The organism is Stenotrophomonas beteli (genome assembly GCF_001431665.1).
Lineage (GTDB): Bacteria > Pseudomonadota > Gammaproteobacteria > Xanthomonadales > Xanthomonadaceae > Stenotrophomonas > Stenotrophomonas beteli.
Genome location: NZ_LLXV01000031.1, coordinates 1 through 44,829, shown reverse-complemented (window position 1 = coordinate 44,829; position 44,829 = coordinate 1). Strand labels below are relative to the sequence as shown.

Sequence of the window (44,829 nt, the reverse complement as noted above, 5' to 3'; positions counted from 1 at the left end):
GGAGACCTCACCCGGTACATCGCCGTAGGCCAGCCCGGACAGTGCGCCCGGCAGCGCAGGGGCGGCCACGCTGGAGGGGCCCAGGGTCTGTTCCAGCGCGTCGAACACCTCGGCATCGAGGTTGTTGCGTGCCTGGTGGTGCACCGACAGGCACAGGAACTGCGCATCCTCGCCCACCTGCGGATGCTGCGACAGGTTGAAGCGCGCGCCCGGCGCCAGCGCCCGCCATTGGCCAGCGCCTTCGATCGTGTGCGCGCGCACGCGCAGCGCATCCAGATGCTGCTGCGCGCGCCGCTGGCCGCGGGCGTTGTCCTGCCAGCCATACGGGCCGCAGGTGTCGCGATCGACGATGCCCAGGTCGTTGCCCTGCCCCGCCTCGGCGCTGGCCTGGCGGCGTTCCAGCGTGCGGTAATCCCAGGTCGCACGCTCGACCTTGCCCGGCCGCCAGCGGTGCGCGGTGGACCACTGCTGCACGCTGTCGCTGCGCTCGCTCTCGTCGCGGCGATGGAAGCGCACGCTGCCCAACTCGGCCGTGTCATGGCTGTGGTCGGCCAGCACCAGGGTGTGCGTGCCGAAGTCCGCACCGCCGGGCTCGCCGGCATGCTCGAACCAGTAATAGATGCCCTCTTCGGCCAGCAGGCGCTGGACGAAGGCCAGGTCGCTTTCCTGGTACTGCGTGGTCAGGCTGCGCCGTGCGTACTGGCTGGCGTCACCCAGCGACCAGCGCCAGGCCGGCGCCAGCCCGCTGTAGTCGGCAAACAGGTCTTCGACGATCTCGACCACGGTCTTGTCGTGGAAGACGTAGCTGTCCACGCGCTGCGAGAGGAACGCCAGCCAGGGTTGCAGGCGCAGCCGGTAGCGGGCCAGGCCGCCGTTGCTGCCCAGCCGCTCGGCGGCCGTGATGCGGCCATGCAGCGGGCGCACGCTGCCATCGGCCTGTTGCAGCTGCAACAGCGCGCCCTGCCCGATCAGCGGTGCCAGCGCCAGGCCGGCGTCCAGCGACAAGGCGGTGATCGTCCACTGGAAGCCGAGGCCGTCGATCTGCTCGACGCCATCGAGGGTTTCGGCGACCAGCACGTCGCTTCCCAGCGACGTGTGCAGCCGCAGGAAACGCTGTGCGTGCGAGGGGCCGGCCAAAGCCGCCCGCAGGTTGTTTACCAGGTCCATGGTGTTTTCCCGACGTCCCCTACTTCAAGGTGGTCTGCATGCGACGTGCGCATCGGTTGCCTCCGCTTCGGCTTCCGCGCGGCCAGCGTCCCGACCGGGGCGCAGGCACGCACGGCCATCAGGCGGCCTGGACGATCTCTTCCAGCTGCAGGCGCACGCCCTCGCTGATCTTCAGGCGGTAGTCGCGGCCACCGGCGGTGATCTGCAGCTCGCGCACGTTGCTCACCAGCTGCGGCTTGCCAACCACCGGGGCATCCATGTGGATGCGCCAGGAACCGCGGCTGATCTGCGCGGCGATGTTACGGGCATCCTGGCGGGCCGCCGGTACGGCGGTGTCCAGCAGTTCAATCACATGCTCCGGGCGCAGCCGGTTCCAGGCACGCACGCGGTCCAGTTCGCGGCCCAGGCCCAGCTCCAGGCTGTCACAGTGGTTGAGGGCCGCTTCGCGGTCAAATCCATAGAATTCCATCAGCGTTCTCCTTCTGCTCAGTGTCATGACACTTTGTATTTGAAGTCACCCTTCTTGCCGGCGGTGACCTTGATGGCGTTGATCCGATTCCCTTCGGCCATTGCCGCCAGCACGCTCTCGGCGATTTCCGGCAGCAGGGTTCCATTGAGGATGTGGTCAACGTTGCGCGCACCCGAGTCCACTTCGGTGCAACGTGCAAGCACGGCCTCCACCAGGCTGTCGTCCCAGCTGAAGGTGGCCTTGTGATTGGCGATGACGCGGTCGCGGATGCGGCCGAGCTTGAGCGTGATGATCTGCGCCAGCACGTCATCGTTGATCGGGTAGTACGGCACTACCTTCAGGCGGCCGAGGAAGGCCGGCTTGAAGGTGCGCATCAGTACCGGACGCAGCGCTTCGGACAGCGCCTCGGCATCGGGAATCTCTTCGGCCGGCTTGTTCAGGCAGGCCTGCATGATCTGCGAGGAGCCGATATTGGAGGTGAGGATGATGAGCGTGTTGCGGAAGTCGATCTCGCGACCTTCGGCGTCATCCATCATGCCCTTGTCGAACACCTGGAAGAACATCTCCAGCACGTCCGGATGGGCCTTCTCGACCTCGTCCAGCAGCACCACGCTGTACGGGTTGCGGCGCACCGCCTCGGTCAGCACGCCGCCTTCGCCGTAGCCCACATAGCCCGGCGGCGAGCCCTTCAGGCCGGACACGCTGTGCGCTTCCTGGTACTCGCTCATGTTGATGGTGACCAGCTTGCGCTCGCCGCCATACAGGATGTCGGCCAGGGCCAGCGCGGTCTCGGTCTTGCCGACACCGGACGGGCCGACGAACATGAACACGCCGCGGGGCTTGTTCGGGTCTTCCAGCTTGGCGGTCGCGGTGCGCACGCGCTGGGCGATCGCATCCAGGGCATGGTCCTGGCCGATCACGCGTTCGACCAGCAGCGTGCCCAGGGTACGCACGGTGCGGATCTCGTCCTTGACCATGCGGCCCAACGGCACGCCGGTCCAGGCCGAGACGATTTCGGCGACCACGGTGCCATCGACCTGCAATGGCACCATCGGGGTCTCGCCCTGCAGATCGCGCAGTTCGGCCTGCAGACGCGCCAGTTCGGCATGCTGCGGCGACAGTTCCGGCTTGGCCTTGCCACGCTTGGTGGCCGGCTTGGCCACGGCCACATCGCCATCCGCGTCGTCGGCGGCTGCGTCGGACTCGCCGGTCCCGCCGCCGCCCTGCTCCAGCTGCTGGCGCAGTGCGGCGATCTGGCTGGCCAGTTCGCGCTCGCGGCCCAGGCGCTCCTCATTGCTGGCCAGCACCGCCTGCGCTTCGGCCTGCTGCGCATGCAGCTCGGCCAGGCGTTCAGCATGATGATCGCTGCCACCGGCGGTCTCGCGCTGCAGTGCAGCGATCTCCGCCTGCAGGCGGTCCAGGTGCTTGCGGGTGTCTTCGATGATGGCCGGCGTGGCGCTCTGGCCCAGCGCAACTTTGGCGCAAGCGGTGTCAAGCACGCTGACAGCCTTGTCCGGCAGCTGGCGGCCGCTGATGTAGCGGTGCGACAGGCGCACGGCTTCGGTCACCGCCTCGTCCAGCACGCGGATGTTGAAGTGCGATTCCATCAGCCCGACCATGCCGCGCAACATCGCCGCGGCCAGTGCCTCGCTCGGTTCCTCGACCTTCACCACCTGGAAGCGGCGGGCCAGTGCGGCGTCCTTCTCGAAGTACTTCTTGTACTCGCCCCAGGTGGTGGCGGCGATCGTGCGCAGTTCACCCCGCGCCAGCGCCGGCTTGAGCAGGTTGGCCGCATCGTTCTGGCCGGCGGTGCCGCCGGCGCCGATCATGGTGTGCGCTTCGTCGATGAACAGGATGATCGGATGCGGGCTCTTCTTGACCTCGTCGATCACGTTCTTCAGGCGGTTCTCGAACTCGCCCTTGACGCTGGCACCGGCCTGCAGCAGGCCCATGTCCAGGGTGTGAAGCTCCACGCCCTGCAGCACGTCCGGCACATCCTTGTCGGCGATGCGACGGGCCAGGCCCTCGACCACCGCGGTCTTGCCGACGCCGGCCTCGCCGGTCAGGATCGGGTTGTTCTGGCGGCGACGCATCAGGATGTCGATCACCTGGCGGATCTCGCCGTCACGACCGATCACCGGGTCGATCTTGCTGTCGCGCGCCCGCTGGGTCAGGTTGGTGGTGAACTGGTCCAGTGCCGGCGTCTTCGACAGGCCGCCCTTGGCTTCACCCGGCACCATCTCCTCGCCCTGGCCGCCCTCGCCCGGCGCCGAGGCGTCGGCAAAGCGCACGGTCTGCACCGCTTCCTGCGAGCCTTCGGTGAGCTTGGCGAAATCGTGCTTGAGCTCATCGCGCTTGAAGCGCACGAACAGCTTCGAACCGCGGTAGGCTAGCTGCGAAAGGTCCGGTTCGGTCAGCAGCGCCAGCAGCAGGTGGCCACTGCGGATGCGGGTGGTTTCCGAATCCAGCGAGGCGATCAGCCAGGCGTGCTCGAACAGCTTGGGAATGTGCTGGGAGAACACCGGGGTGCGGCTGTTGCCGGTCTTGAACTGGCTGATCTCGTCGTTGAGGTCGCGTTCCAGCGATTCGGGCAGGATGCCGCTGCGCCGCGCGATCAGCACGAAATCGCTCTGCGGCTGTTCAAGCAGGGCCAGGAACAGGTGCTCCAGGTCCACCTCGTAGTTGCCGCGCGCCATGCACAGGTTCGCTGCCCGTTCGGCGGCCAGCCGGCAGGTGTCGTCCAGTTTGCTGATCAGGGTCTTGAGGTTGATGCTCATGCGGAAACGCGCACTCCTTGCTGGAACCGTTCGGGGGCCGGCGGCACGGACGCTACCGGCGCTGTGTCATTGCAACGTGTGGATGCCATAGGTGGTGTCCTCACGGGAAGTGGTCTGCGCCTGCGTACAGAGGTAGCTGTCCCAGCCAAGGCGGACGCCACCGCCACCGCCGAGTGCGCTGCCCTGCACATCCTCGGCGCGCAGCACCAGCCGTACTTCATATTCCAGGATGCCGCCGGTCAGCAGCGACAGCCATTTGCTGAGCGCCTCGGCGGCACTGCCACCGGGCAGGAATGCATCGAACTGATCGCGGCGCAGCGGACCGATGCGCAGGCGCAGGCGCAGGTCGCGCTGCCAGACCCGGTCACCGGCCAGCGCACTGGCGCCCAGCACGGCGTTGGCCTGGCCCAGGCGGGTGGCCTGCCCCGCCGGCACGCGGTACCAGGCGCCGACGAACTGCTCCAGGTGCAGCGGCACCTGGAAGTAGTCCGACAGCACCCGCTGCATCAGCATCGCCGATACCGGGCGCTGCCGCACCGCACCCGCGTAGTAGGCCACGGCCTGGTCGAAGATCTCGCCCTCGCCTTCGTGCAGGCGGTCACGCAGCTCGCTCATGCCCATGCCGAGCAGCGACAGCACCAGCGGCAGGAAGCGCTCGCGGCGATCCAGCTCGTACTGCAAGGCCAGGCGATGCTTCTTCCAGGCGGCGTAGTGCAGCGATACCGCGCGGGTGGAGAAGATATCCAGGAACGCGCGGGCGGTGCGGTCGCGCTGGTACAACTCGCGCAACTGCAGGGTCTCGGTGTAATGCAGCGGCAGCGCGCCGGCAGTGCCCAGCAGGCCCATGAACTGCGGGGTCAGGTGGACTTCGGCCAGCTCCTCGCCATGCAGGGCCTGCTCGATGGCTTCGCGCCCCTCCAGGCGTTCGCCCTTGAGGGAATAGACCTCGCCGTCGGCCGACAATTCGGTGGCAGGGAAACCCAGCGACAACGAGTTGCGGAAGCGCACCCGCATCGGCACCGCCTGCCCAGGCTTGACGCCCTGCCGTTGGAACACCTGCTCCAGCAACCGCACCGCCTGGAAGAACTGGAAGCGGTGCGGTTCGGTGAGCAGCTGCTGGGCTACGCCAGGATCGATTCGCCGCTGCGCGCTGGGCATCGGACGATCTCCTCTCCGCTGTCGCCGGACACCAGCACCAGTCGGGTAAAGCTGTTGGCATGCACATACAGTGCAAAGAAGTGGTCCATCACCTGGGCGAACGCGGCCACACCGGTGCCCACGAAATGGGCTTCATTGAGAGTCAGGCGGATTTCCAGGCCACGCACCACCGAGGCGAACTGACGGCCATGCATCCAGGTCGTCACCGGGGTCTGCTGCAGTTCAAGGATGCCGTCGATCTGCCGCGCCGATACGGTGCTACCGGACAGGTCGTATAGGCGCAGCATCTCCTTCAACGCCGGCAGGCCACTGGCGGTCAGTGACAGCTGGTTCAACGACAGGTGCGAGATCAGGCGCCATTGCGCGTTGCGACCATGACGGAACCGCAGCGGCTTGCTCGGCTTGCGCAGCAGGCTGATCGCCCTGGCCGGGCTGCCACCTTCGATGTTGAGGTCGCCACCGGCGACGCCGAAGGCGAGCTGGTTGGGCAGGTCGCGGTTGCTGCAGGTCAGCTCCAGGCTGACCGTGTCGGTCTGCGGCAGCACCGGGTTGAACGAGAGGTCGACGAAGCTGATCTCGGTCTCGAAGCCCGGACTCTGCCGGGCGATGTCCTCATCGCGGCGCGCTACCCAGTACTGGCCGGTGCGCTCGGGATCCTCGCCATGATGCAGCGAATAGAACGGACGGAAGGCCTGGATCAGTTCGCCCTGCGGTGTCTGCCGGATGCGGTGCACCGAATCGATCGAATGCACCTCGTAGGCGAAGGCGCGGCGCGCGTCTGCCAGCACCGGATAGTTCACCGTGCGATGGGTGACCCGGATCGGCTCGCCGCTGGTCTGGAACAGGTTGACGATGGGGGTACAGCCCAGGCGCAGATTGTGCGGCCCCAGCTCTTCCAGCACCATCGTGTTGTCACGATCCTGGCCCTGTGCCTGCAGCACCAGATGCAGGGTGAAGCGGCGGCTGGCACTGGCGGTCAGGGCCGGCAGATGCAGGTCGACGAAACCGAACTTTTCCGGATACGCGAACAGTTCGGTCAGCAGCCGGTAGGCCGGATGCGAGCGCGCCGGGAAGTCGATCAGGGCTTCATCGTCGGCAAAGCCGACCGGGCTCAGCGGCACGCTGTCCAAGCGGCGCCAACGGCCGTCGCCATCGGACTCCACATAGGCCGCCTTGACCCCCAGCATCAGCGCATCGCGCAGCGCGGCGCGCACCGACGGCTCACCGTCGAGGAACAACCGCAGACGATCGGTGCCCAGCTGGTGGAAGCCGAGCTGGTCGGACAGCAGCTGGAAGCCCATCGAGATCTGGCCGCCGCTGCCGGCGGGCAGCGTGGTGGCCATCGGCGCATCAGCCACGCTGCGATACACCACCTGCTGCACGCCGACCGGCGCCAGCACCACGTCGTAGGCGGTGCGGAAATCGCAGGGGACACCCCGTACCGGGCGACTCTGCAGCGCGGTGCCGCGCGGCACGCGCACCGGCGCGCTCAGCTTGGAGGCCACGCCTTCCATGTCGAAATGGGCGATCGAGCAGGACGGAAACGGACGCAGGTAGTGCGGATACAGCACGTCCAGCAGCGCGTCGGTGAACTCGGGATAGTCATCCTCGATGCGCTTGGACACACGCGCACTGAGCAGCGCGAATGCCTCGATCAGGCGCTCGACATGCGGGTCCTGGCTGCCTTCGGCAGACAGTTGCAGGCGCCCGGCGATCTTCGGGTAGCGCTCGGCGAACTCGCGTCCGTAGCGACGGAGATAGGCCAGTTCACGTTCGTAATAGGGCAGCAGGTCCTGCATCAGGCAGCCTGCGTGCGGCGTGCGCGGGTGACCTGGTACTGCAGGGTCGACGGCTGCAGCATCGCATCGAAACTGACGGGCTCGCGCGCCGGCTCCAGGTCGAGCAGTGCGTGGATGGTGAAATGCAGGCCGCCGGCGAACTGGTTGCCGGCATCAAGATGCACGTTGACGTTGCGCAGGCGGCGCTCGTGGCGCGCCACGGCCTGCTCCAGCGAACGGCAGATGGCCGCCCGGTCGTAGGCGTTGGCCAGGCTCATCGCGGAGAAATCGGCCAGCCCGTAGGTCAGCAGCGATTGCCGGCAGTTGGGAAATTCCTTCATGTCGCCTTCCTGGAATGCGGCGCGCGAATTCAGCAGCCCTTCCAGGTCGCGGGCAATGGACTCCTTGTACTGCTCAAGCGAGACGGACTTGAAGACCGGCCCGGCGCCCGGTTGCTTGGGGGCGTCGTCGAACAGTTTTTCCAGCAGGCTGGGTTCGAGTCCCTTCATCAGGATAATCCACTCAGGTTCGGCATCCGTGCGGGCGGCAACGGTGCAGCAAAGGCGAGGCCGATCCTGGCCCCACCCGGCGATCAGACTGCGATGGCGCACTAGGCGCCATCGCAGCGACACAACATCACACGGTGTAGTTCGGGATGTTCTTGGTTGCGCTCCACTGCGCCACGGTCTTGCCACCAACGCCGCCTTCCGGCTTCTGCTGCTGGTAAGTCCACTTGATGGCGCCGAAGCTCAGCTGAACAACTTCCTGCGGCATGCCTTCCTTGTCCACCGTCGTGGTGACGCGGTGGACCAGCACGTTCAGCAGCTCGACCGTGTAGTAATTGATCGCGTTGCCGTCCTTGTCGGCGCGCATGAACTGGATCTGCGCCTTGGGGAAGGTGGTGCCGTTGGAGGCGGCCTGGTTCAGGGCCGTGGAGGCGAGGTCGATCGACTTGGTGATTTCGATCGGGGACAGGTTCACGCGGGCAGCGGTGGTGCCGCCGGAGGTCGACGCGGTGGCCGAACGCGGCTGCAACAGGTCCTGCGAGAACGACTGGATTTCGATCCAGTCCTTGTGCTTGTCGTCGTGCGACTCGCCCTTGATGGTGTCAATCGAGAGGAAAGCGTGCTGCATATCTGGTCTCCTAAATTCCGTTCTTCCGTGAGATTTGATGTGCCAGGCGCGGGCCTGGCGGTTAAGGGGGGCTACGCCCTCTTGAAATAAGCGTCACTGCAATCCGGGGAGCGGACTCCCCTGGACGCTTCAGTTACAGCAAACCGTTACGACTTTTTCGCGGACGCCGGCAGTTCGGCGACCAGACGCAACGAAACAGACAGCTCATCGAGCTGGAAATGCGGCCTGATGAAGGCCACCGCGCGGTAGACGCCAGGCTTGCCCGGCACCTCCGAAACCTGCACAGATGCTTCGCGCAACGGGAACTGCGCCTTGGCTTCCTGCGACGCGTTGTCGTCCAGCAGCACGTACTGGGCGATCCAACGGTTCAGGAATTCCTCGACGTTGCCCGCCGAAGCGAAGCTGCCGATTTTCTCGCGCATCATCGCCTTGAGGTAATGGGCGATGCGCGAGACCGCGAAGATGTACTGCAGCTGCGCAGACAGGATCGCGTTGGCATTGGCCGAATCGGTGTTGTACTTCTTCGGCTTCTGTGCCGACTGTGCGCCGAAGAACGCGGCGTAGTCGGTGTTCTTGCAGTGCACCAGCGGCATGAAGCCGAGGTCACTGAGTTCCTTTTCACGACGGTCGGTGATCGCCACCTCGGTCGGGCATTTCAGCGCCACCTCACCATCGTCGGTACGGAAGGTGTGGGTGGGCAGATCCTCGACCAGGCCACCGCCTTCCACGCCACGGATGGCGGCACACCAGCCGAAGCTCTCGAACGCCTGGGTCAGGCGCGCACCCATGGCGTAGGCGGTGTTGCACCACAGGAACTTGCTGTGGTCGGCCGCTTCGATCTCTTCGACGAAGTTGAAGCCCTCGACGGTGGTGCCGTCTTTCGGGTTGTACGGCAGGCGCCCGAGGAAGCGCGGCATGGTCAGGCCCACGTAGCGGCTGTCCTCGCTCTCGCGGAAGGACTTCCACTTGGCATATTCGACGGTGTCGAACACCTTGGCCAGGTCGCGCGGCTTGCCCAGGTCGGTGAAGGTCTCCAGGCCGAACATGCCTTCGCTGGCAGCGGAGATGAACGGCGCGTGCGCCGCGGCGGCCACGTGCGACATCTGCTCGATGAAGTACATGTCCTCCGGCTGGCGGCCCAGGAAGTAGTCACCGATCAACGCACCGAACGGCGCACCACCGAAGGTGCCGAACTCTTCCTCGTAGACCTTCTTGAACAGCGCGCTCTGGTCGAAGTCGATGGCCGACTTGAAATCCTTCACCAGGTCCTTCTGCGGCGAATTGAAGACCTTGATCTTCATGTTCGGGCCGGTGGAAGTCTGCTGGCACAGGTAGTGCAACCCGCGCCAGCTGCCTTCCAGCTTCTGGAACGCTTCGGCGTGCATGACCGCGCTGAGCTGCTCGGAGATGATCCGGTCGATCTCGGCGATGCGGGCATCCAGGGTGAGGTTGAGGTTGTCGGAGACCACCACGGTGCCGTCCAGGACTTCCTTCGCCAGCGCGGCGATGATGTCCTTGGCGCGGTCATGTTCGGTCTGCGACTTGGCGACCTTGCTCTTCTCGACGATCTGGTCGAGCAGGCCCACCTCTTCGGCAACGGCGGCCTGGGTGGCCAGTTGGCTGGCATCGGCTGACATCGGTCAGTCCTCCTTGGTCACGCCGAGCTTCTTCAGCTGCTCGGTGTTGTTGAGCACATCGGTCAGCAGGTCTTCCAGCTTTTCGTTGCCGGCCAGCTTGTTGCGCAGGTCGGCCAGCTTGGTGCGCGACTCGAGCAGGCGACGCAGCGGCTCGATCTGCTGCACCACCGCCTCCGGGCGGAAGTCCTCGATGGAGTTGAACTTCAGCTCGACGCCGAATTCGCCGCCGTCGTCACTGATCTTGTTCGGCACGCGGTACACCGCGCGCGGCGCAATGCCTTCCATCACCTCATCGAAGTTGTCCAGATCGACGTTGACGAACTTGCGATCCTTGACCTTCGGCAGCGGCTGCTCCGGGTTGCCACTGAAATCGCCCATCACGCCGACCACGAACGGCAGTTCCTTCTGCTCGATCGCGTCGCCCTTCTCAACGTCGTAGGTGAGCTGGACGCGCGGCGGGCGGATCTTCTGCAGCCGCTTCTGGATGCTTTCCTTCTTGGCCATGAGTGTCTCCTGACTGGGGCCGGTTCCGGATCAGTTGCCGATGTTCTGGAACGGATCGGAGGTGTTCGAGCGGGCGGCAGGCTTGGCCGGCTGCGTCGCGGCGGGCTGGGCGGCGGCGGCCGGAGCGACGGCACGACCGGCGCGGGTACGGGCGCGCGGCTTGGGCTTGGGCGTCGGATCGAGAATGGCGTCACCCATGGTGTTGCGCAGGGTGGTGGCCAGGGTCTGCGCTTCCTTGCGTGCGGTGTCCGACGCCAGTGCGCCACGGCCCTGCAGGCGGGTCAGCGACTGGTTGGCGACACGGAAGCCGGCGACGGTGATCACACCATCGGCCACCAGATCGTTGGGATCGCGCTGGAGCACTTCTTCCGCGGCAACGATCGCACGGGCGTACTGGCCCTGGTCGAACTGCAGCTGTGCGATGCGCACCCACGGCTCCTTGCGCGTCGGGTCGGCCTTGGCGGCCAGCTCGAACGCACTGATCGCGGCATCGGCGCCGCCGGCGGTGACCTGCGCCTCCGCATTGCTCAGCGTGGTTTCGAACGGCACGACCTCGGCCTTCTTCGGTGCCGATGAGCAGGCCGCCAGGCCCGACAACATCATCAGCGCGAACATCGGCCGGTACACAGCCTTCCCCATTGCCTTCACTTCCATAGTGATCCCTCGTCGAAATTAGTTCCTAAAGGGAGCCGAATCTCCGCCGATACAACGTACGGGATTCCTGCCCCTGTCGGCGGCAGTGTACATTCGCGAATACGCGTCGGTATAGTGAATTTCGTCAAGAATATGGCGAATTTGATAGACACACCCTTCACATCCCAATGTGATATCCGCGAGCAGACACCGTTATACGCGCACCTTTCACCCCCGCACTCCGAGCCCGCCGACTGCACATGAATGCGCAACTTTTCCCATTCCACCGCGTGATATCCGTCACGATTTTCTCCCTGATCATCACCAGCTCACTGGCCGGATGCGCCAGCGACAGCAAGCTGGGTAAAGCGATGGACAAGACCCTGCAGGCGGTCGGCATCCGCGAGGAGAAGCCCGAGGCACCACCGACGGTTCCGCTGCGCCTGTATGCCGGCAGCAACCTCAACGCCGGCAATGACAAGCGGGCCACCGCGGCGGTGGTCAAGATCTACCACCTTCGCAGCCTGCAACGCTTCGAGCAGGCCCCCTTCAATGCCTTCCTGGACCAGGCCGGCGAGCAGGCTGCGCTCGGTGCGGACCTGTTGTCGGTCAACGAAGTGGTACTCACCCCCGGTGCCCGGCAGGAATTGTCCGAGCAACTGAGTGAAGGAAGTGCAGTGCTCGGCGTGGTCGCCCTGTTCCGCGCCCCGGCCGAGAATCGCTGGCGGCTGGCCTTCGATACCAAGGGCAAGACCCTCCCCCAGGACGGTGTCACCATCGGCGTGCATGCCTGCGCGCTGACCAGTGACAGCAAGGCCCTGTTGACGCGCATTTCCGGCGATCCGGGAAGCCTTGCCTCCATCCGTTGTGCAGGAGCGAAGTAACCCCGTGCCGGAATTCTGGCACTCGATTTCGCCGATGCGATAGTATCTCCAGCGCAACGTCTGCCTCCGCGCGCTGAATGTGCGATTCAATTCACACTTTCACATTGCTGGACAGGGGTTCTCGCCGCAGCGAAACGCGAGACGGCGGGACCAGCCGGCAGGGGCGATTTTCTCGAGCTATTTCCAAGGATTGAACGTGGCTTATGTAAGCAGGATGTCGAAGGTTCTCTGGGGTGAGGGATTGTTCCTGCGCCCCCAGCATTTCCAGCGCCAGGACGCCTATCACGAAGCACGGTTGCAGGATCTTTCGCAGACGCTGCATCCGTATGCCTGGGGCGCTCGGCGGGTTCGCTTCGATCCTCATGCACTGTCGGGCGGCACCCTGCGCCCACTCGACCTGTCGGCCTTGTTCCCCGATGGCGAGACCTACGATGCGCCGGCCCACGACAGCCTGCCCGACGCGGTCTCGCTGCAGGATCTGCCACCCGGCGTGCAGTCCACCGTGGTCTACCTGGCGCTGCCGCTGCTGCGCGACGATGGTGCCAACTGCGCTGACGCCGAAGGCACCGCACTGGCCCGCTACCGCCAGGCCAACCGCGACACGCAGGACCTGTTCACCGATGCGGTGGAAGCCGAGCTGGCCTTCCTCAGCAAGGCAGTGAAGCTGCTCACCGACGACCAGCCGCGCGATGCCTATGCCACCGTGCCGGTGGCGCGCGTACGCCGCACTTCCAGCGGTGGCTTCGAACTGGACGATGAGTTCATCCCGCCGTGTGCGCAGCTGCAGGCATCGCCCTTCCTGCACCGCGAACTGCGTGCCGTGCTCGACGCGCTGCAGGCCAAGGTGGACGCGCTGTATGGCCTGCACCGGCAGACCTCGCAGAACATCATCGAATTCCGCTCCGGCGACATTGCTTCGTTCTGGCTGCTGCACACCATCAACAGCTCGTTCAGTGCACTGGCGCACCTGCTGCACCATCCGCAGCTGCATCCGGAGCGCCTGCACCAGGAGCTGCTGCGCATGGCCGGCGCGCTGCTGACGTTCTCCAACGCCTACCAGCTGGGCGACCTGCCGGTGTATCGCCACGACCAGCCCGAGGCCTCGTTCCGCAAGCTGCTGGAGATCGTGCGCGCCCTGCTCGATACGGTGATCTCCACGCGCTATTTCAAGATCGCGCTGAACGAGATCAAGCCGTCCTACCACCTGGGCCGCCTCGATTCGCAGCGGATCGATGGCAATGCGTCGTTCTACCTGTCGGTGTCGGCCTCGCTGCCGGCACAGGAACTGATCCAGAGCGTACCGGTCCGCTTCAAGGTCGGCGCGCCGGACGACGTGGAGAAGTGCGTGCTGTCGGCGCTGCCCGGCGTGAAGCTGGTGCATGCCGCGCAGGTGCCGGCGGCGATCCCGGTGCGCCCGGGCAGCCATTACTTCGAACTGGACGCGCGCGGCGCGCTGTATGAGCGCATGCTCAAGGCGCAGTCGGTGATGATCTACGTGCCGGCCGGCATTGCCGAGCTGAAGATGGAACTTGTGGCGGTGACCTCATGATGAACTCTCCCCTGCCCCCGACCCCGGGCCCGATGCCGTCGCTGACCGCCAATGGCGCGATGGTGAACCCCACGCCGCAGGCGGCCAATCCGCAGAGCCTGCAGGACCTGATGTCCGACGGCTTCTACCTGCTGCTGCTGCTCAAGCGCGGCCAGCTGCCGCACGATGCCGAGAGCTTCGTGCAGACCGTGCAGAAGTTCCTCGATGGCGTGGAGCGCAACGCGATGCGCATGGGCGTGGCATCGGAGGATGTCTACGCCGCCAAGTATGCCTTCTGCGCCGCCGTGGACGAGGCGATCCTGTCGCAGCCGTCGCCGCTGCATGAGACCTGGGAGCGCAATCCGCTGCAGCTGCGCCTGTTCGGCGAGCACCTGGCCGGCGAACACTTCTTCGATCGCCTGGAAGAACTCCGGCGCCAGGGCGCCGCGCGCCTGCCGTCGCTGGAGGTCTACCACTATTGCCTGCTGATGGGCTTCGAAGGCAAGTACCGCCTGGAAGGCACCGAGAAGCTGGGCTACCTGACCGCGCGTCTCGGCGATGAAATCGTCTACCTGAAGGGCAAGCGCCACGGTTTCGCACCGCACGCACTGCCACCGGACAACGTCCGCCACAGCCTGCGCCGCGTGGTCCCGTTGTGGCTGCCGGCCGTGGTGGTGGGCTGCTTCGGCATCGTCGCCTTCTTCGGCATGCGCACCTACCTGGGCCACGAAACCCGCCAGCAGCTGGCCGCCTACAACGACGTGGTGCAGATGCCCGAGCGCACCGCCCACATTACGATCACCCTGCCATGAGCCTGATGATATGGACATCCCAAGCTCCTCACTGCTCGCATCCCTCGCTTCGCTGTCCCACCGCGAACGCCTGATCCAGCTGAAGGGGCCTGAGGAAGGCCTGGTCGTCGAACGCTTCGAAGGCACCGAATCGGTCTGCGGCGACAACCGCCTGCAGATCGACTGCCTGTCCACCGACGCGTTCCTGGACCTGGAGCCGTGGCTGGAGCAGCCGCTGACCCTGCAGCTGCGCCAGGCCGACGGCGCGCTGCGCCAGTGGCACGGGCTGTGCACCGAAGCGGCGCAGCTGGGCAGCGACGGCGGCCTGGCCCGCTACCGCCTGATCCTCGAACCGTGGACCGCGCTGCTGCGCCTGCGCCGCAACGCGGTGATCTTCCAGGACCTGGATACCCGCGCGATCTGCGAACAGATCTTCGCCGACTACCCGCAGGCGGTGTTCCGCTTCGACGTGCAGGCCGAACTGCCGGCGCGCGCGATCACCACCCAGTACCGCGAGACCGACTGGGCCTTCGTCACCCGCCTGCTGGCCGAGGCCGGCCTGGCCTGGCGCATCGAGCAGGCGCAGGGCGATGAGGCCGCGCACACGCTGGTGGTGTTCGAGCCCGGCGCCGAGCTGCCCGATGTGGGCCGCGTGCGTTTCCATCGCGCCGACATGGCCGAGGCCAGCGACGGCATCACCGCCTTCGCCGAGCGCCAGCAGCTGGTGCCCAACGCCAGCACCGTGGCCAGCTGGCACAGCGAGCAGGTTGGTGCCGTGGCCGCGCACTCCAGCGCCGATGCCGGCACCCTGCCCGCACTGGAAGTCTACGTGCAGCCGCGCGCCGGTCGATTCGCCCAGGCCGGCTGGGCCGACGCCGAAGCACAGGCACGGCTGGACGCGCTGCGCGTCGGCCAGGTGCTCTACAGCGGCAGCGGCAGCGAGCGCCAGCTGGCCGCTGGCAGCACCTTCACCCTGGCCCAGCACCCGCAGCACGAAGGCCAGGCCTTCCAGCTGCTGGCGGTGCAGCACGTGGCGCTGAACAACCTTGACCAGGGTATCGCCGAGCTGCTGGGCAGCCCGGCGCTGGAGCGCGGCGCCTACCGCAACAGTTTCCTGGCCACCGGCGCCGGCGTGCCGCTGCGCGCCCTGCCGCAGGACCGGCCGACCCTGCATGGCCCGCAGACCGCCCGCGTGGTCGGCATCGCCGACACCGCGGTGACGCCCAACCGCGAACACCAGGTGCGCATCCAGTTCGGCTGGCAGCGCGGCAGCCAGCCCAACCCGGGCGGCCTGACCGACACCGGCAGCGCCCAGCCCGGCCATGCGCCCGGCGACCACACCAGCGGCAGCTGGGTGCCGGTGGCCGAATGGGTGGCCGGCCCCAACTGGGGCACCGCGTTCCTGCCACGGGTGGGCAGCGAGGTGCTGGTGGAGTTCCTGCACGGCGATATCGACCAGCCACGCATCACCGGCCAGCTGTACAACGGCGAGGTCGCCCCGCCCTTCGGCGGCGGCATCGACGAAAACGCGCGCCACCCCGGCGTGCTCAGCGGCCTGCACACCCAGGCCCATGACGGTAGCGGCACCCAGCAATGGGTGATCGACGACACGCCCGGGCAGCTGCGCACGCGCCTGCACAGCTCACTGGCCGACAGCCGGCTGGAGCTGGGCTACCTGATCGCGCACCAGGACACCGCCCGCGGCGCGCTGCGTGGCGAAGGCTTCGAACTGGCCACGCAGGGCTGGGGCAACGTGCATGCGGCCGAAGGCCTGCTGCTGTCGGCCAGCGCGCAGGAGCGGGCCGCCTCCACGGTGATGGACAACGCCAGCGTGGTGGCCCAGCTGAAGGGCGCCGAGCGCAGCCTGGAACAGATGCAGCAGACCCTGGCCCAGCAGCAGGTGCCGGGCTTGGCCGAATTCGAGCGCACCAAGCAGTTGCGCGAGCAGATCGACCCGCAGGCGCAGGGGCGCTACACCGGCGAAGTGAACGGGCAGAGCGCGATGAAGCCCGGCAGCGATGGCCGCAGCCCGGGCGACCAGCCGGTGGAGCGTCTGGCCAAGCCGCTGCTGCTGGCCGAAGCACCGCACCACGTGGCCTGGACCACGCCAGCCAGCGCGGTGGCCTACGCCGGGCAGAACCTGCAGATGACGGTGCAGCAGGATCTGCACATCAGCGCCGGCGAGACCATCGCCACGGTGTCCGGCGAGCATGTCTCGCTGTTCGCGCAGAGCGGTCCGCTGCGGGTGATCGCCGCGCAGGGCCCGGTCAGCCTGCAGGCCCACGATGGCGAACTGGAGCTGCTGAGCGACCAGGCGTTGACCATCACCGCCACCGATGACCGCATCGATGTGCTGGCGCAGACCAAGGTGGTGCTGCAGGCCGGCAGCAGCGCGATCACCCTGGAGGGCGGCAACATCACCTTCAGCTGCCCGGGCGAGTTCAAGGTGAAGGCGGGGGAGCATCCGTTCATGGGGGGCAGCAGCACACCCGCCAGCCTGCCACCATTGCCCGCCTTCACGATCAAGCCCGATCCGGGCCGCACCTTCGAGAGCACCTTCGCCTACGACCAGCTGCGCAGCATTGCCGCGCAGTCGACACCGGTCGAGTTCGTCATGATGATGGCGCCGACCTTCGGCTTCGATGTCCCGGCGCGGACCTACATGAAGCTGCAGGACGCACTGAAGGATGGCAGCCTGCAGGCGCCCGAACACAAGGTGATGGCCGGTGCGCCCTACCCGGCCGACTACGACAACAACAAGCGCATCATCCGCGTGAACAGCATGGCCGCTGACCGCGCAGCGACAACCATCGAAGCGTCACGCGAGCTGCTGGCCGTGTTGCTGCACGAATTCGGGCACCACGTCGACAACGTGCTGCGCAACGATCTGGCCGAGAAGGACGCGAACGGCAAGCCGACCCTCGCTGCAGATAGCGGCAAGGAAGAAGGCACGGCACTCGCCTACCGCCTGGCGTTCTTCGACCTGGAAGGTACGCACGAAACCGAATACGCGCAGTACACCTCTCCCGAGTACAACGGTGCGTTGAAGGTGAACTATGCCGAGGTGCAGGCGGCACTGAAGCAACAGGGGCCGGTCGCACAGGAGACCAACAAGAGCGAGGATGGACGCTACGAGGGGTTCAGCGCGGGTGATGGACAGAACCATGACAAGCGGCCGAACGAATCGTTCGGGCATCGGTCGATTGAGGCGGTGCTTCAGGACGCCCGATTCTCGCCAATTGAGCGCCAAGCAATCTATTTTGGCAACTGGCTCAGGGACTATTCCCAGCTCCTCGACCCCAAGATCGTGCGTCCTCCGGGCCTCCCGAAGGACCTCGGGAAGTACCTTTCCCGAGCTGCACTCACCCAGATTGTCGATGTCCTGGCAGGCAGTGAGTTCCACGACCTTCGATACCAGAACCGCGCTGAGTTTGGCGTAACACCGGCCCGCCTCGGGGTATACAAGCCAAGCGAGCATATCGACAACCCAAAAAACATCAAACCCGAGCCAGCAGACCCGAAAACCATCGACAAAGACTTCGAGCCTTGGGTCACGCCCGGAAGTGCTCTTCTTCAGATAGACCCGAAAACCTCGATGAAGCGCTACATCATGCGCTCCAGAGACTTCATGTCTTCCGAACTGAACACGGCAATCTCGATGGGCAAGACACCCGATGGCATGCGCCATTTTGGCTCTGCCCTGCATGTTCTTGAGGACTACTTCGCACACTCCAATTTCTGCGAACTCAGCTTGAGAAAGCTCGGACACAGCACCGTGCTGCCTTGGACATCGACTGCCAATTGCACTCATCGATACCCTGTGGTGACTGGGATGTTTGGCTCGACCGACGTCATCGCAAGCCTGGCCGAACCCATTGCTCACAAGCTCTTCGGCGTAGAAAGCTGGGAGTTCAAGGCGAGCAAGCCTGGCGACCGTTCCGACGGCGAGAAGATCATGCTGATCCTTCTTTCCGAGCACAGCGATCAGCGTTACTACAAAGCGTTCCAGGATTTCCTCAAACTTCGAGACCGCATTGCACGAATCCCTGGACATGAGTATCTGGAACGGGCTGGCTGGATCGCCAGCGCGCCAATGCGCGCGGTGCTCAACTGCTACAACTTCGTCTATCAACAACTCCTGCTGCTCGTAGGCAACAGTGTGGACGACGCGCAGACGATGTTCGATTCCGACCCAAACAAAAGTGGGTCAACCGACCCCAGCCATTCCCAGCTGGCAAAGGACCACGACGTCCATCCGCTGCATACATTGGCTGCTCAGCTGGCGCGACAGGCCGTCCTCCAGGTTGGGCAAGCAATGGCAGGGCGATGGCGGGGCGATGCATCACGTGATCCGGTCAAGATCGCACAGTCCTATCTAGTCCACCCCAATGATACGAACTGGCAGGATGCGACTGTTGCCGCTTGGGCCAAAGGGCACGCTGCGGCGATACGGCGCGCCTCGTCCGCCACCGAACTTGAGCACCTGCACGAGGAACATGGAAAGCACGCACTGGAGAACATCCGTCGCGTGGGTCGCTATGGTTCAGACAGCTGGGACTACATCACTCGCTTCTATGAAGACCTCTTTGGCGAGAAGAATCAGGTCAAGACCAAATGATCAAGAGACATATACTCTCAACCATTCTCCTCTTCCTGATTTCAGGCTGCGATGCTGCGCCACATGATTCCGGCACAATCCGGCAGCCAAGAGTGGAGTTTGACAAGGGCTCGTTCTCCATCAACGGCAAGAATGCAAGAATTGGTGCCACCACTGCAGAGTGGATTTCCGCGCTTGGAACGAATTACAGATACGCCGACCCGAAATCTGCTGACATGATGATCTGGGACGACCTAGGCATATTTGTCTATACCGATCTACCAAGGAAGGATCAAGTCAGCAGCGTTGCTTTTGCTTTCCACAAAAATCCCACCGCGGATCTTGCCTTACCCGGCACCGGACAGGCCATCAGACCCAAACGAATGTTCAACGGCGAGGTCGTCATCGGCAGCGGACGGTTCAACGCTGACATGAAGATTGGCGACATCCCGGCCGCGAGCAACATGACCTTTGAGGTTCACTGCAGCAGTGGCATTGCTACATGCACCACGAACCGGGTTGATGGCTCTTCTCGTGGCTACTCGATCTACTTCACTGTTGATGAGAAGCGGTATGACAGCGTTCCCTACACCATAGAAATCAGCCGCGCACTTTAGCGATCTCCGGCCAATCACTCATGATGCGTATGGCCAACTCGAACACGGATCGAGGCGCACACCCCAACGGCGCAGAGACACTCAGCCCACATCACTCCCAGTCGACAGCAGCACTGGGCATCCACGACGGTCTGCTGGAACGTCTGGTCGCTCCGTGGGCTCCAGGCAGACCCATCCCGGATACAGCAACCCGTCATCTGCCCTACCGCAAGCTGTTCAAAGTCTTCGATGCCGCACCCGACAAGCGTCCGGCGCTGATGGCGACCTATCTGGACGAGTGGTATCACGCCAGCCGGCGCGAACCCTACATTGACCAGCACGGCGAAGGGGACATCGCCTTCTATGGCTACTGGTCCTGGGAGGCTGCGGCGACCACGGTCGTTCTCGGCATCGACGATTCAGGCTATCGCGACATGGCGTTCTATCCCAAGGATCTTGCTGACTACGCGCGCCAAGCTGCGTCAGGGGTGGGCGGTGAGGCACGCATCAGGCGCGTTGCTGCCGGCGAGCTGTGCCCCCAGGAGGGCTGGTGGTACACCCCTGCCCAGGGCAGCCGACGTTACTTCAAGCGAGGTGACATCTTCCCCACAATCAACAGCGACTGGGGTGACACCTTCTGGCTGTGGGCCGCGGACCAGACGCCGCTGACGATGGGTTGAAGCACACCTCATACCGCACCCTGCTCTTTCTGGAACTGCCCGATCAGAAGCATGCCCCCCTATGGAACTGAATCCGTGGCACAAGCGCCAAGCCGCCCTCATCCATCATTTCACCTCGATGGACTACCTGAAGGGCCTGCTGCCGCAGATTGACAGCCTGCTGGCCATGACCGACCAGATGCTTGATGAGCGCTCGCATCTGGATACTGCTGGCAGAGCCTTGGCAGGCTGGGAGTCCCAGGATACGGCCTCGCACTTCTCGACGTACGCCTTTCCGGCTCTGATGGAGTTTCGTGAAGGCATCATCAAGGACATAGCACTGCGCTCAATCGAGCAATACAGTGTCGCAGGCGAGCATCAATGTGCGCGCATGCTGGAGGAATACGCTTACCAGATGGCCTGGGCTACACCAGAACAAGAGAAACTGTTCCACGAGACCGCAGAAAGAACGTTCGATTATGCTCGACAACTATCGCGGATCGTTGCTCGTCCGTCGACCATGGATGATTTTGTTCACTGGCATCTATGGAACGAAGGAGTCGTCAACACTCACCGAGTACCTAAATTTCGCATCCGAACCGACATTGTCGTACGGACCAACCAAGTTCCTCCGCGAAGTGGGATCTACGTTGCGAAAGACGACCCCATGGTTTCACTTCAGTTTGCCTGGACAGGCGGCTACGGAGAACTGTGCCCAGCAATGGCCCTCAACGATACTGGAAGGGCGGTCCTCAAGCAGGTTGGGCGCGAAGGACTCTGGGGAGATACAGTAGCGCTGTATCGCTTCCTTGATGCAAATCGGCATCTTGATCCCTATGGCTGGTCCGACGTTCGAAGCGATCTGATGGAGCTGGCACCGTCAGCGATCGCAGTTTCGTCCTTCGATATGAAAGACTGCGAATGGTATTTTGTCGAACCCATCCCTGATGCATTCGAAGATATCGACGGCAGCTACGCCGGCACGGATCAGCCGGACCGCCGGCCGGATCGAGTCGCCGCCGGCAAGCGGGTTCCTGTGGCCGGCTGGTGGTACACGCCTGCACAAGGGAGCCGGCGCTTCTTCAAGGAAGGCGATGTGTTTCCCGCCATCAACAGCGACTGGGGTGACACCTTCTGGATCTGGGCCGCAGACCAGACGCCGCCGACTATGGGTTGAAGCGCCGTATGACATGACCAAGGCCTATTGCAGAATCCTGCATGGATAAGCAATAGGCTCGACGACGCGCAGACAATGTTCGATTCCGACCCAAACAAAAGTGGGTGAACCGACCCTAGTCATTCCCAGCTGGCAAAGGACCACGACGTCCATCCGCTGCATGCATTGGCTGCTCAGCTGGCGCAACAGACCGTCCTTCAGGTTGGGCAAGCGATGGCGGGGCGATGCATCACGTGATCCGGTCAAGATCGCACAGTCCTATCTGGTTCACCCCAATGATACGAACTGGCAGGACGCGGCTGTTGCAGCTTGGGCCAAAGGGCACACTGCGGCGATACGGCGCGCCTCGTCCGCCACCGAACTTGAGCACCTGCACGAGGAACATGGAAAGCACGCACTGGAGAACATCCGTCGCGTGGGTCGCTATGGTTCAGACAGCTGGGACTACATCACTCGCTTCTATGAAGACCTCTTTGGCGAGAAGAATCAGGTCAAGAGCAAGAAATGATCAAGAAAACTCTCCTGCTTTTGTTTTTTGTTCTTGGACTGGGAGCCTGCGACTTCGGGCATCCTGCAGCCTCAGCTACCGACACTCCCAAAGGAGCAAGCCCACTGGCTTTCCAGGATGACCACGTCAAGTACAACGGCCAGCGTCTGGATTTCACTCAGAATCTGTCCAGTTGGATCAAAGTACTTGGCTCTAATCATCGGACCGCGTTCCCCAATGACCCTAGCATTGTGGTCTGGGACGACCTGGGCATCCGTGTCTACACCGATTTCCCCAAGAACCAACGTGTGGTAACAGCATCAGTTACCCTACGCGGAGAGCCAGAGGATTCGCCGTCCTATATCCCGCCCGGCGAAGGCGTTCGACCACGCCGGGACTATGCCTACTCAGTACTTGTCAATGGTGTCCTCGTAAGCAAGAACACTCGCGTAGGCGACGTCGCACATCTGAGTGGAGGTCGGCTTCGCATTGACTGCAGCCGCGGCATCAGCATCTGTGGCGCGAGCAGGAACGATGACAATTTCATTCAGATAAAGACGTATTTCGGAGTGGATGACCGACGGTACGACAGCACGCCCTACGTCATTGAGTTCGGCCCAGGCCACAACCCGCCTGAATGAGGCCTCCCCAACGCCATTGAGGCGATGGTGTGCTGTCGTTATCGCCACCAGACCACCTTCGATAGCTTGACTTGAGGGGACGGACCAGAGTCAAGATGAACTCAAGATTCCTGCTCACGATGGCGCTTTCATTGATCTTCGCTGCATGCAGCGCCGCACCTCAGGATGAGCAGACGAAGCAGAAGCCAGCGGCCGTTTTCGAGAACGGCTCGATCCTCATCGGCTCGCAGCGCGTTGAACTTGGCGCGCCCGCCGATGCTTGGATTGCCGCGCTGGGAAGCAGCTACCGTTTCGCCAATCCTGAAATCAGAAGCATGATCATCTGGGATGATCTTGGAGTCGCCGTCCATACGGATTCCACGAAGGATCGCCATGTGAAATCAGTATCCTTCATACTTCGCCCGCCCCTGGAATCATCTTGAGAGTATGAACCTGCAGGTGTAGGCGCGCAGCCGCGACGCGAAAGTCGGCCTGCACCATAATTGAACGCAGGGGTGTTCGAGCGGTTGCAGCGCGCGGATACACGAAGACCTACTTGGCGGGAGAAGCCGCTCAGGAGCAGGAATGATCAGGAAATTTTTGCTTGCCCCTCTGCTCGTCCTCGGCATCGGCGCGTGTAGCGATGCACAGACGGCAGGTCCTGCACGAGAGGAGGTCAATCCTGCGGCGCACCTGGCGTTCAACGAAGACTACGTCGAGTACAAGGGGCGACGTCTGACTTTCAAGCAGGATCTTGCCGCCTGGGAAACGGTACTGGGGCCCGCACATCGCAATGCGCTTTCGGACGCCCCGGACATCGTTGTCTGGGACGACCTGGGCATTCGTGTCTATACGAACTACCCCAAGGATCTGACGGTCCGTACCGTCGCCGTTACCCTGAAGGGTCTGCCGGAAGACGCGCTGGCCTACATCGCACCAGGTGAGGGCGTTCGTCCCCGCGCAGACTACGAGGGCCCCGTCTCACTCAGTGCGGTGACCGTGGACAGGAATACACGGGTCGGGGACATCGCGCGGCTGAGCAACGATCGGCTGCGCATCGACTGCAGTCGCGGCATCAATCTCTGCACGGCAAGCCGCAAGGATGACCGGTTCATGGATGTCAGCACCTACTTTGGAGTCGATGATCGCCGCTATGACAGCACCGCCTATGAAATCGAATTTGGTCCCGGACGTGACGGCTCCCGCTGAGTTTCCAGTCAAGCCGATGACCTCTGTTCGCGTCACGCTGCTGTTCGTGCTGGCACTCGCATTGAGTGCCGCTGGCTGCCGCTCACGGCACGCGCCGTCTGCGTTGACGACCACGCCTTCCTTGCCCGAAACGGAACTGAAAGGCCTGTATTCGGGGACGCTGCTGAAGCAGCTGTCCTTCAAGGACAGCGACGGCCCGGGCCTGCTATTGCTTTCGCGCAGCGCGCAGACAGTGCCGGCGCAGGACGACGAACCACCGCTGGATCAGATAACCCTGCGTGCCGAGCTGTTCCGACGTGCGGACACGGCAGCGCCGTGGATGTCGCGGTGGAGCGTGGAGGATCCGATCCAATGCGAGGGGTTGGATCTGGACACCGGCTACTTCCTGGACCAGGTGACGGCCACCGACCTGGACCACGATGGCCGCGCCGAATTGACGCTGGCCAGCCACAGCTTCTGCGGCGGCGGCGTCGACCCTCAGCAACTGCGCATCGGCCTTCGCCAGGGCGAGCAGTACTACGAGGTACGCGGCGAATCGCTGGTGGAGGTGGCGGGCGATGAACCCTTCGGCGGCGAACGGGAGGACGACCCGGCGCTGGCATCGGCTGCGGCGCCGCTGCGCGCGCACATCGACACGGTGTGGGAAGCCATCAAGCGCGGCCCTTCGCCCTGACCAAAGCCCCGCCTACGGGCTGCGCAGGATGACGGCCGCGCCTTGATCGAGCGCATGCGACCACCACAGGCACGGTGCTATGGTGGCGCCATCATGATCGCTGGAGCCAAACCGATGACCCGTTTCTCCCCTGCTCGTCTTGCCCTTGCCGCCCTCGCCACGCCCCTGCTGTTGTCGGCCTGCGTCAGCACGCCCGGCCCGGAGGTGAAGGGCACGGGCCGCTGTGATGCCAGCCAGCTGGGCTGGGCGATCGGCCAGCCAGCCAATGAACCCAACATCCGCCGACTGTCCAGCGAAAGCGGTGCCGGCCTGGTCAACCCGATCGGCCCCAGCACCATCACCACCAAGGACATCCGCCAGGACCGCCTGCGCGTGTACGTGGACAAGAACAACATCATCACCGCGACCCGCTGCGAGTAAGTACCGCCACAGGTTTCTGTAGAGCCGAGCCCACGCTCGGCCGCCACTGAACAGCAGCCGAGCGTGGGCTAGGCTCTACAGAGAACGCGCGTCGGGCATGGGTCAGCGTGGCAGGGCTCAGGGTTCGGTATAGCCCGCACAGTCCGGCAGTGGCTGGTCGGGATGAAAACGGCCCTCACTGAAACGGAAAAGACGCGAATAGCTGCACGCCGGGTCCTGTTCGGTGCGCAGGTCCTTCTTCTTCAGAGGCCCCTTGGCCAGCGAATCCTCGAAGCGCGAGACACCGGCCGGAAACCGCGTGGCCACGGTCTGGTAGCGCAGTACCGGCATGCCCTCGGCCGCCGTCTCCAGCCCCAGCTTTGCCGAGAACCCATATTCGTCGTGGCAGGCACCGGCACGCTGCTTGATGTCCTGCTCGCTGAAGCAGGCGCGGATCATGGCGTTGCCCCGCCAGGGCACGGTCAGCACGTCATCATCCACCTGGATGCCGTCCTGCAGGTGGCGCACGCGTGCCAGCTGCAGCGTGGACGCATCGGCACCGCCGCCGGAATACATGCTGCTGAACGAGACGATGCCTCCCACCAGTACATTCTGGCGGGCCCGCTGCTGCGGGTCGGTCACAGGCTCGTCGCTGCCAACGCCTGGGGCCAGCCGCACGATCCACGGCCACAGCTTCAATTCGGCCTCCTGCGGCACGTCGATGCTGACGTGATAGCTGTTCGACTCGCCCTGGCCCGGAACCTTCTCCAGCACTTCCAGCGTGCTGGGCCGCTGCCCCTCCTCGGCCACCGGCTGCACGCGTACACACCAGGTGCCGTCCCGGGTGCAGTCATACAGTCCTGCCGGGCCCGTCTCCTGGGTGATCAGTACCTGCCCCAGCGGCTCCATCACGTTGCCTGCGGCATCGCGCTGCTGCGGCAGGATCGAAGACTGAGCCAGCGCCAGCAGCGGGCTCGCCAGCAGCGCGGCGCACACGGTGGCACGGGGAAGAACGGGGGGCATGGGCGGCTCCTGCGGTCGGGATTCCGATGGTAACCGTTGCCCGGGCAGAGTCGAGCCGTGCCCAACTTCGCCTTTGTAGAGTCGAGCCGTGCTCGACTGCTGTCTGTCGGGAAGAGCAGCCGTGCATGGGCTCGGCGCTACAGTAAAGCCACGTTGTATCCGTCAATGCCCACTGCAATCGCAGCCACCCCACCCTTTCGCTTTCGAGGTCTGGCCAATGCCCGGATTGAACGTATTGCTCGGGTCGAGCTGCCGGTAGAACCCGGCCAGTGCCGGCTTGGCCGGGTACAGGTGGCCGACGTTGTGCTCGGCCGGATACTCGGCGCCACGCTGGTCCAGCAGCGCCCACATCGCGTGTTCGATCGCCATCGGGTCTTCGCCCTTGCGCGCGATGTAGTCCTGGTGGAACACGTGGCACAGGAAGTGCCCGTAATACAGCTTGTGCAGCAGGCGGCCTTCGATATCGGCCGGCAACTGCTCGAACCAATCCGCATCATCGCGGCGCAGGGCGATGTCCAGCGCGACGATGTCCTGCACTTGGTCGCGATGCACTTCGCGATAGCGGACTGCCGCGCCGGCTACGGCGAAACGATGCAGGAAGGCCTTGCGCCCCTCCTCGGCCGTGCAGTGGAAATAGCCGCCTTCGTGGTCAGCAAAAAAGCCGCGCAACCAGGCATCGGTTTCCGCAGCGTCCTGGGCAGAGACCTTCAGCAACAGGTGATGCTCGTAGCGCTGGCGGAATTCACCCATGCGCTTGGGCAGGTGCGAGGGCAGCAGGCCGGTCAGCACCTGCATCACCCGGTCGGTCACCCCGCGCAGGCCCAGCCGCTCGAACCAGCCGTCAACCCGGCTCTTCAGTGCGAACGCGGCCGGCACACGCGCGGTGCCGAGGCGATCGATCAGCAGGAAACTGTCCTTGCCGTAGCGCTCGCCGATGTCATAGGCATCGCGGTGGATGTATTCGCCGGCAATCGGCAGGCGCTCGAAGCCGGTCAGCAGCTGGCGCCGGATCGCGGTGAGGCTGTCGGTGCAGTTGCTGCCGATATAGAAGACCTCGGCCGCCTCCTTCTCGAAGGTGTCCAGGCGCACCGCGAACACCGCCAGTTTGCCGGCCGAACCGGCCGCTTCGTAATGACGGCTGGGGTCGGCATTGAAGCGCGCCGGGGTATCGGCATCGACCCGGCGCACTTCCTCGGCGTAGCGCGGATCGGAGGCGGCACGGCCGTCACCGTCACCCACGTCGGCAGCACGGTAGTCACCCGCCTGCAGGCGCTGCAGGATCTGCTCGGGCGTATCGCCCAGCGCGATGCCCAGATGGTTGACCAGCTGCAGCTGGCCCTGCGCATCGACCTGCGCAAACAGCGCCAGCTCGGTGTAGGCCGGGCCACGGCGCACAAGCGCGCCACCGGAGTTGTTGCAGATGCCGCCCAGCACCGAGGCGCCGATGCAGGACGAGCCGATCACCGAATGCGGTTCGCGGCCCAGTGGCGCCAGCGTCTGCTCCAGCCGGTCCAGCGTCGCGCCGGGCAGGCACAGCACCTGGCGGCCTTCGTTCAACAGCTGGATGCCGGTCAGGCGCAGCGTGCTGACCAGCACGATCGGACGCCCATAGTCGTTCCCATCCGGGGTCGAGCCACCGGTCAGGCCGGTGTTGGCCGCCTGCAGGATGATTGCCGCCCCGCCCTGCACCGCTGCCTGCAGCACGTGCCACAGTTCCAGCAAGGTACCCGGGCGCACCACCGCCAGTACCGGGCCATCCCCGAAGCGATAGCCGCGACGGAAGCGGCGGGTAGCCTTGTCACCGGTCAGTACATGGCGGCTGCCGACCGCGTCGCGCAACTGTGCCAGCACGGAATCGTGGCTGCTCACGGCAGGCTGACCAGTGAATCGCGACCGATATCGGCGATGCGGCGCGCGCCGGTCAGTGTCATCGCCACGCGCATTTCCTTGGCCATCAGATCCAGCAGGTTGGCCACGCCGGCCTCGCCCTGCGCTGCAAGCGCATAGACGAAGGCACGGCCCAGCAGCACGGTGTCGGCCCCCAGCGCCAGCATGCGCACCACGTCCAGACCGGTGCGGATGCCGGAATCGGCGAGGATCTTCAGGTCGCCCTGCACCGCATCGGCAATCGCCGGCAATGCACGCGCGGTGGACAGCACGCCGTCCAGCTGGCGGCCACCGTGGTTGGAGACCACGATGCCATCGGCGCCGAACTTGACCGCATCACGTGCGTCATCCGGGTCGAGGATGCCCTTGATCACCATCGGGCCCTTCCAGAACTCGCGGATCCACTCCAGGTCCTTCCACGAAATGGACGGATCGAAGTTGCTGCCGAGCCAGCCGATATAGTCCTCCAGCCCGGTCGGATTGCCGCGGTAGGTGGAGATATTGCCAAGGTCGTGCGGGCGGCCGAACAGGCCCACATCCCACGCCCAGTGCGGATGGGTGATGGCCTGGCCGATGCGGCGCAGCGAGGCGTTCGGGCCGCTCATGCCGGAGTGTGCATCGCGGTAGCGCGCACCCGGCACCGGCATGTCCACGGTGAACACCAGCGTGGTCACGCCGGCGGCCTGTGCCCGCTCCAACGCATTGCGCATGAAGCCACGGTCGCGCAACACATACAGCTGGAACCACATCGGCCGCTGGATGGCCGGTGCCACTTCCTCGATCGGGCACACCGATACGGTGGACAGGGTGAACGGGATGCCTCGGCTGTCGGCCGCGCGCGCCGCCTGTACTTCACCGCGCCGGGCATACATGCCGGTCAGGCCGACCGGGGCCAGCGCCACCGGCATTGCCAGCTTTTCGCCGAACAGCTCGGTTTCCAGGCTCAGGTCGGACATGTTGCGCAGGATGCGCTGGCGCAGCGCGATGTCGGACAGGTCGGAAACGTTGCGCTTCAGCGTGTGCTCGGCATACGCGCCGCCATCGATGTAGTGGAACAGGAACGGCGGCAGCCGGCGTTGCGCTGCGGCACGGTAATCGGTGGAGGCGGAGATGATCATGGGGTCAACCGTGTGGGGAAGGCAGGCGCGAGGCCCGCGCGCGCCGGGCTTCGTTGTCATCGAGGGTGCGCAGCGTGGTGTGCACGAACTCGAGGTGGGCATGCGCGGCGGCGCGCGCGCGTTCCGGGTCGCCAGCCAGTACCGCGTCCATCATCTCGCGGTGCTGGTCGGACAGCGGCGAGAAGGTCCTCGCCGAGGTATAGAGCTTTTCGCGGCTCTGCGAGATGTTGGTCTGCAGCAGCTCGAACAGCCCGCGCATCACCTGCAGCAGCACCAGGTTGTGCGAGGCCTCGGCGATGGACAGGTGGAAGGCCGCGTCAGCCTCCGCTTCGCCGGTGGGATCGTCCTTGCCGTGCGCGTCCATCATGGTCTGGAAGGCCTGCGCGATGCGCGCGCGGTCCTCATCGGTGGCGCGCAGCGCCGCATGCCAGGCGGTGGCACCTTCCAGCGCGTGGCGGATCTCCAGCACGTCGAAGCGGTATTCCGGATCGCCCTGGAACAACGGCAGGTACGGCGCCAGCGGCTCATCCAGCGCCTGCCGCGCGCGCGCCGCCGGTTCGGCCACGTAGGTGCCGCCACCGACGCGTGCGGTCAGCAGGCCCTGGCTGGCCAGCTGCGCGATGGCCTCGCGCAGCGCGGTGCGCGAGACCCCCAGCTGCACGGCCAGGGTGCGCTCGGCCGGCAGCCGGTCGCCCGGCTGCAGCCGCTGTTCCTGCACCAGGCCGCGCAGCTGCGCGGCCACCTTGTCGGAAATGCGTTGCGTGCTCATGGCGCCATTGTGGCCCGAAGCACGCAACAGGTGGCCGACCGATCGTGCATGGCTCAGGGGATCATCCAGGTCAGCCAGTAGGCCTGGGCCAGGGTGATCAGGCCGACCATGGTGGTGAAGATCAGGCTGTGCTTGACGGTGAAGCGGAACAGGTCCGACTCCTTGCCGGCCAGGCCGACTGCTGCACAGGCAATGGCAATCGACTGCGGCGAGATCATCTTGCCGGTGACACCGCCGGTGGTGTTGGCCGCCACCAGCAGCACGTCGGACACGCCGATCTGCTGCGCGGTGGTGGCCTGCAGCGCTGAGAACAGCGCATTGGACGAGGTGTCCGAACCGGTCAGGAACACGCCCAGCCAGCCCAGGAACGGCGAGAAGAACGGGAACGCGTCGCCGGTGTGCGCCAATGCCAGCGCCAGCGTCGCCGACAGGCCCGAGTAGTTGGCGATGAAGGCGAACGCGAGCACCATGCCGATCGAATAGATCGGCGTGCGCAGCTCACGCACGGTTTCGCCGAAGGTGCGCAGCGCCGAACGGGCCGGCATGCGCAGCGCGATGATCGCGATCACCGCCGCGAGGATGATCGAGGTGCCGGTGGCCGAGAACCAGTCGAACGTGTAGATCGCCTCATAGCTGAGCGGCGCGTCCACGATCGGCGGCATCTTCTGCACCCTCTGGTCCAGGCCCGGCACCGGGATCTTCAGCACCCAGCTTTCCAGCGGGCCGCCCGCCGCGAACAGCGACTTAAACGGCTTGATGCTCCACAGCGTGACCACCGCGGTGAGGATCAGGAACGGCGACCACGCCTTGGCGATCTGGCCGACGCTGTAGCGCGGCGCCTCCACTGCCTGTGCGGCCGCCTCGGCGCTGGTTTCGGTATCGAAGCGGAAGATCCGCACCGGCTTCCAGCGGCGCAGGAACAGGGTCAGGCAGACCAGCGACGCCAGCGAGGCGGTGATGTCCGGCAGTTCCGGGCCGATGAAGTTGGAGGTCAGATACTGCGCGATGGCGAACGAGCCACCCGCAACCAGCACCGCCGGCCAGGTTTCCCTGATGCCACGCCAGCCATCCATGATGGCCATGATCCAGAACAGCACGATGACGGTCAGGAACGGCAGCTGGCGGCCGGCCATCTGGCCGATCTCGAAGGCATCCAGGCCGGTGACCTGTCCGGCCACGATGATCGGAATGCCCATCGCGCCGAACGCCACCGGCGCGGTGTTGACGATCAGGCACAGGCCGGCGGCGTACAGCGGCTTGAAGCCCAGCCCGACCAGCAATGCTGCGGTGATCGCCACCGGTGCACCGAAACCAGCCGCCCCTTCCAGGAAGGCACCGAACGCGAAGCCGACCATCAGCATCTGCAGGCGCTGGTCTTCGGTCACCGACAGGATCGAAGCGCGGATGATGTCGAACTGCCCGGTCTTGACCGAGACCTTGTAGAGGAACACCGCGCCGATGATGATCCAGGCGATCGGCCACAGGCCGTAGACGAAGCCGAAGCCGGCCGCACCCAGCGCCTGGGTCAACGGCATGCGGTAGAACAGCAGCGCCACGCCAAGCGCGATGGCCACGGTGATCGTTCCGGCCAGCCAGCCCTTCATGCGCAGCACGGCCAGGGCAACGAAGAAGAACGCGATCGGCAGCAGCGCGATCAGGCTGGACAACCACAGGTTGCCGGCGGGGTCGTACAGGTGTTGCCAGGGCTGCATGAAGGCTCTCGACTGGGGACGGGTTCAACACCGCAGGGGTGGGCGGTCATGGGCTCAGCATTATTGGTCGTACCAATAATGGATTTAGGGAGCCACTGGACGCAGATTGAACCGCTGATTGCGCGAAGAGCCTATTAGACCATAGGGCTAGAATCAATTATTGGTACGACCATTTAAGACGGTTGAGACAGTGGCGCGCATCCACCACACTGGATCCTGCCCCATCTCTGGTACACGAATGACACTCGCCCCCACCCGCGACCTGCAGTCCATGCAGCAACAGGCAGCTGACTGCCTGGCCGGCTACGCTGAAGCGAACCTTCTCAATCATGCAGGCTTGGATGCGCTCATCGCCCACCTGCGCGCATATCCGGATTCGGGCGAACCCATGGCCCTGCCAGACTGGGATCAGGCAGGCTCAGAGCTTCAGATCGCGGGTCGAGGCGATCCATTGCCGCCATCTCTGTTGGGGCAGATCGCCACAGACAAGCACGAGGAGTTGAATGACCTGATCTGTTCCTGCGTTGAAGTGGGAATCGCAGATCTGTACGGCGCTACGACGGATGTTCCTGACCAGATGCTGGCCAGAGCACTGGCCATCCTGCAGCGCAACACTTCGCAGCAGACCTGACTGCTTCAACTCCGCCTTGGAATCACGTTCAGATCCCCCGAAGGGACTCTGATCCCACTCCCTCAACCCCTTAGATCTTCTTCTCCAACCGCCGCATCACCGCCAGCACCAGCACGCACAGCACGCTGACCCCGATGGCGATCACGTACTTGCTGATCCCCACCGCAATCCCGATGGCCGCCGCCATGATCAACGAGCTGGCTGTGGTCAGGCCGCTGACCTGGTCCTCGCGTGAGCCGCGCAGGATGGTGCCGGCGGCCACGAAACCAACACAGGCCACCACCGCCTCGATGAGACGCACCGGATCAACCTGCAGCAGGTCGCGGTAGCGCTCCTGCTGGAAATGCTCGGCCACCGAATCACCGAGGCCAACGATCAACGCGGCGGCCCCCGCTATCAGCATGTGCGTGCGCAGGCCAGCGGCGTGCTTGCCCATCTCGCGTTCGATGCCAAGCACGCCGCCGAACAGCATTGCCGTTGCCACGCGCAGCAGGATCGAGACGTCCTGGGTAAGTTCCATGGGAAAGCTCCGGGATTTTCCCGGAGCGTCGCGCGGCAGCCGTGGCATGACGGTGAAGGCGGCACCACAGCCCGTTCACCCGGTAGCACCGGGCCACGCCCGGCGTCACCCCGCCTGCGATCACCGCCTCACTGCGCCAGGTAGCCCCCATCGATGGCGTAATAGGTTCCGGTCGCGAACGAGGCATCGTCGCTGGCCAGCCAGGCCACCAGTGCCGCCACTTCCTCGGCAGTGCCCAGCCGCTTCAACGCGTGGCGGCCTTCCAGGGTGGCGCGCACCTTCGCGTCCATCTTTTCCAGCAGCGGTGTACTGATGAATCCCGGGCCGACCGCATTCACCCGGATACCGTCGCCCGCATGCTCCCAGGCAGCGGTCTGGGTCAGCCCGACCACGCCATGCTTGGCCGCCACATATGCAGTGGAACCGGCATAGCCCACCTGGCCCAGGATCGAAGCCATGTTGATGATGCTGCCGCCGCTGCCGGACGCACGCATCGCCTGGATCTGCGCACGCTGGCACAGGAACACACTGGTCAGGTTCACGTCGATCACGCGCTGCCAGCCATCGACCGGATAGTCGCCACTGCTGGCTGCAGGCCCGCTGATGCCGGCGTTGTTGACCGCGATATGCACGCCGCCGAGTTCCTTCACCGTGCGCTGCACTGCGGCCTCCACCGCCGCGTCATCGGTGACGTCCAGCGCGATGCCGATGGCCTGTGCACCGTGCGCCTGCAACTGCGCGACAGTGGCATCCACCGCATCCTGCTTGAGATCCCAGACCGAGATCCGGGCACCGGACGCAGCCAGCGTCTGCGCCACCGCAAGGCCGATGCCGGAGACGCCGCCGGTCACGATCGCGGTCTTTCCGGTGAGCTGGTAATCGATCATCTGTGTTCTCCACGTGTTGTCAATCGAAGCGGAATGCACCCGCCTGGACAGCACGCTACGCCCCGACGTGTTACGACCGTGGCATATACAGAGCCTGCAACGATCCTTTCCATCGCTGCAACGCGTTCGCACCTATGCTCAGGTCACGCATCTCCTCCCCATGGAATTCCCGATGACGACCCCTGCCGCCGATCTGCTGTTCACGCCCACCCGCCTCGGTGATATCGCCGTAGCCAACCGCATCGCGATGGCGCCCCTGACGCGCAACCGTGCCCTGCCCGACCGCGTCCCCTCACCGCTGGCAGTCACCTATTACCGGCAACGTGCCAGCGCCGGCCTGATCATCGCCGAGGCCACGCAGATCAGCCCGCTCGGCCAGGGCTATCTGGACACCCCGGGCATCTACAGCCGTGACCAGGTCGCCGCCTGGAAAACGGTCACCGATGCAGTGCACGCCGAGGGCGGACGCATCGTGCTGCAGCTCTGGCACGTGGGCCGCATTTCCCACACCAGCCTGCTGCCGGAAGGCGAAGTGCCAGTGGCGCCCAGCGCGATCCGTGCCCATGGCAAGACCTTCACCGCCAACGGTTTCGAAGATGTATCCGAGCCCCGCGCGCTGGGCATCGAAGAGATCCCGGCGCTCATCGAGGACTTCCGGACTGCCGCCCGCAATGCGATCGACGCCGGATTCGATGGCGTGGAAGTGCACGCGGCCAATGGCTACCTGATCGACCAGTTCCTGCGCGACGGCAGCAACCATCGTGACGATGCCTACGGCGGCAGCATCGAGAACCGCACGCGCCTGCTGTTCGAAGTAGTCAGCGCAGTGGCCGAAGCCATCGGCCCAGCCCGTACCGGCGTGCGCCTGTCGCCGGTCACGCCGGTCAACGACGCGCAGGACAGCGACCCGCAGCCGCTGTTCAATCGTGCGGTGGAACGCCTGGATGCGATTGACGGGCTGGCCTTCATCCATGTCATCGAAGGCGCCACCGGTGGTGACCGTGACAACATCGCGTTCGACTACGCGGGCCTGCGCGCTCGCTTCCGCGGCCGGTGGATCGCCAACAACGGCTACGATGCCGCACGCGCCGGCGAGGCCGTAGCCAGCGGCTACGCTGACATGGTCGCCTTCGGCCGACCCTTCATCGCCAATCCGGATCTGGTCGCACGCCTGCGCACCGGTGCGCCGCTGGCCGAGCTGGATGCGGACACGCTGTACGGCGGCGGCGAACACGGCTATACCGATTACCCACCGTTGGACCGCTGAGTTCAATGCGGTGCCTGCCCGGTTCCGGGCAGGCACCGGAGCCGGCAGTTTGGCCGTTTGGATCCCTGTTTTTGGCCACCCGGCCCCTCATCGAGGCGGCAGCAGCAGCGAAAATAGCGCGATGTCACGCGAAGGGCGAGCGTGCACCGACGCCCCGTTTTCCTTGCCGAGCGCCGAGCGATGTCCCGATATTTCACCTTTGCCGATTACCGTCGTTTCGGCCAGCGCCATGGCTTCGATTACCGCGCTGATCCGGAACACCTGCGCGAGGACCAGTGGGCCGGTCGCGGCGAGGTCAACGAACAGTTCATGCGCGGGGGCATGAGCCTGATCGCCTCTGACGTGCATAACCGGTTCCCCTATGTGGCGACCGCGCAGCAGCGTCCCGGGCTCGCCATCCGCGTGATGCTGCAGGGGCAGGTTGATGTGCGTATCCCGCGACGCGGTGCATTCACCCTGCGTGCCGGTACCGCGATGACCGCCCAGCATCGCGACCAGATCGAGATGACCGGCGCGCACCCCGGCCAGATGCGCATGCGCGGGGTCAGCGTGATCGTGCCAGCGGGAATCGATGCGGAGGTTTTCCGGATGCCACCGCTGGAAAAGGCGCTCGACACGCACCTGGAATGCCGTCACTGGGCCATCCCCCACGCCATGTTGCCGGTGCTGGGCCAGTTGTTCGACCGCCCGTGGCAGGACGGCATCGATGCCTTGTGGCGCGAGGGCGTGGCACTGCAGCTGCTGGCGCTCGGCCTGCAGGCCGAGGATCTGCAGGCCGACCCGGTGCGCACGCTGCGCGCCGGCCAGCGCGAGCGCCTGGAGCGCGTGCGCAGCTACCTGCATGACGACCCCAGCCATGCCCACAGTCTGGTCGAACTGGCCCGGCTGGCGTGCATGAGCCCCAGCTCGCTGCGCCGCCACTTCGCCCAGCAGTACGGAAGCTCGGTGTTCGACTACCTGCACGAGCAGCGCATGCGCCATGCCGAGCAGGGGCTGCGCGAAAACGGATGGTCCGTCGAACAGGCTGCCGCCGCCAGCGGCTACCGCCACCCCAGCAACTTCGCCGCCGCCTTCCGCAAACGCTTCGGCCTGGTCCCCAGCCGCTGGCGCACCGGTCCCTCGAAGGTGGGGTAGCAGCTCCTGCCTCGGCAGGTGTCGACCTTGGTCGACACGCTCCCACGCCATCGCCGATGCCGGCCAGCGGCCGGCACTACCACGTGCTGCCGGGCATCGCGCACCCGGCGTCATCCTCTCCGCCTCAGTACACCGGCAGATCGATGTAGCTGGCCTGCGCTGCACTGTGCCAGACCCGCTGCGTGGCCTTCTGGTAATCGCCCGGCTTGGCCAGGTAGATGTTGGGCACGTAGGTCTGCGGATTGCGGTCATACAGTGGGAACAGGCTGGACTGCACCTGCACCATCACCCGATGCCCCTTCTGGAAGGTGTGGTTGGCGTTGGGCAGGTCGAAGCGGTACGGCAGCACCTGGTTGGCCGCCAGCGGCTTCGGATCGCTGAAGCTTTCGCGGTAGCGGCCACGGAAGATCGCCAGCGACACCGGCAGCTCATAGCCCCCCATCTCCGGCGTCGACGCCTCCTGGTCCGGATACACGTCGATCAGCTTCACCACCCAGTCGCTGTCGGTGCCACTGGTCGAGGCCTGCAGGTGCACCACCGGCGCGCCGCCGATGCGCAGCGGCGCGGTCAGCGGTTCGGTGATGAAGGTCAGCACGTCCGGGCGGCCATCAACGAATCGCTGGTCCTTGACCAGCCAGGTGGTCCACATGTCGCGGTCGCCGAAGCGGACCGGGCGCGGCACGAACGGCACCGGCTTGGCCGGGTCGGACACGTATTCCTCGAAGTCACCCTCGCCCGCCGCCGGCGCCTGGAACGCCAGCTTGCCGCCGGCGCGCAGGTACAGCGGCTTGCTGCTGGCGGCACAGCCCTTGTCACAGCTGCGCGGCCAACCCTTCAAGCGGTCCCAGTGGTTCTCGCCGGTGTTGTAGACCAGCACCGGCGGTGTGTCGGCCTTGGGCGCGCCCTCCACCAGATACTGGTCGAAGAACGGCTTGAGCACATCGCGACGGAACTGCAGCGCGGTATCGCCATCGAACTTCAGCGCACCCAGTTCGCTGCCGCTGTAGTTGACCTGGCTGTGCCGCCACGGGCCCATCACCAGGTAATTGCGGTTGTTGCCGCTGTCGCGCCCTTCCATCGCCTGGTAGGCGTGGTTGGCGCCCCACATGTCTTCCTGGTCCCACAGGCCCTGCAGCCACATGGTCGGCACCTTCAACGGTGTTTTCGCCATCACCGCATCCAGCGCCTGGCCCTGCCAGAAGCCGTCATAGGCCGGGTGCTCGACCAGCTTCTTCCACCAGGTCAGCTGGTCCACGCCGGTGAAGCGCGCGTAGTCGCCGGCCGAACCGAGGCGCAGGAAAGTGCTGTAGTCGTCGTAGCCCAGGCTGGGCAGCGGCGTGCCCTTGCCGCGCTTCTCGGTCTGCATTGCGAAGTAGTTGAAATTGACCTGGCGGAACGCACCGTAGTTGAGCCAGTCGTCACCCATCCAGCCATCGACCATCGGGCTCTGCGGCGCGGCCACCTTCAGCGCCGGATGCGGATCGGTCAGCGCCATCACCACGGTGAAGCCCTCATACGATGAACCCAGCATGCCGACCTTGCCGTTGCTCTCCGGCACGTTCTTGACCAGCCAGTCGATGGTGTCCCACGCATCGGTGGAGTGGTCCACCTTGGTGTTGTTCAACGGCCCGCGCAGTGGCCGGGTCATCACGTAATCGCCTTCGGAGCCGTACTTGCCACGGATGTCCTGGAACACGCGGATGTAACCGCCGTCGACAAACACCTCGTCGCCCTGCGGCAGCAGGTCGCGCATGCGCGGCGAATCACTGCGGCTGGCGCGACCGGCAGCGTCATAGGGCGTGCGGGTCAGCAGGATCGGCGCGTTGCGGGCACCCTTGGGCACCACGATCACCGTATACAGCTTGGTGCCATCACGCATCGGCACCATCACCACGCGTTTGTCGTAGTCACGACCGACATCGGGGGCAACGAAGGGCTTGCCGCTGATGTCCGGGGTCATCGGCGGGGTATCGGCGGCCAGCACGGTGCTGGACAGGCAAAGGGCAATGGCTACAGCGACGGCACGCACACGCATGGACAACCCCTCCCGGCAGGAAAGCTTCAAGCCTACTCCTGCCCTGCGCCGTGAAGTGTGTGCAGGCTTTGCATTCTGGGGTGGATGCAGGCAGGACTGATGGCACATGTGCGGCCGATGTGGGAGCAGTGCGTCCTGTAGAGCCGAGCCCACGCTCGGCTCAGACCGCCGCGACCTACCCGACGAGCAGCCGAGCGTAGGCTCGGCTCTATAACATCAGGCCACCACCACCTCATGCAGTGCCAGCCAGCGCCAGCGACCCTCTTCCTGCCGCAGCACCGCCAGCGATTCGCGCCATGTGGGCTGACCGTCATCGATCGAATGCCCTTCGCGATAGCGCAGCACTGCCAGCGGCAACGGCACATCCACCGCCTGCACGGCGTCGATGGAAATCTGCAGACCTGGACGCGCGCCATAGCCCCCCACGAACAGCGCCTGCACGGCCTGCCGATCCAATCGGCGACCAGCGATGCCGACCATGCTGAAGTCCGCGCAGAAATGCGTCATCAGGTCCTCCAGCGCGTCCGCACCAACCTCGGCCCGGAACCAGGCCTGCAGTTTTTCGTGCAGGTGGTGGATTTCATGCTCTGCGGTGGTATCCATCAGGTGTTCTCCGGTTGCGAAAAGGTGATCTTCTGCGGCCTACGCAGCAATGCCATCGGTAGCAGGGTCAGCAGAGCGGCCAGACCCAGCGCCATGCCGGTGGCCTGGGCCGGCAGCCATTGCATGGCCAATGCCAGCAGCAGCGCGATGGCCGCAGTTCCGAGGCAGAAACTGAGCTGGCGGTTGAGGTTCCAGAGAGCGCTGGCATCACCCAGCGCCTCCCCCTTCACGCCCTGGAAGGCCAGCGTCTGCGCGGTACTGCTGCACAGGCTGCCGCCAGCGCCCATCAGTGCGAACAACAGCCCGGCCAACGCGAAGGCCGGCTGCGGCAGCAGCGCCATCAGCAGCAGGCCGCTGGCCTGCAGCAGCATCCCGGCGCGCAGTACCGTGGCCGGGCCGAAGCGAGCCAGCAGGCGCTTGCTGGCCGTGATCGCAATGGCCGATGCCAGCGCCCACGGCAGCATCAACGCGCCGATGCGTGCCGCGCTGTAACCGGCCTGGTGCAGCTGCAGGGTACTGACCAGCTGGCTGCCGATGAACACACCGGGTACGGCCAGGTAAACCAGCATCGCCAGGCGCAGGCCGCGATGGGACAGCAGCGACCAGCGCAGCAGGGGCTGCGCCTGCTGCCGTGCATGCCGCAGGTGGGCCGCCGCCAACAGCATTGCAATCAACAGCAGTACGGCACCGGCGGCGCGATGGCCGGGTTCACCCAGCCAGGTCAGCGCCAACAGCAACGCGCCAAGCGCCAGCATCGCGGTAGACAGCGCATAGGCCTGCAGGCGCGGCGCACTGCGCGCGCCATCGGCCGGCATCCACGCCAGCACCAGGCCGATCGCCACCACGGCCAGCGGCAGGCTGGCCCAGAGCACACCGCGCCAGGACAACCACTGCACCAGCAATCCGCCCAGCGCGGGCGCCAGTGCCGGCACCAGCAGCGCCACCAGCAGGATGCGCCGGGTCAGCGCGCCACGCTGCTCGGGCGTGCATTGGCGGTAGGCCGCCGCCTGCGCCACCGGAATCAGCAGGCCACCGGCCAGCCCCTGCAGCAGGCGCCAGCCCAGCAGCCAGCCGATCCCCGGTGCGGTGCCGGCCAGCGCAGCGGCAACCGCGAACAACAGCAACGCCACCAGCAGCAGGCGACGCTCGCCACAGCGCGCGGCCAGCCACGGCGCCAGCGGAATCACCACGCTCAGGCCCAGCATGTAGGCGGTGCCAACCCAGGCCAGGGTACCGATGTCAGCATGCAGCTCGGCCGCCAGTGCCGGATAGGCGACCGTGGCGATGAACATGTTGACCAGATCCAGGGCGAACACCAGCAGGAAGATCGCCTCATGGCGCAGGCGGGGGGACGGCATCGGCGGCGCTCCAGCGGAGAAGCTGCCAGCATGCCGTGCGGGCCTTGTTGGAAAAACACGACGACAGCTGCAACACTGTCAAATCTGTTTTGACAATGGACCGCCATGGTCAGCCTCGACCGCTTCGATATCTTCCGCGCCGTGGTCGAGGCCGGCAGCCTGACCGCCGCCGCCGATCGCCTCGGCCTGAGCCGCGCGGTGGTCAGCTTCAACCTGAAGCGGCTGGAACAGGAGCTGGGCGTGACCCTGCTGTTGCGCAGTACCCGCCACCTGGCCCTGACCGAGGCCGGCGAACAGTTCCTGCAGCACTGCGTGCAGGCACTGGATGCCGCACAGGCAGCGATCGATGCCGCGCGCCGCGACCAGCAACAGCTGCAGGGCGTGCTGCGCCTAACCACCACACCGGAGTACGCCCAGCTACGCTTGATTCCTGCGTTGGAGGCGTTCCGTGCGCGGCACCCGGCACTGCAGCTGCACCTGTCGACCTCACCGGCACCGGCCGACCTGATTCCCGAGCGCTTCGACCTGGCGATCCGCCTCGGCCGCTTGCCGGACTCGGGCCTGCATGCCAGCGAACTGGAACGCCACCCACTGTGCGCGGTAGCGGCTCCGTCCCTGCTGGCACGCCTGCCCTCTGCCGATGCTGCCGATGACCCCGTGCAGCTGGGTTCCCTACCCCGCCTGGGCTATCCGCGTCTGGCCGACGTGCCGGTGGTGGCACCGGATGGCAGCGACGCCTTGTTCGCCACCAACCCCGGCAACGCGGTGGTGCGCGTGGATGGCGCCAGCAGCCTGCGCGCCTTCGCCGTGGCCGGTGCCGGCGTGACCGTGCTGCCACGCTGGCTGATCGAAGACGACCTGGCCCAGGACCGGCTGCGCCCGGTGCTGCGCCAGCACCGCTTCCCGCAGCAGAGCGTCTATGCCGTCTACCCGCACAGCACACAGCCCTCACCAAAGGTGCGGCAGCTGATTGATTTCCTGCGCGGGTGGTTTGGCAAATGAAAAAAGGGGACGGAGGGGATTAAGTCGTTTGTGCATAAACGACTTAATCCCCTCCGTCCCCTTTTCCCGACACGGCCCTGTGCGGGCCGTGCCTTCAGGCATCAGCGCAGCACCTGCTCCACCAGCTGCACGTCCACCGTCTGCAGCGGTTCGGCGGCATTGCGCGACAGCTGCACCTGGTAGGTGCCACCGTCGATCTTCCACTGGCGCGCCTGTGCATCGTAATGGGCCAGGGTCTTCGGCTCGGCTTCGATGCGGATGCGGCGCTGTTCACCCGGCTGCAGGGTCACCTTGTCGTAGCCGATCAGGCGGATCGGCGTGGTGCTGCCAGCCGGAAGCTTCAGGTACAGCTGGGCCACGTCGGCACCGGCACGCTTGCCGGTGTTGCGGATGTCGACGCTGGCGACCAGGCGCGAACCTTCCACGCTCACCTTCAGATTTTCATAGGCGAACGAGGTGTAGGACAGGCCATGGCCAAAGGCGAAGGTCGGGGTCAGGCCCTTGGCCGCCATCCACTTGTAGCCGACGTTGGCACCTTCGATATCGAAGTCGAACACATCACCGAACGGCTTGGCCGGCTTGAAGCCCAGGCCATCGATGTGCGGGCGCGGCAGCTGCGATTCATCCACCACCCAGGTCACCGGCAGACGGCCGGAGGGGTTCACCTGGCCGGTCAGCAGCGCAGCAATGCCCTCACCACCGCGGATGCCCGGGTACCAGGCCTGCAGCATCGCCGGCACCTGCGCCAGCCACGGCGTGCGCACCGGGCCGTTGGTTTCCAGTACCAGCACGGTCTTCGGGTTGGCCTTGGCCACGGCCGAGATCAGCGCGTCCTGGTTGTCCGGCAGCTGCATGTCCGGCAGGTCCACCGATTCGGCGGCCCACTGGGTAGCGAACACGATGGCCACGTCGGCCTGCGCGGCGGCCTTGGCCGCAGCGGCGGCATTGGTCCCGTCCACATACTCGATGGTCGCGTCCGGGCGCGCCGCGCGCAGCGATTCCAGCGGCGAGGACGGATGGAAGATCACCGGGCCCGGCCAGGTGGTCGGCATCACGCCCGGAACTGCGTTGGTGCCCTTGGCAGTCACGCCCACCATCGACGAACCACCTCCACCGATCACGCCCTTGTCGGCATGGCCGCCGATGATGACGATGCGCTTCACGCTGTCGGCCAGCGGCAACAGGTTGCCCTCATTGCGCAGCAGCACGCTGCCCTCTTCCACCGTGCGCTGGGCCACGGCGAAGCCAGCCTCGGCATCCACCTTCTGGTGCTGCGGCGGGTTGTCGAAGTTGCCATGCAGGAACATCGTGCGCAGGATGCGCGCGACCATGTCGTTCAGGCGCGCCTGCGGCACCACGCCGCCGTGCACGGCCAGGCGCAGCGGCTCATCGAAGAACACCGCCGCATCGAACACTTCACCGGCCGACTGCTGGTCCAGGCCGGCCAACGCCGCCTTCGAACCACTGTGCACGCCCCCCCAGTCGGACATCACGAAACCGGGGAACTTCCATTCCTGTTTCAGCACCTGGTTCATCAGGTAGCCGTTCTCGCAGCCGTAGGTGCCGTTGATCTTGTTGTACGAGCACATCGCCACGCCGGGGCGGCCGGCTTCGAGCGCGATCTCGAAGGCCAGCAGGTCCGACTCGTGCATGGCCTGTTCGCCGATGCGCACGTCGTGGAAGTTGCGGCGGGTCTCCATGTCATTCAGCGCGAAGTGCTTCATCGAGGAGATCACGTGCTGGCTCTGCACGCCCTGGATCAGCGCGCCGACCATCGAACCGGCCAGCAGCGGATCTTCACCGGCGTATTCAAAATTGCGGCCGTTGCGCGGGTCGCGCTGCAGGTTGACGCTGCCCGACAACAGGATGTTGAAACGCTGCTGCCACGCCTCGCGGCCCATGGTCGCGCCACCAGCGAAGGCAACTTCGCGGTTCCAGCTCGATGCGGTGGACGGGCCCGACGGCATCGCCGTGGCGAAGTCGCCCGGACGGATGCCACCCGGATTGGTCACGCCGACGCCGGCATCGGCCGACTGCTGCGACGGGATGCCCAACCGCGGCACGCCCGGCACGAAGCCGGCCGAACCGACCGCACCTTCCGGCAGCGGACCACCGTCCTTGCCCAGCCCGAAGTAGCTGTGCAGCATCTGGAACTTCTCATCCTCGGTCATCGCCTTCAGCAGCAGCGCGGCGCGCGCGTCGGCGTTGAGGGTGGTGTCCATCCATGGCTTTTCGCCGTGCTTGTCGGCGGCATAGGCCAGGGTCAGCAGGGTGGCACGCAGGCTGCTGCCTTCGATCTTGAACGGTGCGCTGCTGGCGGCCTGGAAGCCGTCGCTGAAGTAGCTGGCATCGGCTTCCAGCGCAACACGCGCCGGATCGAAGCCTGCGGCCTTGGCCGATTCACCGGCCACCGCGCCGAGCAGCACCGTCGGCGCACCCAGCCGCGAGCGGTTGACCAATGCCGGCAACCGGGCGGCACCCGCGCCGGCGTCGGTGTAGACCGCTACGGTGTGGTGGCCATCGTCCAGGCGCAGGTAGTTCAGTCCCGGCTGGTCGGGGCCGGATTCAGCGGCAATCGGCAGCCGCGTCAACAGCGCCTGGCCGCGCTGGGTCTGGCCATCGTCCTTGCCGGCGGCGATGAAGCGGTACTCATAGCCCAGGCCATCGGCCAGCACCTGCAACGGATCGACCTGGCCGATGCCGCGCTGCACCTGGCGCACACTCACCGCATCCACCTTCAGGCTCATCAGCTGCGCGGCCAGGGCCGGCATCGCCTCGGCGTTGGGCGCCTGTTCCAGGGTCAAGACAGTGAATGCGGCGGGGTCGGCCCAGGCCGGGGTGGCCAGTGCGGCGGTCAAGGCCAAAGAGAGTGCAAGCGGCTTTGTAAACGTTTTCATCGGCAGGCGTAATTCCGTTGCCAAGGCAATCGGTCCAGGGAAAGTGCCGCCGAAGGGTGCAGCGTTCATGCCGCGCAGGAGTTGCCAGGCAACATCCTGCAGGCCAAAGGGCGGGCCGGTCTGCGCGCGGGACCCTCCTCCCGGCGTGACAACCTGCCTGCCCGGGCCGCGCAGGGCGACCCAATCATGTGAAGATTGTGCGAGGGCGTTCACACCTGTCAACAGGACCTAAGTCACAGGGGTGTCCTGGCAGCCGGTTATCAGGCCATTACCGGCGGTCATCAGCGGGCCGCGCGGGGCTACTGATAATGGAGATCCCTGGCCACGAACCGAGCCCATGACCGTACACCGCGACTTCGATCATCTGTGGCGCGACCGCTGCGATACATCCAGCCAGCGCGCGCCGCGCGTGCTGATCCGGGTGTTTGTGGCCCCAGGTGAACTGGAGCGCAGCGTGGCTTTCTACGAGCAGCTGCAGGGCGTGGTGGCCGATGCGGGCTTCCCGTTCCCGGAAGCCGGGCTGCGCCTGGCGATGGTCGGTGCGTTCCTGTTGATCGAGGGCAGCGAGACGGCGCTGGCGCCGTTCACTTCGACCACCGGCACGCTGCTGGTCGACGATGTCCGGCCCTATCACGACAAGCTGGTCGCCGCTGGCGCCGAAATCATCTTCCCGCTGCAGGTGGTGCCGACCGGCGCGGCGTTCAACGCGGTGCATCCCGATGGCACGGTGGTCGAGTACGTACATCACCGGCCCGACCCGCACGGGCGGTGAGGGTGCGCCCGGGCTGGGCCCGGCACCCGCGGTAGTGCCGGCCCCTGGCCGGCAACCTCAGAAGCAACAGCCGAAGCAAAAGCGGGCTTCCTGTGGATGGCGGGGTGGGTCCGGTTGCGGGGGACGCCGTGAATCCGTCCCTGGAGGCTCGGTCGCGCTTGTTCGTGTGCGCTGTCCTGCGCACACGGCAAGACCGGGGTTGGGCGTCCTGCCCAACCCGCCCGAGGCATGCCTCGGGCCCATGGCGCTCACGCCCCCGCAACCGGACCCACCCCGCCTTGGAACGATCCCCGCAATCTGCCGGGGTTGGAACCCGTTGCTTGGCAAGGGGCCCCGA

General features: G+C 65.4%; 39 protein-coding genes. 18 read left to right on the top strand and 21 right to left on the bottom strand.

The window, feature by feature from the left end; genetic code table 11:
* The 10 genes from ARC23_RS08005 to ARC23_RS07960 all read right to left on the bottom strand — a co-directional run.
* The coding region (locus ARC23_RS08005) for a type VI secretion system Vgr family protein (protein WP_152985232.1) at positions 1-1,167 on the bottom strand (1,167 nt) is incomplete at its 3' end.
* 118 nt (positions 1,168-1,285) lie between these two features.
* Entirely contained in the window at positions 1,286-1,636 is a 351-nt protein-coding gene (locus ARC23_RS08000) for a hypothetical protein (RefSeq protein ID WP_008268344.1), read from the bottom strand.
* A gap of 23 nt (positions 1,637-1,659) precedes the next feature.
* Positions 1,660-4,413, bottom strand: a complete 2,754-nt coding sequence (gene tssH / locus ARC23_RS07995; RefSeq protein WP_057496764.1) for a type VI secretion system ATPase TssH — start codon at positions 4,411-4,413, stop codon at positions 1,660-1,662.
* A gap of 66 nt (positions 4,414-4,479) precedes the next feature.
* Complete coding sequence (gene tssG / locus ARC23_RS07990) at positions 4,480-5,571, bottom strand: type VI secretion system baseplate subunit TssG (protein WP_057496763.1); 1,092 nt, start codon at positions 5,569-5,571, stop codon at positions 4,480-4,482.
* Positions 5,535-7,370 carry a type VI secretion system baseplate subunit TssF gene (tssF, locus tag ARC23_RS07985; protein ID WP_057496762.1) on the bottom strand — a complete coding sequence of 612 codons (1,836 nt, stop codon included), beginning with the start codon at positions 7,368-7,370 and terminating at the stop codon, positions 5,535-5,537. The genes tssG and tssF overlap by 37 nt, the downstream gene beginning before the upstream one ends.
* On the bottom strand, positions 7,370-7,858 hold the full coding sequence (gene tssE / locus ARC23_RS07980) for a type VI secretion system baseplate subunit TssE (RefSeq protein ID WP_057496761.1): 489 nt from the start codon (positions 7,856-7,858) through the stop codon (positions 7,370-7,372). The genes tssF and tssE overlap by 1 nt, the downstream gene beginning before the upstream one ends.
* Positions 7,859-7,985: 127 nt before the next feature.
* A complete protein-coding gene (locus tag ARC23_RS07975; protein ID WP_006465355.1) occupies positions 7,986-8,483 on the bottom strand; it encodes an Hcp family type VI secretion system effector in 498 nt (165 codons plus the stop codon).
* A 146-nt stretch (positions 8,484-8,629) separates the two neighbouring features.
* A complete protein-coding gene (tssC, locus tag ARC23_RS07970; RefSeq protein ID WP_057496760.1) occupies positions 8,630-10,120 on the bottom strand; it encodes a type VI secretion system contractile sheath large subunit in 1,491 nt (496 codons plus the stop codon).
* Positions 10,121-10,123: 3 nt separating this feature from the next.
* The gene (gene tssB, locus ARC23_RS07965) at positions 10,124-10,624 is read right to left on the bottom strand and encodes a type VI secretion system contractile sheath small subunit (RefSeq protein ID WP_057496759.1); all 501 of its coding nucleotides are present in this window, start codon (positions 10,622-10,624) and stop codon (positions 10,124-10,126) included.
* 30 nt (positions 10,625-10,654) lie between these two features.
* A complete protein-coding gene (locus ARC23_RS07960; RefSeq protein ID WP_107230865.1) occupies positions 10,655-11,278 on the bottom strand; it encodes a tetratricopeptide repeat protein in 624 nt (207 codons plus the stop codon).
* Between the two features lie 239 nt (positions 11,279-11,517).
* Here ARC23_RS07960 and tssJ point away from each other — a divergent pair, with 239 nt between their 5' ends.
* The 13 genes from tssJ (at position 11,518) to ARC23_RS07900 (ending at position 24,898) form a co-directional block, all read left to right on the top strand.
* Entirely contained in the window at positions 11,518-12,141 is a 624-nt protein-coding gene (gene tssJ, locus ARC23_RS07955) for a type VI secretion system lipoprotein TssJ (protein ID WP_238985214.1), read from the top strand.
* A 214-nt stretch (positions 12,142-12,355) separates the two neighbouring features.
* A complete protein-coding gene (tssK, locus tag ARC23_RS07950; protein WP_057496757.1) occupies positions 12,356-13,690 on the top strand; it encodes a type VI secretion system baseplate subunit TssK in 1,335 nt (444 codons plus the stop codon).
* Positions 13,690-14,481, top strand: coding sequence for a type IVB secretion system protein IcmH/DotU (icmH, locus tag ARC23_RS07945; protein WP_057496756.1), 792 nt, complete (start codon positions 13,690-13,692; stop codon positions 14,479-14,481). Before tssK ends, icmH begins: the two co-directional genes overlap by 1 nt.
* Before the next feature lie 10 nt (positions 14,482-14,491).
* Positions 14,492-19,078 carry a type VI secretion system tip protein TssI/VgrG gene (gene tssI / locus ARC23_RS20400; RefSeq protein WP_080393051.1) on the top strand — a complete coding sequence of 1,529 codons (4,587 nt, stop codon included), beginning with the start codon at positions 14,492-14,494 and terminating at the stop codon, positions 19,076-19,078.
* The gene (locus ARC23_RS07935; RefSeq protein ID WP_152985231.1) at positions 19,075-19,674 is read left to right on the top strand and encodes a DUF7738 domain-containing protein; all 600 of its coding nucleotides are present in this window, start codon (positions 19,075-19,077) and stop codon (positions 19,672-19,674) included. Before tssI ends, ARC23_RS07935 begins: the two co-directional genes overlap by 4 nt.
* Positions 19,675-19,703: 29 nt before the next feature.
* Positions 19,704-20,333 carry a PoNe immunity protein domain-containing protein gene (locus ARC23_RS20395; RefSeq protein ID WP_203226348.1) on the top strand — a complete coding sequence of 210 codons (630 nt, stop codon included), beginning with the start codon at positions 19,704-19,706 and terminating at the stop codon, positions 20,331-20,333.
* 61 nt (positions 20,334-20,394) lie between these two features.
* Positions 20,395-21,489: a hypothetical protein gene (locus ARC23_RS07925; RefSeq protein WP_057496753.1), complete on the top strand. Its 1,095-nt coding sequence runs from the start codon at positions 20,395-20,397 to the stop codon at positions 21,487-21,489.
* Positions 21,490-21,649: 160 nt separating this feature from the next.
* Positions 21,650-21,997 (top strand): hypothetical protein, encoded by a 348-nt coding sequence (locus ARC23_RS07920; protein ID WP_057496752.1) that lies wholly within the window; start codon positions 21,650-21,652, stop codon positions 21,995-21,997.
* Positions 21,994-22,617, top strand: coding sequence for a DUF7738 domain-containing protein (locus tag ARC23_RS20745; RefSeq protein WP_152985230.1), 624 nt, complete (start codon positions 21,994-21,996; stop codon positions 22,615-22,617). Before ARC23_RS07920 ends, ARC23_RS20745 begins: the two co-directional genes overlap by 4 nt.
* 95 nt (positions 22,618-22,712) lie before the next feature.
* Positions 22,713-23,039 (top strand): DUF7738 domain-containing protein, encoded by a 327-nt coding sequence (locus ARC23_RS07915; RefSeq protein WP_057496751.1) that lies wholly within the window; start codon positions 22,713-22,715, stop codon positions 23,037-23,039.
* 142 nt (positions 23,040-23,181) lie between these two features.
* Positions 23,182-23,805 (top strand): DUF7738 domain-containing protein, encoded by a 624-nt coding sequence (locus ARC23_RS07910; protein ID WP_057496750.1) that lies wholly within the window; start codon positions 23,182-23,184, stop codon positions 23,803-23,805.
* A gap of 16 nt (positions 23,806-23,821) precedes the next feature.
* Positions 23,822-24,478, top strand: coding sequence for a M949_RS01915 family surface polysaccharide biosynthesis protein (locus ARC23_RS07905; RefSeq protein WP_152985229.1), 657 nt, complete (start codon positions 23,822-23,824; stop codon positions 24,476-24,478).
* A gap of 114 nt (positions 24,479-24,592) precedes the next feature.
* Positions 24,593-24,898 carry a hypothetical protein gene (locus ARC23_RS07900; RefSeq protein WP_057496748.1) on the top strand — a complete coding sequence of 102 codons (306 nt, stop codon included), beginning with the start codon at positions 24,593-24,595 and terminating at the stop codon, positions 24,896-24,898.
* Positions 24,899-25,015: 117 nt separating this feature from the next.
* Here the strand turns inward: ARC23_RS07900 and ARC23_RS07895 are convergent, their stop codons facing one another.
* From ARC23_RS07895 to lldP, 5 genes are all read right to left on the bottom strand, one after another.
* On the bottom strand, positions 25,016-25,900 hold the full coding sequence (locus tag ARC23_RS07895) for a hypothetical protein (RefSeq protein ID WP_057496747.1): 885 nt from the start codon (positions 25,898-25,900) through the stop codon (positions 25,016-25,018).
* A 162-nt stretch (positions 25,901-26,062) separates the two neighbouring features.
* A complete protein-coding gene (gene dld, locus ARC23_RS07890) occupies positions 26,063-27,769 on the bottom strand; it encodes a D-lactate dehydrogenase (protein ID WP_057496746.1) in 1,707 nt (568 codons plus the stop codon).
* The gene (gene lldD / locus ARC23_RS07885; protein ID WP_057496745.1) at positions 27,766-28,905 is read right to left on the bottom strand and encodes an FMN-dependent L-lactate dehydrogenase LldD; all 1,140 of its coding nucleotides are present in this window, start codon (positions 28,903-28,905) and stop codon (positions 27,766-27,768) included. Before lldD ends, dld begins: the two co-directional genes overlap by 4 nt.
* A 4-nt stretch (positions 28,906-28,909) precedes the next feature.
* Complete coding sequence (gene lldR / locus ARC23_RS07880) at positions 28,910-29,674, bottom strand: transcriptional regulator LldR (protein ID WP_012511377.1); 765 nt, start codon at positions 29,672-29,674, stop codon at positions 28,910-28,912.
* Positions 29,675-29,727: 53 nt separating this feature from the next.
* Positions 29,728-31,386, bottom strand: a complete 1,659-nt coding sequence (gene lldP, locus ARC23_RS07875; RefSeq protein WP_057496744.1) for an L-lactate permease — start codon at positions 31,384-31,386, stop codon at positions 29,728-29,730.
* Between the two features lie 238 nt (positions 31,387-31,624).
* Between lldP and ARC23_RS07870 the strand changes: the two genes are divergently transcribed.
* Entirely contained in the window at positions 31,625-32,017 is a 393-nt protein-coding gene (locus tag ARC23_RS07870; protein WP_049422813.1) for a hypothetical protein, read from the top strand.
* A 70-nt stretch (positions 32,018-32,087) separates the two neighbouring features.
* Here ARC23_RS07870 and ARC23_RS07865 read toward each other — a convergent pair whose 3' ends face one another.
* A complete protein-coding gene (locus tag ARC23_RS07865; RefSeq protein WP_057496743.1) occupies positions 32,088-32,537 on the bottom strand; it encodes an MgtC/SapB family protein in 450 nt (149 codons plus the stop codon).
* Positions 32,538-32,665: 128 nt separating this feature from the next.
* The gene (locus ARC23_RS07860; RefSeq protein WP_057496742.1) at positions 32,666-33,424 is read right to left on the bottom strand and encodes an SDR family NAD(P)-dependent oxidoreductase; all 759 of its coding nucleotides are present in this window, start codon (positions 33,422-33,424) and stop codon (positions 32,666-32,668) included.
* 172 nt (positions 33,425-33,596) lie between these two features.
* Here ARC23_RS07860 and ARC23_RS07855 point away from each other — a divergent pair, with 172 nt between their 5' ends.
* The gene (locus tag ARC23_RS07855; protein WP_057496741.1) at positions 33,597-34,691 is read left to right on the top strand and encodes an alkene reductase; all 1,095 of its coding nucleotides are present in this window, start codon (positions 33,597-33,599) and stop codon (positions 34,689-34,691) included.
* A 180-nt stretch (positions 34,692-34,871) separates the two neighbouring features.
* A complete protein-coding gene (locus ARC23_RS07850; protein WP_057496740.1) occupies positions 34,872-35,825 on the top strand; it encodes a helix-turn-helix transcriptional regulator in 954 nt (317 codons plus the stop codon).
* 124 nt (positions 35,826-35,949) lie between these two features.
* On the opposite strand, the gene ARC23_RS07845 is transcribed toward ARC23_RS07850, so the two are convergent.
* The 3 genes from ARC23_RS07845 to ARC23_RS07835 all read right to left on the bottom strand — a co-directional run bounded on the left by ARC23_RS07845 (position 35,950) and on the right by ARC23_RS07835 (position 39,821).
* Positions 35,950-37,860: a CocE/NonD family hydrolase gene (locus ARC23_RS07845; RefSeq protein WP_057496739.1), complete on the bottom strand. Its 1,911-nt coding sequence runs from the start codon at positions 37,858-37,860 to the stop codon at positions 35,950-35,952.
* Positions 37,861-38,076: 216 nt separating this feature from the next.
* Positions 38,077-38,463 (bottom strand): DUF4440 domain-containing protein, encoded by a 387-nt coding sequence (locus ARC23_RS07840; protein WP_057496738.1) that lies wholly within the window; start codon positions 38,461-38,463, stop codon positions 38,077-38,079.
* Complete coding sequence (locus ARC23_RS07835; protein ID WP_057496737.1) at positions 38,463-39,821, bottom strand: MFS transporter; 1,359 nt, start codon at positions 39,819-39,821, stop codon at positions 38,463-38,465. The genes ARC23_RS07840 and ARC23_RS07835 overlap by 1 nt, the downstream gene beginning before the upstream one ends.
* A gap of 105 nt (positions 39,822-39,926) precedes the next feature.
* Between ARC23_RS07835 and ARC23_RS07830 the strand changes: the two genes are divergently transcribed.
* Positions 39,927-40,823: a LysR family transcriptional regulator gene (locus tag ARC23_RS07830; RefSeq protein WP_057496736.1), complete on the top strand. Its 897-nt coding sequence runs from the start codon at positions 39,927-39,929 to the stop codon at positions 40,821-40,823.
* Positions 40,824-40,924: 101 nt separating this feature from the next.
* Here the strand turns inward: ARC23_RS07830 and ARC23_RS07825 are convergent, their stop codons facing one another.
* The gene (locus tag ARC23_RS07825) at positions 40,925-43,720 is read right to left on the bottom strand and encodes a beta-glucosidase family protein (protein ID WP_080393049.1); all 2,796 of its coding nucleotides are present in this window, start codon (positions 43,718-43,720) and stop codon (positions 40,925-40,927) included.
* A 337-nt stretch (positions 43,721-44,057) separates the two neighbouring features.
* Between ARC23_RS07825 and ARC23_RS07820 the strand changes: the two genes are divergently transcribed.
* The gene (locus ARC23_RS07820) at positions 44,058-44,492 is read left to right on the top strand and encodes a VOC family protein (protein WP_005410044.1); all 435 of its coding nucleotides are present in this window, start codon (positions 44,058-44,060) and stop codon (positions 44,490-44,492) included.
* Positions 44,493-44,829: the final 337 nt, after the last annotated feature.

What these genes read in the sequence shown, in the direction of transcription:
- ARC23_RS07830 (WP_057496736.1), top strand. Translation starts at nt 39,927, where the DNA reads ATGGTCAGCCTCGACCGCTTCGATATCTTCCGCGCCGTGGTCGAGGCC.
- lldD (WP_057496745.1), bottom strand. Translation starts at nt 28,905, where the DNA reads ATGATCATCTCCGCCTCCACCGATTACCGTGCCGCAGCGCAACGCCGG.
- tssG (WP_057496763.1), bottom strand. Translation starts at nt 5,571, where the DNA reads ATGCCCAGCGCGCAGCGGCGAATCGATCCTGGCGTAGCCCAGCAGCTG.
- ARC23_RS20745 (WP_152985230.1), top strand. Translation starts at nt 21,994, where the DNA reads ATGATCAAGAAAACTCTCCTGCTTTTGTTTTTTGTTCTTGGACTGGGA.
- ARC23_RS07820 (WP_005410044.1), top strand. Translation starts at nt 44,058, where the DNA reads ATGACCGTACACCGCGACTTCGATCATCTGTGGCGCGACCGCTGCGAT.
- ARC23_RS07975 (WP_006465355.1), bottom strand. Translation starts at nt 8,483, where the DNA reads ATGCAGCACGCTTTCCTCTCGATTGACACCATCAAGGGCGAGTCGCAC.
- ARC23_RS07960 (WP_107230865.1), bottom strand. Translation starts at nt 11,278, where the DNA reads ATGGAAGTGAAGGCAATGGGGAAGGCTGTGTACCGGCCGATGTTCGCG.
- tssI (WP_080393051.1), top strand. Translation starts at nt 14,492, where the DNA reads ATGGACATCCCAAGCTCCTCACTGCTCGCATCCCTCGCTTCGCTGTCC.
- ARC23_RS07850 (WP_057496740.1), top strand. Translation starts at nt 34,872, where the DNA reads ATGTCCCGATATTTCACCTTTGCCGATTACCGTCGTTTCGGCCAGCGC.
- lldP (WP_057496744.1), bottom strand. Translation starts at nt 31,386, where the DNA reads ATGCAGCCCTGGCAACACCTGTACGACCCCGCCGGCAACCTGTGGTTG.
- ARC23_RS07825 (WP_080393049.1), bottom strand. Translation starts at nt 43,720, where the DNA reads ATGAAAACGTTTACAAAGCCGCTTGCACTCTCTTTGGCCTTGACCGCC.
- ARC23_RS07845 (WP_057496739.1), bottom strand. Translation starts at nt 37,860, where the DNA reads ATGCGTGTGCGTGCCGTCGCTGTAGCCATTGCCCTTTGCCTGTCCAGC.
- ARC23_RS07935 (WP_152985231.1), top strand. Translation starts at nt 19,075, where the DNA reads ATGATCAAGAGACATATACTCTCAACCATTCTCCTCTTCCTGATTTCA.
- ARC23_RS07910 (WP_057496750.1), top strand. Translation starts at nt 23,182, where the DNA reads ATGATCAGGAAATTTTTGCTTGCCCCTCTGCTCGTCCTCGGCATCGGC.
- tssB (WP_057496759.1), bottom strand. Translation starts at nt 10,624, where the DNA reads ATGGCCAAGAAGGAAAGCATCCAGAAGCGGCTGCAGAAGATCCGCCCG.
- ARC23_RS07925 (WP_057496753.1), top strand. Translation starts at nt 20,395, where the DNA reads ATGGAACTGAATCCGTGGCACAAGCGCCAAGCCGCCCTCATCCATCAT.
- ARC23_RS07855 (WP_057496741.1), top strand. Translation starts at nt 33,597, where the DNA reads ATGACGACCCCTGCCGCCGATCTGCTGTTCACGCCCACCCGCCTCGGT.
- tssK (WP_057496757.1), top strand. Translation starts at nt 12,356, where the DNA reads ATGTCGAAGGTTCTCTGGGGTGAGGGATTGTTCCTGCGCCCCCAGCAT.
- tssF (WP_057496762.1), bottom strand. Translation starts at nt 7,370, where the DNA reads ATGCAGGACCTGCTGCCCTATTACGAACGTGAACTGGCCTATCTCCGT.
- ARC23_RS07905 (WP_152985229.1), top strand. Translation starts at nt 23,822, where the DNA reads ATGACCTCTGTTCGCGTCACGCTGCTGTTCGTGCTGGCACTCGCATTG.
- tssH (WP_057496764.1), bottom strand. Translation starts at nt 4,413, where the DNA reads ATGAGCATCAACCTCAAGACCCTGATCAGCAAACTGGACGACACCTGC.
- icmH (WP_057496756.1), top strand. Translation starts at nt 13,690, where the DNA reads ATGAACTCTCCCCTGCCCCCGACCCCGGGCCCGATGCCGTCGCTGACC.
- tssJ (WP_238985214.1), top strand. Translation starts at nt 11,518, where the DNA reads ATGAATGCGCAACTTTTCCCATTCCACCGCGTGATATCCGTCACGATT.
- tssE (WP_057496761.1), bottom strand. Translation starts at nt 7,858, where the DNA reads ATGAAGGGACTCGAACCCAGCCTGCTGGAAAAACTGTTCGACGACGCC.
- ARC23_RS07895 (WP_057496747.1), bottom strand. Translation starts at nt 25,900, where the DNA reads ATGCCCCCCGTTCTTCCCCGTGCCACCGTGTGCGCCGCGCTGCTGGCG.
- ARC23_RS07835 (WP_057496737.1), bottom strand. Translation starts at nt 39,821, where the DNA reads ATGCCGTCCCCCCGCCTGCGCCATGAGGCGATCTTCCTGCTGGTGTTC.
- tssC (WP_057496760.1), bottom strand. Translation starts at nt 10,120, where the DNA reads ATGTCAGCCGATGCCAGCCAACTGGCCACCCAGGCCGCCGTTGCCGAA.
- lldR (WP_012511377.1), bottom strand. Translation starts at nt 29,674, where the DNA reads ATGAGCACGCAACGCATTTCCGACAAGGTGGCCGCGCAGCTGCGCGGC.
- ARC23_RS07860 (WP_057496742.1), bottom strand. Translation starts at nt 33,424, where the DNA reads ATGATCGATTACCAGCTCACCGGAAAGACCGCGATCGTGACCGGCGGC.
- ARC23_RS08000 (WP_008268344.1), bottom strand. Translation starts at nt 1,636, where the DNA reads ATGGAATTCTATGGATTTGACCGCGAAGCGGCCCTCAACCACTGTGAC.
- ARC23_RS07865 (WP_057496743.1), bottom strand. Translation starts at nt 32,537, where the DNA reads ATGGAACTTACCCAGGACGTCTCGATCCTGCTGCGCGTGGCAACGGCA.
- ARC23_RS07920 (WP_057496752.1), top strand. Translation starts at nt 21,650, where the DNA reads ATGCATTGGCTGCTCAGCTGGCGCAACAGACCGTCCTTCAGGTTGGGC.
- ARC23_RS07840 (WP_057496738.1), bottom strand. Translation starts at nt 38,463, where the DNA reads ATGGATACCACCGCAGAGCATGAAATCCACCACCTGCACGAAAAACTG.
- ARC23_RS07900 (WP_057496748.1), top strand. Translation starts at nt 24,593, where the DNA reads ATGACCCGTTTCTCCCCTGCTCGTCTTGCCCTTGCCGCCCTCGCCACG.
- ARC23_RS07915 (WP_057496751.1), top strand. Translation starts at nt 22,713, where the DNA reads ATGAACTCAAGATTCCTGCTCACGATGGCGCTTTCATTGATCTTCGCT.
- ARC23_RS20395 (WP_203226348.1), top strand. Translation starts at nt 19,704, where the DNA reads ATGGCCAACTCGAACACGGATCGAGGCGCACACCCCAACGGCGCAGAG.
- ARC23_RS07870 (WP_049422813.1), top strand. Translation starts at nt 31,625, where the DNA reads ATGACACTCGCCCCCACCCGCGACCTGCAGTCCATGCAGCAACAGGCA.